General features: G+C 72.7%; 57 protein-coding genes (1 of these 57 only partly in view). 37 read left to right on the top strand and 20 right to left on the bottom strand.

Annotated elements, in window-relative coordinates; translation table 11 throughout:
• The 7 genes from ABTZ54_RS29565 to ABTZ54_RS29535 all read left to right on the top strand — a co-directional run.
• Positions 1–218, top strand: partial view of an ABC transporter ATP-binding protein gene (locus ABTZ54_RS29565; protein WP_351668914.1) — the final stretch only. 868 nt of this gene lie to the left of the window's left edge; only the last 218 of its 1,086 coding nucleotides appear in the window; its start codon lies off the left edge, out of view; its stop codon occupies positions 216–218.
• Positions 219–392: 174 nt separating this feature from the next.
• Complete coding sequence (locus ABTZ54_RS29560; RefSeq protein WP_351668912.1) at positions 393–2,018, top strand: peptide ABC transporter substrate-binding protein; 1,626 nt, start codon at positions 393–395, stop codon at positions 2,016–2,018.
• 87 nt (positions 2,019–2,105) lie between these two features.
• Positions 2,106–3,029 carry an ABC transporter permease gene (locus tag ABTZ54_RS29555; RefSeq protein ID WP_351668910.1) on the top strand — a complete coding sequence of 308 codons (924 nt, stop codon included), beginning with the start codon at positions 2,106–2,108 and terminating at the stop codon, positions 3,027–3,029.
• Entirely contained in the window at positions 3,022–4,029 is a 1,008-nt protein-coding gene (locus ABTZ54_RS29550) for an ABC transporter permease (protein ID WP_351668908.1), read from the top strand. The genes ABTZ54_RS29555 and ABTZ54_RS29550 overlap by 8 nt, the downstream gene beginning before the upstream one ends.
• A gap of 6 nt (positions 4,030–4,035) precedes the next feature.
• Complete coding sequence (locus ABTZ54_RS29545; protein WP_351668907.1) at positions 4,036–5,019, top strand: ABC transporter ATP-binding protein; 984 nt, start codon at positions 4,036–4,038, stop codon at positions 5,017–5,019.
• Complete coding sequence (locus ABTZ54_RS29540) at positions 5,012–6,100, top strand: ABC transporter ATP-binding protein (RefSeq protein ID WP_351668905.1); 1,089 nt, start codon at positions 5,012–5,014, stop codon at positions 6,098–6,100. Before ABTZ54_RS29545 ends, ABTZ54_RS29540 begins: the two co-directional genes overlap by 8 nt.
• A 201-nt stretch (positions 6,101–6,301) precedes the next feature.
• Positions 6,302–7,234, top strand: a complete 933-nt coding sequence (locus ABTZ54_RS29535) for a hypothetical protein (protein WP_351668903.1) — start codon at positions 6,302–6,304, stop codon at positions 7,232–7,234.
• Here ABTZ54_RS29535 and ABTZ54_RS29530 read toward each other — a convergent pair whose 3' ends face one another.
• Complete coding sequence (locus ABTZ54_RS29530) at positions 7,235–9,382, bottom strand: S9 family peptidase (RefSeq protein ID WP_351668901.1); 2,148 nt, start codon at positions 9,380–9,382, stop codon at positions 7,235–7,237.
• Positions 9,383–9,538: 156 nt separating this feature from the next.
• On the opposite strand from ABTZ54_RS29530, the gene ABTZ54_RS29525 reads away from it, so the two are divergent.
• The 4 genes from ABTZ54_RS29525 to ABTZ54_RS29510 all read left to right on the top strand — a co-directional run bounded on the left by ABTZ54_RS29525 (position 9,539) and on the right by ABTZ54_RS29510 (position 13,329).
• Entirely contained in the window at positions 9,539–9,733 is a 195-nt protein-coding gene (locus ABTZ54_RS29525; protein WP_046911704.1) for a hypothetical protein, read from the top strand.
• A 41-nt stretch (positions 9,734–9,774) separates the two neighbouring features.
• Entirely contained in the window at positions 9,775–10,665 is an 891-nt protein-coding gene (gene mshB / locus ABTZ54_RS29520; RefSeq protein WP_351668899.1) for an N-acetyl-1-D-myo-inositol-2-amino-2-deoxy-alpha-D-glucopyranoside deacetylase, read from the top strand.
• Entirely contained in the window at positions 10,662–11,006 is a 345-nt protein-coding gene (locus ABTZ54_RS29515; protein WP_351668897.1) for a DUF6113 family protein, read from the top strand. Before mshB ends, ABTZ54_RS29515 begins: the two co-directional genes overlap by 4 nt.
• 208 nt (positions 11,007–11,214) lie before the next feature.
• Positions 11,215–13,329: a peptidoglycan binding domain-containing protein gene (locus tag ABTZ54_RS29510; RefSeq protein ID WP_502997336.1), complete on the top strand. Its 2,115-nt coding sequence runs from the start codon at positions 11,215–11,217 to the stop codon at positions 13,327–13,329.
• 71 nt (positions 13,330–13,400) lie between these two features.
• On the opposite strand, the gene ABTZ54_RS29505 is transcribed toward ABTZ54_RS29510, so the two are convergent.
• On the bottom strand, positions 13,401–14,219 hold the full coding sequence (locus tag ABTZ54_RS29505; protein ID WP_351668893.1) for a transglutaminase family protein: 819 nt from the start codon (positions 14,217–14,219) through the stop codon (positions 13,401–13,403).
• A complete protein-coding gene (locus tag ABTZ54_RS29500; protein WP_351668891.1) occupies positions 14,216–15,217 on the bottom strand; it encodes a GNAT family N-acetyltransferase in 1,002 nt (333 codons plus the stop codon). The genes ABTZ54_RS29505 and ABTZ54_RS29500 overlap by 4 nt, the downstream gene beginning before the upstream one ends.
• 112 nt (positions 15,218–15,329) lie before the next feature.
• Here ABTZ54_RS29500 and fdxA point away from each other — a divergent pair, with 112 nt between their 5' ends.
• Together fdxA and ABTZ54_RS29490 are read left to right on the top strand one after the other, a co-directional pair.
• Positions 15,330–15,650: a ferredoxin gene (gene fdxA, locus ABTZ54_RS29495; RefSeq protein ID WP_351668889.1), complete on the top strand. Its 321-nt coding sequence runs from the start codon at positions 15,330–15,332 to the stop codon at positions 15,648–15,650.
• Positions 15,651–15,732: 82 nt separating this feature from the next.
• Positions 15,733–16,827: a bifunctional succinyldiaminopimelate transaminase/glutamate-prephenate aminotransferase gene (locus tag ABTZ54_RS29490; protein WP_351668887.1), complete on the top strand. Its 1,095-nt coding sequence runs from the start codon at positions 15,733–15,735 to the stop codon at positions 16,825–16,827.
• Between the two features lie 66 nt (positions 16,828–16,893).
• On the opposite strand, the gene ABTZ54_RS29485 is transcribed toward ABTZ54_RS29490, so the two are convergent.
• The gene (locus ABTZ54_RS29485; protein WP_351668885.1) at positions 16,894–17,364 is read right to left on the bottom strand and encodes an ATP-binding protein; all 471 of its coding nucleotides are present in this window, start codon (positions 17,362–17,364) and stop codon (positions 16,894–16,896) included.
• 350 nt (positions 17,365–17,714) lie between these two features.
• Positions 17,715–18,677 carry a VldE C-terminal domain-containing protein gene (locus ABTZ54_RS29480; RefSeq protein ID WP_502997335.1) on the bottom strand — a complete coding sequence of 321 codons (963 nt, stop codon included), beginning with the start codon at positions 18,675–18,677 and terminating at the stop codon, positions 17,715–17,717.
• Between the two features lie 29 nt (positions 18,678–18,706).
• Between ABTZ54_RS29480 and dapE the strand changes: the two genes are divergently transcribed.
• The gene (gene dapE, locus ABTZ54_RS29475; RefSeq protein ID WP_351668881.1) at positions 18,707–19,801 is read left to right on the top strand and encodes a succinyl-diaminopimelate desuccinylase; all 1,095 of its coding nucleotides are present in this window, start codon (positions 18,707–18,709) and stop codon (positions 19,799–19,801) included.
• A gap of 84 nt (positions 19,802–19,885) precedes the next feature.
• Positions 19,886–20,635, top strand: coding sequence for an LOG family protein (locus ABTZ54_RS29470; RefSeq protein WP_351668879.1), 750 nt, complete (start codon positions 19,886–19,888; stop codon positions 20,633–20,635).
• Positions 20,636–20,720: 85 nt separating this feature from the next.
• Here the strand turns inward: ABTZ54_RS29470 and folP are convergent, their stop codons facing one another.
• Positions 20,721–21,581 carry a dihydropteroate synthase gene (gene folP / locus ABTZ54_RS29465; RefSeq protein ID WP_351668877.1) on the bottom strand — a complete coding sequence of 287 codons (861 nt, stop codon included), beginning with the start codon at positions 21,579–21,581 and terminating at the stop codon, positions 20,721–20,723.
• Positions 21,582–21,695: 114 nt separating this feature from the next.
• Here folP and ABTZ54_RS29460 point away from each other — a divergent pair, with 114 nt between their 5' ends.
• Entirely contained in the window at positions 21,696–22,040 is a 345-nt protein-coding gene (locus ABTZ54_RS29460; protein WP_351668875.1) for a DivIVA domain-containing protein, read from the top strand.
• Positions 22,037–22,627 (top strand): DNA-3-methyladenine glycosylase I, encoded by a 591-nt coding sequence (locus tag ABTZ54_RS29455; protein ID WP_351668873.1) that lies wholly within the window; start codon positions 22,037–22,039, stop codon positions 22,625–22,627. The genes ABTZ54_RS29460 and ABTZ54_RS29455 overlap by 4 nt, the downstream gene beginning before the upstream one ends.
• Positions 22,628–22,649: 22 nt before the next feature.
• Here the strand turns inward: ABTZ54_RS29455 and chcB are convergent, their stop codons facing one another.
• Positions 22,650–23,453 (bottom strand): 2-cyclohexenylcarbonyl CoA isomerase, encoded by an 804-nt coding sequence (gene chcB, locus ABTZ54_RS29450; protein ID WP_351668872.1) that lies wholly within the window; start codon positions 23,451–23,453, stop codon positions 22,650–22,652.
• Between the two features lie 281 nt (positions 23,454–23,734).
• Between chcB and ABTZ54_RS29445 the strand changes: the two genes are divergently transcribed.
• Positions 23,735–23,902, top strand: coding sequence for a DUF3117 domain-containing protein (locus tag ABTZ54_RS29445; RefSeq protein WP_205628308.1), 168 nt, complete (start codon positions 23,735–23,737; stop codon positions 23,900–23,902).
• A 94-nt stretch (positions 23,903–23,996) separates the two neighbouring features.
• On the opposite strand, the gene ABTZ54_RS29440 is transcribed toward ABTZ54_RS29445, so the two are convergent.
• Complete coding sequence (locus tag ABTZ54_RS29440; protein ID WP_351669032.1) at positions 23,997–24,677, bottom strand: O-methyltransferase; 681 nt, start codon at positions 24,675–24,677, stop codon at positions 23,997–23,999.
• A 142-nt stretch (positions 24,678–24,819) separates the two neighbouring features.
• Here ABTZ54_RS29440 and sigE point away from each other — a divergent pair, with 142 nt between their 5' ends.
• From sigE to ABTZ54_RS29415, 5 genes are all read left to right on the top strand, one after another.
• The gene (sigE, locus tag ABTZ54_RS29435; RefSeq protein WP_351668871.1) at positions 24,820–25,578 is read left to right on the top strand and encodes an RNA polymerase sigma factor SigE; all 759 of its coding nucleotides are present in this window, start codon (positions 24,820–24,822) and stop codon (positions 25,576–25,578) included.
• On the top strand, positions 25,575–26,291 hold the full coding sequence (locus ABTZ54_RS29430; RefSeq protein ID WP_351668870.1) for an anti-sigma factor family protein: 717 nt from the start codon (positions 25,575–25,577) through the stop codon (positions 26,289–26,291). The genes sigE and ABTZ54_RS29430 overlap by 4 nt, the downstream gene beginning before the upstream one ends.
• An 82-nt stretch (positions 26,292–26,373) precedes the next feature.
• Positions 26,374–28,206 (top strand): S1C family serine protease, encoded by a 1,833-nt coding sequence (locus tag ABTZ54_RS29425; protein ID WP_351668868.1) that lies wholly within the window; start codon positions 26,374–26,376, stop codon positions 28,204–28,206.
• 91 nt (positions 28,207–28,297) lie between these two features.
• Positions 28,298–28,750, top strand: coding sequence for a sec-independent translocase (locus ABTZ54_RS29420; RefSeq protein WP_351668866.1), 453 nt, complete (start codon positions 28,298–28,300; stop codon positions 28,748–28,750).
• Between the two features lie 74 nt (positions 28,751–28,824).
• Complete coding sequence (locus tag ABTZ54_RS29415; RefSeq protein ID WP_351668864.1) at positions 28,825–29,427, top strand: hypothetical protein; 603 nt, start codon at positions 28,825–28,827, stop codon at positions 29,425–29,427.
• Positions 29,428–29,494: 67 nt separating this feature from the next.
• Here the strand turns inward: ABTZ54_RS29415 and ABTZ54_RS29410 are convergent, their stop codons facing one another.
• From ABTZ54_RS29410 to ABTZ54_RS29400, 3 genes are read right to left on the bottom strand one after another with little or no spacing between them, the layout of a single operon-like run.
• Positions 29,495–30,628, bottom strand: a complete 1,134-nt coding sequence (locus ABTZ54_RS29410; protein ID WP_351668863.1) for an Mrp/NBP35 family ATP-binding protein — start codon at positions 30,626–30,628, stop codon at positions 29,495–29,497.
• Between the two features lie 44 nt (positions 30,629–30,672).
• Positions 30,673–31,263 carry a DUF1003 domain-containing protein gene (locus tag ABTZ54_RS29405; RefSeq protein ID WP_351668861.1) on the bottom strand — a complete coding sequence of 197 codons (591 nt, stop codon included), beginning with the start codon at positions 31,261–31,263 and terminating at the stop codon, positions 30,673–30,675.
• Positions 31,256–32,536 (bottom strand): magnesium transporter MgtE N-terminal domain-containing protein, encoded by a 1,281-nt coding sequence (locus tag ABTZ54_RS29400; RefSeq protein WP_351668859.1) that lies wholly within the window; start codon positions 32,534–32,536, stop codon positions 31,256–31,258. Before ABTZ54_RS29400 ends, ABTZ54_RS29405 begins: the two co-directional genes overlap by 8 nt.
• Positions 32,537–32,748: 212 nt before the next feature.
• Between ABTZ54_RS29400 and ABTZ54_RS29395 the strand changes: the two genes are divergently transcribed.
• Positions 32,749–33,507 (top strand): hypothetical protein, encoded by a 759-nt coding sequence (locus ABTZ54_RS29395; RefSeq protein WP_351668858.1) that lies wholly within the window; start codon positions 32,749–32,751, stop codon positions 33,505–33,507.
• A gap of 3 nt (positions 33,508–33,510) precedes the next feature.
• Here ABTZ54_RS29395 and ABTZ54_RS29390 read toward each other — a convergent pair whose 3' ends face one another.
• Both ABTZ54_RS29390 and ABTZ54_RS29385 read right to left on the bottom strand, forming a co-directional pair.
• Positions 33,511–34,023 (bottom strand): hypothetical protein, encoded by a 513-nt coding sequence (locus ABTZ54_RS29390; protein WP_351668856.1) that lies wholly within the window; start codon positions 34,021–34,023, stop codon positions 33,511–33,513.
• A 45-nt stretch (positions 34,024–34,068) separates the two neighbouring features.
• Complete coding sequence (locus ABTZ54_RS29385; RefSeq protein ID WP_351668854.1) at positions 34,069–35,202, bottom strand: magnesium and cobalt transport protein CorA; 1,134 nt, start codon at positions 35,200–35,202, stop codon at positions 34,069–34,071.
• A 415-nt stretch (positions 35,203–35,617) separates the two neighbouring features.
• Between ABTZ54_RS29385 and ABTZ54_RS29380 the strand changes: the two genes are divergently transcribed.
• The 4 genes from ABTZ54_RS29380 (at position 35,618) to ABTZ54_RS29365 (ending at position 38,950) form a co-directional block, all read left to right on the top strand.
• A complete protein-coding gene (locus tag ABTZ54_RS29380; protein ID WP_351668852.1) occupies positions 35,618–36,208 on the top strand; it encodes a suppressor of fused domain protein in 591 nt (196 codons plus the stop codon).
• Positions 36,209–36,365: 157 nt separating this feature from the next.
• Complete coding sequence (locus ABTZ54_RS29375) at positions 36,366–37,004, top strand: DUF6758 family protein (protein WP_351668850.1); 639 nt, start codon at positions 36,366–36,368, stop codon at positions 37,002–37,004.
• 125 nt (positions 37,005–37,129) lie between these two features.
• Entirely contained in the window at positions 37,130–37,990 is an 861-nt protein-coding gene (locus ABTZ54_RS29370; protein WP_351668848.1) for a PHP domain-containing protein, read from the top strand.
• Between the two features lie 354 nt (positions 37,991–38,344).
• Complete coding sequence (locus ABTZ54_RS29365; RefSeq protein ID WP_351668846.1) at positions 38,345–38,950, top strand: MarC family protein; 606 nt, start codon at positions 38,345–38,347, stop codon at positions 38,948–38,950.
• A gap of 79 nt (positions 38,951–39,029) precedes the next feature.
• Here ABTZ54_RS29365 and ABTZ54_RS29360 read toward each other — a convergent pair whose 3' ends face one another.
• The gene (locus ABTZ54_RS29360; protein ID WP_086823662.1) at positions 39,030–39,182 is read right to left on the bottom strand and encodes a DUF8834 family protein; all 153 of its coding nucleotides are present in this window, start codon (positions 39,180–39,182) and stop codon (positions 39,030–39,032) included.
• 108 nt (positions 39,183–39,290) lie between these two features.
• On the opposite strand from ABTZ54_RS29360, the gene ABTZ54_RS29355 reads away from it, so the two are divergent.
• Positions 39,291–40,217: an NYN domain-containing protein gene (locus ABTZ54_RS29355; protein WP_351668844.1), complete on the top strand. Its 927-nt coding sequence runs from the start codon at positions 39,291–39,293 to the stop codon at positions 40,215–40,217.
• Here the strand turns inward: ABTZ54_RS29355 and ABTZ54_RS29350 are convergent.
• Entirely contained in the window at positions 40,135–41,079 is a 945-nt protein-coding gene (locus tag ABTZ54_RS29350; RefSeq protein WP_351668842.1) for an alpha/beta fold hydrolase, read from the bottom strand. The genes ABTZ54_RS29355 and ABTZ54_RS29350 overlap by 83 nt on opposite strands.
• Before the next feature lie 79 nt (positions 41,080–41,158).
• The gene (locus ABTZ54_RS29345; protein ID WP_351668840.1) at positions 41,159–43,957 is read right to left on the bottom strand and encodes a DEAD/DEAH box helicase; all 2,799 of its coding nucleotides are present in this window, start codon (positions 43,955–43,957) and stop codon (positions 41,159–41,161) included.
• Positions 43,958–44,438: 481 nt separating this feature from the next.
• Between ABTZ54_RS29345 and ABTZ54_RS29340 the strand changes: the two genes are divergently transcribed.
• Complete coding sequence (locus tag ABTZ54_RS29340; protein WP_351668838.1) at positions 44,439–45,170, top strand: ferritin-like fold-containing protein; 732 nt, start codon at positions 44,439–44,441, stop codon at positions 45,168–45,170.
• Between the two features lie 42 nt (positions 45,171–45,212).
• On the opposite strand, the gene ABTZ54_RS29335 is transcribed toward ABTZ54_RS29340, so the two are convergent.
• The 4 genes from ABTZ54_RS29335 to ABTZ54_RS29320 all read right to left on the bottom strand — a co-directional run bounded on the left by ABTZ54_RS29335 (position 45,213) and on the right by ABTZ54_RS29320 (position 47,080).
• On the bottom strand, positions 45,213–45,485 hold the full coding sequence (locus ABTZ54_RS29335; protein ID WP_351668836.1) for a hypothetical protein: 273 nt from the start codon (positions 45,483–45,485) through the stop codon (positions 45,213–45,215).
• 156 nt (positions 45,486–45,641) lie between these two features.
• Positions 45,642–45,869: a DUF3107 domain-containing protein gene (locus ABTZ54_RS29330; protein WP_351668834.1), complete on the bottom strand. Its 228-nt coding sequence runs from the start codon at positions 45,867–45,869 to the stop codon at positions 45,642–45,644.
• A 124-nt stretch (positions 45,870–45,993) separates the two neighbouring features.
• Positions 45,994–46,653, bottom strand: a complete 660-nt coding sequence (locus ABTZ54_RS29325) for a TetR/AcrR family transcriptional regulator (RefSeq protein ID WP_351668832.1) — start codon at positions 46,651–46,653, stop codon at positions 45,994–45,996.
• A gap of 211 nt (positions 46,654–46,864) precedes the next feature.
• The gene (locus tag ABTZ54_RS29320; RefSeq protein WP_351668830.1) at positions 46,865–47,080 is read right to left on the bottom strand and encodes an Rv3202a family protein; all 216 of its coding nucleotides are present in this window, start codon (positions 47,078–47,080) and stop codon (positions 46,865–46,867) included.
• A 157-nt stretch (positions 47,081–47,237) separates the two neighbouring features.
• Between ABTZ54_RS29320 and ABTZ54_RS29315 the strand changes: the two genes are divergently transcribed.
• The 7 genes from ABTZ54_RS29315 (at position 47,238) to ABTZ54_RS29285 (ending at position 55,429) form a co-directional block, all read left to right on the top strand.
• Positions 47,238–48,221 (top strand): alpha/beta fold hydrolase, encoded by a 984-nt coding sequence (locus tag ABTZ54_RS29315; RefSeq protein ID WP_351668828.1) that lies wholly within the window; start codon positions 47,238–47,240, stop codon positions 48,219–48,221.
• Positions 48,222–48,229: 8 nt separating this feature from the next.
• Complete coding sequence (locus tag ABTZ54_RS29310; protein ID WP_351668826.1) at positions 48,230–49,615, top strand: DUF3152 domain-containing protein; 1,386 nt, start codon at positions 48,230–48,232, stop codon at positions 49,613–49,615.
• Positions 49,616–49,725: 110 nt separating this feature from the next.
• The gene (locus ABTZ54_RS29305; RefSeq protein ID WP_351668824.1) at positions 49,726–49,821 is read left to right on the top strand and encodes an Ms4533A family Cys-rich leader peptide; all 96 of its coding nucleotides are present in this window, start codon (positions 49,726–49,728) and stop codon (positions 49,819–49,821) included.
• Between the two features lie 202 nt (positions 49,822–50,023).
• On the top strand, positions 50,024–51,751 hold the full coding sequence (locus tag ABTZ54_RS29300) for an ABC transporter substrate-binding protein (RefSeq protein WP_351668822.1): 1,728 nt from the start codon (positions 50,024–50,026) through the stop codon (positions 51,749–51,751).
• A 23-nt stretch (positions 51,752–51,774) separates the two neighbouring features.
• The gene (locus ABTZ54_RS29295) at positions 51,775–52,755 is read left to right on the top strand and encodes an ABC transporter permease (RefSeq protein WP_502997337.1); all 981 of its coding nucleotides are present in this window, start codon (positions 51,775–51,777) and stop codon (positions 52,753–52,755) included.
• Positions 52,752–53,741, top strand: a complete 990-nt coding sequence (locus ABTZ54_RS29290) for an ABC transporter permease (protein ID WP_351668820.1) — start codon at positions 52,752–52,754, stop codon at positions 53,739–53,741. The genes ABTZ54_RS29295 and ABTZ54_RS29290 overlap by 4 nt, the downstream gene beginning before the upstream one ends.
• On the top strand, positions 53,738–55,429 hold the full coding sequence (locus ABTZ54_RS29285; RefSeq protein ID WP_351668818.1) for an ABC transporter ATP-binding protein: 1,692 nt from the start codon (positions 53,738–53,740) through the stop codon (positions 55,427–55,429). Before ABTZ54_RS29290 ends, ABTZ54_RS29285 begins: the two co-directional genes overlap by 4 nt.
• The last annotated feature ends 146 nt before the right edge of the window (positions 55,430–55,575 follow it).

Genomic DNA, 55,575 nt, shown 5'->3' with positions numbered 1-55,575 from the left:
CGCACCGCGAGCGGATCATCCTCACCGGTGACGTGCCCTCGCCGGCCAACCCGCCGTCGGGCTGCCGCTTCCGCACCCGTTGCTGGAAGGCGCAGGAGAAGTGCAGCACCGAGATGCCGCTGCTCGCGGTTCCGGAGCGCTTCCGCGGCCAGGACACCCCGGCCGCGCACGAGTCCGCGTGCCACTTCGCCGAGGAGAAGACGGTCCTCTCCGTCTGACCCGCCGAGGCCCCAGGCCCCCGTCACCCGCAAGGGTGCCGGGGGCCTTCGCGTTGCCCGCGTCCGGCGTGTCGTCCGGGTGGCCGTTCATCCGGACGCCGTAAAAGTGCACTCCCGTCAAAATCGGGTGATATTGGGGCCTAAGTCAGACTGAGGACATTCGGGAGGCACTCCATGCGCGGAGCCACGCACGCCAAGTGGGCCGCTCTGGCCACCGCCGTCGCCCTCGCGGCGACCGCCTGCGGCGGGGGCGGCGACAGCGGCGGCGGAGGCGCCGGCGGCACCGTGAGCTCGTCCTGGGGCGACCCGCAGAACCCACTGGAGCCGGCGAACACCAACGAGGTGCAGGGCGGCAAGGTCCTCTCCATGATCTTCCGGGGTCTCAAGCAGTACGACCCGAAGACCGGCGCGGCCAACAACATGCTGGCCGACAAGATCGAGACCAGCGACTCGGTCAACTTCACCATCACGCTCAAGGACGGCTGGACCTTCTCCAACGGCGAGAAGGTCACCGCGAAGTCCTTCGTCGACGCCTGGAACTACGGCGCCCATCTGAAGAACAACCAGAAGAACGCGTACTTCTTCGGCTACATCGAGGGCTACAGCCAGGTCCACCCGGACAAGGGCGAGCCGACCGCCGCGACCATGTCCGGCCTCAAGGTCGTCAACGACACGACCTTCACCGTCAAGCTGTCGCAGAAGTTCTCGACCTTCCCCGACACCCTCGGCTACGCGGCCTTCGCCCCGCTGCCCCAGGCCTTCTACGACGACCACGCCGGCTGGCTCTCCAAGCCGATCGGCAACGGCCCGTACACCGTGGACTCCTACGCCAAGGGCTCCCAGATGGTGCTCAAGAAGTGGGACTCGTACCCCGGCACCGACAAGGCCCAGAACGGCGGCATCACGCTCAAGGTCTACACCGACAACAACACGGCCTACACCGACCTGACGGCCGGCAACCTCGACCTCGTCGACGACATTCCGGCCTCGCAGCTGAAGAACGTCGGCACCGACCTCGGCGGCCGGTACATCAACACCCCCGCCGGCATCATCCAGACGCTCGCCTTCCCCTTCTACGACCCGGCCTGGAACAAGCCGGGCCAGGAGAAGCTGCGCACCGGCCTGTCCATGGCGATCGACCGCAAGCAGATCACCGAGACGATCTTCCAGAAGACCCGTACGCCGGCCCAGGACTGGACCTCGCCGGTGCTCGGCGCCGAGGGCGGCTTCAAGGACATCTGCGGCACGGCCTGCGTGTACAACCCGACCGAGGCGAAGAAGCTGGTCACCGAGGGCGGCGGCATCCCCGGCGGCACCATGAAGATCTCGTACAACGCCGACACCGGCTCCCACAAGGAGTGGGTGGACGCCGTCTGCAACTCCATCAACCGCGCCCTCGGCAACAACAAGGCCTGCGTCGGCAACCCGATCGGCACCTTCGCCGACTACCGCAACCAGGTCACCCAGTCGAAGATGCAGGGCCCCTTCCGGGCCGGCTGGCAGATGGACTACCCGCTGATCCAGAACTTCCTCCAGCCGCTGTACTACACCGGCGCCTCCTCCAACGACGGCAAGTACACCAACCCCCAGTTCGACAAGCTGGTCGACCAGGCCAACGCCGAGACCGACCGCTCCAAGGCCGTCGGGCTCTTCCAGCAGGCCGAGACCGTCCTGAAGAACGACATGGGCGCCATCCCGCTCTGGTACCAGAACGGCAGCGCCGGCTACTCGGACCGGGTCGAGAACGTGATGCTCAACCCGTTCAGCGTCCCGGTCTACGACCAGATCAAGGTCAAGTGACGTCGTAGCAGGTCGGCGGCGTACGGCCCGGCCCGCGGAACTCCGCGCCGGGCCGTACGCCTTCCTCCCCCCACTCTGGAGGTTTCCGTGGGTCGTTACGTGATCCGCCGGCTGCTGCAGATGATCCCGGTCTTCTTCGGCGCCACGCTGTTGATCTTCCTGATGGTGAACGTGATGGGCGACCCCATCGCCGGACTCTGCGGCGACCGGGCCTGCGACCCGGCCACCGCCGCGCAGCTCAAGAAGGAGTTCGGCCTCGACAAGCCGGTCTGGCAGCAGTACCTGATCTACATGGGCAACGTCTTCACCGGCGACTTCGGCACCGCCTTCAACGGACAGCCCGTCACCGAGCTGATGGCCAGCGCCTTCCCAGTCACCATCCGGCTCACCATCGTCGCGATCTTCTTCGAGATCGTCATCGGCATCAGCCTGGGCGTCCTCACGGGCCTCAAGCGCGGCCGCCCCATCGACACCACGGTCCTGCTGCTGACCCTGGTCGTCCTCTCGGTTCCGACCTTCGTCACCGGTCTGCTGGTCCAGCTGCTGCTCGGCGTGAAGTGGGGCTGGATCAAACCGGCCGTGTCGCCCGAGGCGCCGTTCAACGAGCTGATCGTCCCCGGTCTGGTCCTCGCCTCCGTCTCGCTCGCGTACGTCACCCGGCTCACCCGGACCTCGATCGCCGAGAACAAGCGCGCCGACTACGTCCGCACCGCCGTCGCCAAGGGCCTCCCGCGCCGCCGGGTCATCACCCGTCACCTGCTGCGCAACAGCCTCATCCCCGTGGTGACCTTCATCGGCGCCGACATCGGCGCGCTGATGGGCGGCGCCATCGTCACCGAACGGATCTTCAACATCCACGGCGTCGGCTACCAGCTCTACCAGGGCATCGTCCGCCAGAACACCCAGACCGTCGTCGGCTTCGTGACCGTCCTCGTCCTGGTGTTCCTCCTGGCCAACCTGCTGGTCGACCTCCTGTACGCCGTCCTTGACCCGAGGATTCGCTATGCCTGAGCCGCTTGAACCGTTTGAGCCGCTTGAGTCCTACGGCAGCGAGGGGCGGGCCATCGCCTCCACCGGCGCCGGGGGAGCCGCCGATCTCGCCACGGCCGAGGCCGAGACCCTGGAGAAGCCCCTGGGCGGTCCGGAGGGCGGCGGCCCCGACAAGAAGCCGCGCTCTCTGTGGTCCGACGCCTGGCACGACCTGCGCCGCAACCCGGTCTTCATCGTCTCCGGGCTGATCATTCTCTTCCTGGTGATCATCTCCATCTGGCCCTCGCTGATCGCCTCCGGGGACCCCCTCGACTGCGACCTCTCCAAGGCCCAGCAGGGCTCCCAGCCCGGCCACCCCTTCGGCTTCAACGGGCAGGGCTGCGATGTCTACACCCGGACCGTCTACGGCGCCCGCACCTCGGTCACCGTCGGCGTGCTCGCCACCCTCGGCGTGGCGATCCTCGGCAGCGTCCTCGGCGGACTCGCCGGCTTCTTCGGCGGCGCCTGGGACGGCGTGCTCTCCCGCATCACCGACGTCTTCTTCGCCATCCCCGTCGTCCTCGGCGGCCTGGTGCTGCTGTCCGTCGTGACCAGCGCGACCGTCTGGCCCGTCATCGGCTTCATGGTGCTGCTGGGCTGGCCACAGCTCTCCCGGATCGCCCGCGGCTCCGTCATCACCGCCAAACAGAACGACTACGTCCAGGCCGCCCGCGCCCTCGGCGCCTCCAACTCCCGGATGATGCTGCGCCACATCCTGCCCAACGCCATCGCCCCCGTGATCGTCGTCGCGACCATCGCGCTCGGCACGTACATCGCCCTGGAGGCGACCCTGTCGTACCTCGGCGTCGGACTGAAGCCGCCGACGGTGTCCTGGGGCATCGACATCTCCTCGGCCTCGCAGTACATCCGCAACGCCCCGCACATGCTGCTCTGGCCGGCCGGCGCGCTCGCCGTCACGGTGCTCGCCTTCATCATGCTCGGCGACGCGGTGCGCGACGCCCTCGACCCCAAGCTGAGGTAGGGGACCATGCTGCTCGAAGTGCGCGACCTGCACGTGGAGTTCCACACCCGGGACGGTGTGGCCAAGGCGGTCAACGGCGTCAACTACTCGGTGGACGCGGGGGAGACGCTCGCCGTGCTCGGCGAGTCCGGCTCCGGCAAGTCCGTCACCGCCCAGGCGGTCATGGGCATCCTCGACGCGCCCCCCGGGAAGATCGCCGGCGGCGAGATCCTCTTCCAGGGCAAGGACCTGCTCAAGCTGAAGGAGGAGGAGCGCCGGAAGATCCGTGGCGCCAAGATGGCGATGGTCTTCCAGGACGCGCTCTCCTCGCTCAACCCGGTGGTCAGCGTGGGCGAGCAGCTGGGCGAGATGTTCCAGGTGCACCGAGGGATGTCGAAGAAGGACTCCCGCGCCAAGGCGGTCGAGCTGATGGACCGGGTCCGCATCCCCGCCGCCAAGGAACGGGTGGGGCAGTACCCGCACCAGTTCTCCGGCGGCATGCGGCAGCGCATCATGATCGCGATGGCGCTCGCCCTCGAACCCGAGCTGATCATCGCCGACGAGCCGACCACCGCCCTCGACGTCACCGTCCAGGCCCAGGTCATGGACCTGCTCGCCGAGCTCCAGCGCGAGCTCAACATGGGGCTCATCCTCATCACCCACGACCTCGGCGTGGTCGCCGACGTCGCCGACAAGATCGCCGTCATGTACGCGGGACGGATCGTCGAACAGGCCCCGGTCCACGAGATCTACAAGCGCCCCGCCCACCCGTACACGCGCGGTCTGCTCGACTCCATCCCGCGCCTGGACCAGAAGGGCCAGGAGCTCTACGCGATCAAGGGCCTGCCGCCCAACCTGCTCGCCATCCCCTCCGGCTGCGCCTTCAACCCGCGCTGCCCGCTCGCCCAGGACGTGTGCCGCACGGACGTGCCGCCGTTGTACGACGTCACCGAATCGCCCGTACCGCGCTCCAGCGCCTGCCACTTCTGGAAGGAGTGCCTCCATGGCTGAGGCGATTCTCCAGGTCCGCGACCTGGTCAAGCACTATCCGCTGACCCAGGGCATCCTCTTCAAGAAACAGGTCGGCGCGGTCAAGGCGGTGGACGGCGTCGACTTCGACCTCGCCGCGGGCGAAACCCTCGGCATCGTCGGCGAGTCCGGCTGCGGCAAGTCGACCGTGGCGAAGATGCTGGTCAACCTGGAGCGGCCGACCGCGGGCTCCATCTCGTACAAGGGCGAGGACATCACCACCATGTCCCCGCGCGCCCTCAAGGCCGTGCGCCGCAACATCCAGATGGTGTTCCAGGACCCGTACACCTCGCTCAACCCGCGCATGACGGTCGGCGACATCATCGGCGAGCCGTACGAGATCCACCCGGAGGTCGCGCCCAAGGGCGACCGGCGCCGCAAGGTGCAGGACCTGCTGGACGTCGTCGGCCTCAACCCGGAGTACATCAACCGCTATCCGCACCAGTTCTCCGGCGGCCAGCGCCAGCGCATCGGCATCGCCCGAGGCCTCGCCCTCCAGCCCGAGATCATCGTGGCCGACGAGCCGGTCTCGGCCCTCGACGTCTCCGTCCAGGCGCAGGTGGTCAACCTCCTGGAACGGCTCCAGAACGAGTTCAGCCTGTCGTACGTCTTCATCGCGCACGACCTGTCGATCGTGCGGCACATCTCCGACCGGGTCGGCGTGATGTACCTGGGCCGGATCGTGGAGATCGGCTCCGACGCGCAGATCTACGACCACCCCACCCACCCGTACACCCAGGCGCTGCTCTCGGCGGTGCCGGTGCCCGACCCCGACGCGCGCGAGCACCGCGAGCGGATCATCCTCGCCGGCGACGTGCCCTCCCCGGCCAACGTCCCCTCCGGCTGCCGCTTCCGCACCCGCTGCTGGAAGGCGCAGGAGCGCTGCACCCTGGAGGTCCCGCTGCTCGCCGTCCCGGCCGTCTTCCGGCTGACCGACACCCCCGCCAAGCACGACTCGGCCTGCCACTTCGCGGAGGAGAAGCAGGTGGTGCCGCCGGAGAACGGCAACGGGAAAGGCAACGGGAAAGGCACGGCCGCCCCCGACACTCCTCCCGAGGCTTAACCTCCGGGCAACGTCGCCGAATCGGATCCGATATACGGACGCGGGACGCTCCACAACGTACGGCCGTGCGGGTGCCGTTGGACCGGCCGGGGCGCGCCATGTCGCTCCGGCCGGTCGCTCCGCGCCCCGACTTGACGCACCATCCCTCCGCATCTGCGGAACCGCTTGTTTCAGCCGATGGCGACCGTGAGTATCGGCCCCGTGACTGTGACACGAACGGCACGTCTCACCGGCGCCGCGCTGTGCGCCGCGCTCGCCCTCGTCATCGTCGTCTGGCTGCTGAGCGACCTGGCAGCCTTCAGGGCGCCCGCCGAACTCCTCTGGTACTGGGCGGGGGACCGCGCCTTCCTGCTCCGGCACAGGGCCGCCACCTCACTGGTCGACCCCGTGCTGCTCGTCGCCTACGTGGCCACCGCGTACGCCGCCCTGCGCTCCCCGCTGGCCGGGCCCGCGCTCGCCGTCACCGGGCTCACCACCCTCGCGCTGCGGCTGCCCGGCCTGTGGGCCGCCGGCATCGACGCCCTGGTCACCACCCTGCTCACGCTCGCCCTCGCCGCCGGACTCGTCGTCACCGCCGCTGCGGGCCGCCACGACGACCACGAGGGGGAGCCCGGCGGCCCGGCCCGCCCGCGCACCGGCCCCGCCGTCGCCGCCGGGGTGCTCTGCGCGCTCGCCGCACTCGTCTGGGCGGCCTGGGAGGCGCACTGGGCGAGCGCGCTGCCGGTCGAGTTCACCGTCGACCGGTTCACCGGCGGGCGCTCCCTGCTGCTGCCCACGCTGGCCGTCCCGCCCGGCTGGCTGGACGTCGTGCTGACCCTGCTGCTGCTCACCGCCGCCGTCAGCGCCTTCACCCGGGCCCGGCACGCCCGCCCGGCCGGACTGCTCGCCGGGCTGCTGCTCGCCGGCTGGGGGACGGGGGGCGTGGCCACCGCGCTGCGCGCCGACTGGTTCGCCGGTCTCCTCCAGCAGGAGACCGACACCCTGCTCTCCGTCCTCACCTCCGTCTTCGCCGTGCTCGCCGGGACCGCCGTCATGGTGCTGCTCGCGCGGCCGGGGGAGCGCCGCCGCCTCCCGTACCGGCCCGTCGCCGCCCTGCCCCCGGCCCCGCCCGCGCAGCCGCCGCCCGGCTGGTGATCAGGCCAGGCCCAGCGACCGCCTGAGGAAGTCCACCTGGAGCAGCAGCAGGTTCTCCGCCACCTGCTCCTGCGGCGTCATGTGCGTGACGCCCGACAGCGGCAGCACCTCGTGCGGGCGTCCCGCCGCGAGGAGCGCCGAGGAGAGCCGCAGGGTGTGCGCCGCCACCACGTTGTCGTCGGCGAGCCCGTGGACGATCATCATCGGCCGGGCCGGCTCCGCCGCGTGGACCAGACCCTCGTCCGTGACCAGCGAGTTCGCCGCGTAGACGGCCGGCTCCTGGTCCGGGTGGCCCAGATAGCGCTCGGTGTAGTGGGTGTCGTACAGCCGCCAGTCGGTGACCGGGGCGCCCACCACGGCCGCGTGGAAGACGTCCGGCCGGCGCAGCGCCGCCAGGGCGGCCAGATACCCGCCGTACGACCAGCCGCGGATCGCCACCCGCCCGAGGTCGAGCGGGAAGCGGCCGGCCAGCCCGTGCAGCGCCTCGATCTGGTCGTCGAGGGTGGCGACGAAGTCCCCGGCGACCGACTTCTCCCAGCCGGGGGAGCGGCCCGGCATCCCGCGCCCGTCGGCGACGATCACCGCGAAGCCCTGCTCGGCGAACCACCGGGACGTCAGATACGGGTTGTGCGCGGCGACCACCCGCTGCCCGTGCGGCCCCCCGTACGGGTCCAGGAGCACCGGCAGCGGCCCGTCGCCCTCCGACCACCCGGAGGGCAGCAGCACGGCGCACGGGATCCGGCGCGCCCCCGCCTGGACGAGCCGCGCCCCGGCGGCCAGCGGAGGGGTCTGCGCGTACGAGGTCACCTGGGCGACCGGCGCCCCGTCCCGCAGCACCCGCGCCACGCTCCCCGGAACGTCCGGCCGCGCCGAGGAGAGCACCGTCACCGCACCGGAACGCACCGCTCCGTGCACCCCGGCGCCCTCCGAGACCCGCACCACGCCCCCGGGACCCACCCGGTAGACGTGGATCTCACCGATCTCAGGGTCCCCGGAGGCCTCTGCGGCCTCACCGGCGGACGCCGAGATCAAGACATCTTCGGCGCCCACGTCCAGCACCGCCCGCACATGCAGATCCGCGCCCGTCAGCGTCCGCTCCCCGACCACGAGCGCCCGGACACCGCCCTCGTCGGCGATCCGCACCAGCCGCCCGTCGGAGGTCCTGGCCGGGACCCCCGTGAACAGCTCCAGCCACGCCGGGTCCTCGTCCACATGCGCCACCCGGGTCGCCCCCGACGCCGGGTCGACCTCCAGGAACGCCTGCGTGCGCTGGTCCCTGGCCTGCACGAGCAGCAGCGGCGCCCCCTCGCCCGACCAGTGCACCCGGGCCAGGTACGGGTACGCCGCCCGGTCCCACACCACCTCGGTGCGGGCCCCTTCGAGGTCCACCACGAAGAGCCCGACCTCCGCGTTGGGCGTGCCCGCCGCCGGGTAGGCCACCGCGTGCGGCGCCCGCTCCGGGTGCGCCGGATCGGCGATCCACCAGCGCCGCACCGGCCGTTCGTCCACCCGCGCCACGAGCAGCCGGTCCGAGGACGGCGCCCACCAGAAGCCCCGGCTGCGGCCCATCTCCTCCGAGGCCGCGAACTCCGCCAGACCGTACGTGACGCCCTCCGCCTCCGGCTCGGCGAGCGCCCGGTCCCCGGCGGTGCCCTCGGGGGCCTCGGTGCCCGTCACCCGCAGCGCCCCGCCCGCCGCGTACGCGACGTACCGCCCGTCCGGCGAGGGCCGCGGGTCGACCACCGGTCCGGGAACCGGCAGTTCGCGTGCCGTGCCCGCCCGCAGCTCCGCCGTGAACAGGCGCCCGGACAGGGCGAACGCCGCCAACTCCACCGCCCCGTCCACGGCGTAGCCCACGATCCCGCCCGAGCCCTCCCGGCTCCGCTCCCGGCGCGCCCGCTCCTCCGCGGACAACTCCTCCTCGGCGCCCGCGAGCAGCGCCCGAGGGTCGGCCGCCAGGCGCTCGGAGCCGTCCGACGGGTCCAGCACCCACAGCGCGTGGGAGCGGTCCGTCCCCGAGGCGGACCGGACGAACACCACCCGCTCGCCGTCCGGCGACACACTGAACGCGCGCGGCGCGCCGAGCGTGAACCGCTGCGTCCGCGCGTACCGACGGGGGAACGACAGGGAGTCTCGTGACGAAGTCATGTGACCGAAACTAGCGTCCGTGCGCCCCCTCATGCTCCTGTACACCGATCGATGCGATGGCACGGATAGTTATGATCCGTAGCGCTAGGTGGGTATGCATCTCCTGGCACATGCCAACTGAAGGTCCGACCTGAAGAAGTATGGAGGTGAACCGCCGTGGCACTCTCGATTTCGGTGGTTGTGCTGCTGGCGATCGTCGTCTTCCTGCTCATCCGGAAATCCGGTCTCAAGGCCGGACACGCGGCGATCTGCGCGCTCCTCGGGTTCTACCTCGCGAGCTCGTCCATCGCCCCGTCCATCAGCACCCTCACCACCAACGTGGCGAGCATGATCGGCGGACTGAAGTTCTGACCTGCCGCTCCGCCGGTGGTCCCGCCTCGTAGGGTGGGGCCATGACGGTTCTCCCTGCCCGTCGTCTGCTCCTGGTGCATGCCCACCCGGACGACGAGTCGATCAACAACGGCGCCACCATGGCCAGGTACGCGGCCGAGGGCGCCCAGGTCACCCTCGTGACCTGCACCCTGGGCGAGGAGGGCGAGGTCATCCCGCCCGAGCTCGCCCATCTGGCACCCGACCGGGAGGACCGGCTCGGCGAGCGCCGGGTCGCCGAGCTCGACGCCGCCATGAAGGAGCTCGGCGTCCCCGACCACCGCTTCCTCGGCGGCCCCGGGCGCTTCCGCGACTCCGGAATGATGGGCGCCGAGCAGAACAGGCGCCCGAACGCCTTCTGGAACACGGACGTCGACACCGCCGCGCCGTACCTCGTCGAGGTGATCCGCGAGATCCGGCCGCAGGTCCTGGTCACCTACGACCCCGACGGCGGCTACGGCCACCCCGACCACATCCAGGCCCATCGGGTCGCCACCCGCGCCGCCGAACTGGCCGCCGACCCCGCCTACCGGCCCGAGCTCGGCCCCGCCCACGAGATCGCCAAGATCTACTGGAACCGGCTGCCGCGCCCGGTCGTCGAGGCCGGCTTCGAGCGGCTGCGCGCCGAGGGCTCGGTCTTCCCCGCCGACGCGGAGATCGGCGACCTGCCCGGCGTCGTCGACGAGGCCCGGATCACCGCCGAGATCGACGGCGGCAGCGCCCACGCGGCCCGCAAGACCGCCGCCATGCGCGCCCACCTCACCCAGATCGCCGTCGACGGCCCCTTCTTCGCCCTCTCCAACAACCTGGGCCAGCCGATCTTCACGACCGAGTACTACGAGCTGGTCCACGGCACGTCCGGCGCGCCCACGGGCGAACGCGAGACCGATCTGTTCGCCGGAGTCGCCTCGTGAAGGGGCGTTACGTCTGGTACGCGGCGCTCGTGATCCTCGGCGCCCTCGTCGGCACGGCCGGCTCCCTGGTCCAAGCCGCCTGGTTCCCGGCCGGATTGCTGCTGTCCCTGCTGGCCTCCGCCGCCGTGTTCTACGGCGGCCGGATCGCCACCGGCACCCAGCTGGGCGTCGCGGCCTCCGGCGGCGGCTGGCTGATCGCCATCGTGGTGCTCAGCTTCGGACGCCCCGAGGGCGACGGCCTGTTCGGCGGCGGACTCGGGGAGATGGTCTTCCTGCTCGGCGGCATGGCCGTCGCTGTGATGTGCGCCACGATGGGCCGACTCTCCCGACCGGCCCCGTGAACAGGCCCACTTGACCCGTCCGTGCCACGACGACCTGGCCGGACATCCTCCGGTCCGGCCTGACTTCGGCCGGATTGGCCATGGCCGATCCACGCCGGGTCGGGTACGGAGCGGCGGCGGCCAGTATGGTGGTGCGCGCCGTCGACCGCCCCGATTCACCACGAGCGCAAGCAAGAGCGGGCGGCGGAGCCAACCGGGAGATCCTGCTTTGAGTCGTGAAACTGGTCGAGAGACTGACAGTTCGTCCTCCGGCGCCCAGGCGCGCGGTGGGGCCGCGTACCCCTCGGGCACCCCTCCGTACGGGCTCCGCCCGGGCCAGGAGGCGATGGAGGAGGCCCCCGCCGCCTCCGCACCGCCGGAGGAGCCCAAGACCGAGACCACGCTGACGACCCGTATCCGGATCAACATCCCGGGTTCGCGTCCGATCCCGCCCGTGGTCGTCCGCAAGACGGTCGCCGAGGGCGACGTCCAGGCCCAGGCCCAGGCGCCGGCCCAGGCACCGGCCCGGACGCCGGCCGCCCAGGCCCCGGCCCGGGCCGCCGAGCCCGAGGCGCCGCGCCCCGAGCCGGTGCCCGAGCCCGAGCCGGTCGCCCCGGCCGAGCCGCCGCGCGCCGAGGAGAAGCCCACCAGCGACTGGTTCGCCCCGCGCAAGCCGGCCGCCGCCCCCGCCCCGAAGGCCGTCGCCCCGGCGCCCGCGCCCGGCCCGGTCGCGGCCCCGGCGCCCACGCCGGCCGCCGCCGCGCCCGGCTTCGCCGGCGGCTCCGCGTCGGACGGCGTCCCGTCGGCCGCGAGCACCACCCAGAGCATGCCGATCGTCACACCGCTGACGGGCGGCCCCGGGCACACCCCCGCGGGCGGCACGCCGGTCTTCGACCCCGGCGCCGGACACACTCCCGCGGGCGGCACGCCGGTCTTCGACCCCGGCGCCGGGAACCCGCTCTACGACAGCGGCCCGGGCCACACACCGGCCGCCGGCACGCCCGTCGTCACCCCGCCCGCCGGACCGACCACCGGACCGGTCACCGGCGGCAGCCCGGTCGTCGGCCCCGGCCACCCGAGGGGCGGCGCCGCCGCGTCCGGGATGCCGGGCATGACGGACGCGCTCCGGATGTCGGACGACACCGCGATCCTGACGCCGCAGAGCATCGCGGCGCACGAGGGCGCGCACGTCTCGGGCGCCACGCTCACCAGCGGCATCCCGGTCGTCCCGCCGACCACGGCCCCCGGACCCGACCTGAGCCCGCGCGCCCCCGGGCGGCAGGACGCGGCCTTCGACGGCGGCTACGACGCCTACGACGGGCCCGACGCCCAGGACGAGCCCGCGCCCGCCCCGGCCCCCGCCCCGGCCCGCAAGCCCGCCCCGGCGCCCGCCAAGAAGGGCCGCTCCAAGCTGGTCCTCGTCGGCGCCGGCGTGTTCGGCCTCGCGGGTGTCGCGTACTGCGCCGGACTGCTCCTGAACCACTCCGACGTCCCCAAGGGCACCACCGTGCTCGGCGTGGACATCGGCGGCGGCACCAAGGAGGAGGCGGTCGCCACGCTGGAGACGGCCCTGGGCAAGCGCGCCCACGCCCCGCTCAAGCTGGACATCGGCGGCACGAAGACCGAGCTGGCCCCCGACAAGGCGGGCCTCGCCCTGGACGCGCAGGAGACCGTGCGCGCCGCCGCCGGCAGCGACTACAACCCGGTGTCGGTCATCGGCTCGCTCTTCGGCGGCGAGCGGGTCGCCCAGCCGGTCTTCCCGGTCGACGAGGAGAAGCTGGGCGTCGCCCTCACCGACCTGGCCGGCAGCTCCGGCTCGGCCACCGAGGGCACGATCGTCTTCGCCCCCGGCAAGGTCACCGCGGTCGAGGGCAAGCCGGGCAAGGGCCTGGACGTCCAGCGCTCGATGATCGCCGTCCGGGACGCCTACCGCGCCCAGGTCGAGACGGGCACCGCGAAGTCCGTGACGCTCCCGGTCGTCACCCGGCAGCCCACCATCAGCAAGGCCGAGCTCGACCGGGCGATGAAGGAGTTCGCCGAGCCCGCGATGTCCGGCCTGATCAGGATCAAGGCGGGCGGGAAGAAGATCGACTTCGGTCCGGCCCGTTCGCTGCCGAAGATCCTCTCCATGCGGGCCGTCGACGGGAAGCTGGTCGAGGTCTACAACAAGGAAGCGATCACCGAGCTCCTCGACGGCGTCTTCGACGGCATCATGGTCACCAAGGGCGACGGCACCAAGCACCAGGTGTCCGCCGACGACGTGGCCTTCGTGATGGGCGACGCCCTGCGCGGCAAGGGCCTGGCCGAGCGCACCAAGACGATCGACCTCAGCGGCGAGGGCTGATCCCGGCGGGATACGAAGAAGCGGCCGGTACGGGGGCGGTGGCCCGCCACTCGCCCCGTACCGCCCGGGCCTCAGTTGAGCAGCGCCCGGGCCGCCTTCGCCCGCTGCCGGATCGTCTCGGCGGCGCTCGGCTCCACCGCGTCCATGATCGTCGCGTACGCCTCCATCTCCACCGCGCCGGTGAGGAAGTCGCCGCGCTGGACGAGCAGCTCCGCGCGCTCGTAGCGCAGCCGGGCCGGGTGGGAGGGCAGCATCAGGGAGAGGTCGACCGCCCACAGCGCGACGTCCGAGCGCTCGGGGCGGGCGCCGGCCCAGGCCCGGATGTTGTTCAGGACCCGCAGCACGATCGCGGTCGGCGCGGAGGGGCGCAGCATCGACGGGTCGAGCGCCTCGCCGGTGGCGCCCGCGACGAGGAGTTCGGCGTCGGCGCCGGTCATGGCCCGGCCGCCGGCGAACGGGTCGGCCAGATGCAGGTCGTCCGGGTCGCCGAAGCCGACGACGAAGTGGCCGGGCAGACCGAGGCCGTAGACGTGCGCCCCGGCCCGCCGCGCGACCTCCATCCACACCACCGACAGCAGGATCGGAAGCCCGCGCCGCCGCCGCAGCACCTCGTGCAGCAGCGAGGACTCGAGCCGCTGGTAGTCCGCGGGAACGCCCTGGAAGCCCGCACGGCGGCCGAGCAGATCGGATAGCGCCGCTACCCACGCGTCGGCGCCGCGCGTCCCGTACGGCACGAGCCCGGCGAGCCGGTCCAGTTCGATCTCCGCCAGGTCCAGGTCCGCCTGGGTCACCGAGGGGTCGGCCACCGCGCCGACCAGCAGACAGAGGCGGGCGAGGTCGGGCTGCTCCGCCCTGGCCTCCTCCGCGAACTCCCGCCGCCAGTCGGTCATGCGCCCGTCCATCGGTAGTGGTGGTAGTGGTGATGGACCGCGAAGCCCATCCCCTCGTACAGCGCCCGGGCGCCGTCGTTCTCCGCCTCGACCTGGAGCCAGGCGGCCGACGCGCCCTCGTCGAGCGCCCGGCGGGCGAGCGCCGTCATGACGGACGTGGCCAGGCCGCGGCGCCGCTGGGCGGGGTCGACCTCGACCGCCATGAAACCGGCCCAGCGCCCGTCCACCACACAGCGCCCGATCGCCGCCGGTATGTCTCCCGTGCCCGGAACGGAGGCGAACCACACACTCGGGCCGCCGCCGAGCACCGTCAGGACCTGCGGGCCGGGCTCGCCGAAGCGCTGGTAGCGGCGCAGCCAGTCCTCGTCGAAGGCGCGGTCGAGGCGGACCCGGGTCACGTCGGCGTCGAGGTCGCCGATCGGGGCGAGGGCCGCGATCCGCACCTCGGCGGAGACCTCCCGCCGCCACTCCCGCCGCTCGAGCTCGGCGCAGAGCAGCTCCTGGGTGCCCTCGCCGCCCGTGGCCGTCTGTACATAGGGGGGCAGGTCCCGGGCCGCGTACCACTCCCGTACGCGGTCGAGGGCGGCGTCCAGGGGCAGCCCGGGGTCGCCCAGCGGCAGCGCCGAGTTGGCCCGCCGGGTGAAGCCTCCGGCGGCCCGCAGCGTCCACTCGCCGAGCGGCTCGCTCTCCACCGGCTGCCAGGCGCGGGCGGTGGCGCGGGCGAGCTCCGGGAAGGTCGCGGCGGGGCCCCGGCGGCGGGCCGGGGCGGCGGGGACGGTCTTGCCCGCGACGAGGGCGGATTCCGCGATCCGGACGGTCTCACCGGTCCTTCGTGTGATCAGCAGCACACCGTCTTCCCACGATGTGAGAACGCCGACCGCGTCCGTGAACCTCTCACCCGGCGCACCCGAGTCCGTCACGCACCGAACAGAGACGCGTTTTCCCACGTCAGAGGCGGTAATTCGGACTTCGAGACGTCCTCCACCGGCGAATTCCACAGCTTCTTAGCCCCTCCTGTTCGGATCGCCCCCGAGAACGGAGATACTAGGGGCGGGCATCGACGACGCCGCGCTCCCGCGCAGACCAGCCCTATCGAGGAGGAACGACAGCGTGACCTACGTCATCGCGCAGCCTTGTGTCGACGTGAAGGACAAGGCGTGCATCGAGGAGTGCCCCGTCGACTGCATCTACGAGGGCCAGCGGTCCTTGTACATCCACCCGGACGAATGCGTCGACTGTGGGGCCTGTGAGCCGGTCTGCCCGGTCGAGGCGATCTTCTACGAGGACGACACTCCGGAGGAGTGGAAGGAGTACTACAAGGCGAACGTCGAGTTCTTCGACGAGCTCGGTTCGCCCGGTGGTGCCTCCAAGCTGGGCCTGATCGAGCGTGACCACGCCTTCATCGCCGCCCTGCCGCCGCAGAACGGCTGATCATCCGCCCTCGGTCCCGTACGGCATCGTCCGCTGTACGGGACCGACGCGTTTGCGTACCAACGAGGAAGTGAGCCAACCCGTGAGCGCAGTCTCTTCGCGCCTGCCCGTCTTCCCCTGGGACAAGCTGGAGCCGTACAAGAAGACGGCGACGGCCCACCCGGACGGGATCGTGGACCTCTCCGTGGGCACTCCGGTCGACCCGGTGCCCGCGCTGATCCAGGACGCCCTGGTCGCGGCGGCGGACTCGCCGGGCTATCCCACGGTGTGGGGTACGAAGGAGCTGCGGGACGCGCTCACCGGCTGGTGCGAGCGGCGCCTGGGCGCCACCGGCTTCGGCCACGAGAACGTGCTGCCGGTGGTCGGCTCCAAGGAGCTGGTGGCCTGGCTGCCGACCCAGCTCGGCCTCGGCGCCGGCGACAGGGTCGCCTACCCGCGGCTCGCCTACCCGACGTACGAGGTGGGCGCCCGGCTGTGCGGCGCGGAGCCCGTCGTCTACGACGACCCCACCGAGCTCGACCCGGCCGGCCTCAAGCTGCTGTGGCTCAACTCCCCGTCCAACCCGACCGGCAAGGTGCTCGGCAAGGACGAGCTGACCCGGATCGTGGCCTGGGCGCGCGAGCACGGCGTCCTGGTCTTCTCCGACGAGTGCTACCTGGAGCTCGGCTGGGAGGCCGATCCGGTCTCGGTGCTGCACCCGGACGTCTGCGGCGGATCGTACGAGGGCATCGTCGCCGTCCACTCGCTGTCGAAGCGCTCCAACCTGGCCGGCTACCGGGCCGCGTTCATCGCGGGCGACGCGGCCGTCCTGGGCGAGCTGCTGCTGATCCGCAAGCACGGCGGCATGATGACCGCCGCCCCGGTCCAGGCGGCCACGGTCGCCGCGCTCGGCGACGACGCGCACGTGGCCGAGCAGCGCGAGCGGTACGCGGCCCGGCGGGCGGCCCTGCGGGCGGCCCTGGAGGCGCACGGCTTCCGGATCGAGCACAGCGAGGCCAGCCTCTACCTGTGGGCGACCCGCGACGAGCCCTGCTGGGACACGGTGGCCTACCTGGCAGAGAAGGGCGTCCTGGTGGCGCCCGGCGACTTCTACGGCGAGGCGGGCGAGCGCTTCGTGCGGGTCGCGTTCACGGCGACCGACGAGCGGGTCGAGGCCGCGGTCAAGCGGCTGGGCTGACGGACGGATACGGGTGAGGGCCCGGGGAGCGATCTCCCCGGGCCCTCTCGCGTGTGCGGCGGAGCATCAGCCGCCGAGCAGGCCACCGCCCAGCGGGAGGGTCGGGGCCGGCACGCCCTGGGTGGGCAGGCCGCCCAGGGTGCCGCCGGTGGGGGCGTCGGCGCCCTCGGCGGCGGCGCCCGCCGTCTGGCCGACGACCTCGCCCGCGTTGCCGGCGGCCTCGCCCGCGATCTCCTGGGCGGCCGGGGTGGCGGTCTTGCCCGCCGTGCCCAGGGTCTTGCCGGCCGCCGGGACGGCCGTGCCGACGGCCTGGCTGCCGGTCTCGCCGACGACGCCGGTCGCGGTCTGCGAGGCGGTGTCGAGGGTGGAGCCGGTGGCGGCGCCGTCGAGCTGGGTCAGACCCGTCAGGGCGCCGGTCGGGGCGAGGGACTGGTCCACGGCGCTCGCGGAGCCGGCCGCACCGACCACCACCGGGGCTGCTCCGGCCGCGACGAGCAGGGCGGCGCGGGCGATCCGACGGGTCAGGGGGAGGGACATGGTGCTCCTTCAGCGGAGGGGACGTTTGCGGTTGGACGCAGTGACAACCGGCCGTGGGGCGGGGGAGGTTGCGGAGGCCGAAGGTAAAGAATGGGCAATGCGTCGTATTGTCGGGTGGGGAGGAAAGCGGACGAACGCGTCAATGCGCCGTCGGCTGCCGAACCGTCACTTCCCTTGTGCCGCAAGGGGATTGCGGTGACATGACACGCGATGGGAAAGCTGCCCGGAGAGCTCTGCGGCGCGCGCGCCGGAAGACACGTCCGGGGGACAGCCCGTACGACTGCCCGTGCGGTCTTCTGTGTCTTCTGAGGTCTTCCGCGGTCTTTCCGTGCCCCTTACAGAGAGCGGCGCTATCTGGCGGTGAGCCTGAGGCGGACCCAGGAGCCGTCGGTGCCGCCGCCCGTGCGCTTGGCGGGCACCCACTCGCCCGACGAGTCGTCCGCCCGCCAGACCCGGTCCCCGTACGCCACCTCGGCGACGCGCAGCTCGTCCGCCCGCGCCACCGCCCACTGCGCCAGCTCCCAGCCGCGCTGCTCCCGCGTCCCCGTGGCCGCCTTCACCGGTACGGACAGCTCCAGGGCCGCCGCGCCCGAGGCGCCCGCCTCCGCGCCCGCCGTCGGTGTGCTCCCGGCGCCCTGGGGCGCCGGCCGCGGCTTCGCCCGCTCGCCGAAGGCCCGCACCACCTCGTCCCGCACCCGCGCGGGATCGCCCGGCCGGCCCTCCGCCACGTCCGCCGTGCACGACAGCGCGGCCGGCGCCCGGCCGGTCAGCGCCGCCGACAGGAGCGCCGCGTCCGGCTCGTGTTTGGCGTACGCCTGCGGGAAACCGCTGCGCTGCACCTTCTGCGCCGCCACCGTCAGGGGCAGCCGCGAATACCCCGGGACCTTCTCCAGGCCCTCGTAGAACTTCCCCGAGGAGTAGACGGGGTCGAGGATCTGCGCGGGCGTCCCCCAGCCCATGGAGGGCCGCTGCTGGAACAGGCCGAGCGAGTCCCGGTCGCCGTGCTCGATGTTGTAGAGCGCCGACTCCTGGAGCGCCGTCGCCAGCGCGATCGTCACCGCCCGCTCCGGCATCCCCCGGGTGGTGCCCACGGCGGCGATCGTCGCCGCGTTGGACGCCTGCTCCGGAGTGAACTCGTACCGGTTCGCCCCGCTTCCGATGCTGCACCGCGGCGCGCCCTTGCTCCCCGTGACGTAGTGCACGGCCACATAGGCGACCAGGCCGAGGAGCACGGCGAACGCGGCCGTGAACCGGGCGAGACGCCCGCGACGGGCGGGGCTGGGGGGACGGGTGGGCTCGGACACGCGCCCCACCGTACTGGAGGCCGCGTTAGGGTCGGCACATGGCTGACACCGCTCCTGGAGAGACCCCGCTGGACCTCACGCTCGACGGCGCCGCGCTGACCGCCGCCCTGGTCGACTTCCCGTCCGTCAGCGGCACCGAGAAGCCGCTCGCCGACGCGATCGAGCAGGCCCTGCGCGGGCTGCCGCACCTCACCGTCGACCGGTACGGCAACAACGTCGTCGCCCGCACCACCCTCGGCCACGACGAGCGGGTCGTCCTCGCCGGACACATCGACACCGTCCCCATCGCCGACAACGTGCCCTCCCGGCTCGACGAGGACGGCATCCTGTGGGGCTGCGGCACCTCCGACATGAAGTCGGGCGTCGCCGTCCAGCTGCGGATCGCGGCCACCGTCCCCGCGCCCAACCGCGACCTCACCTTCGTCTTCTACGACAACGAGGAGGTCGCCGCGCACCTCAACGGGCTCGGCAAGATCGCCGAGGCGCACCCGGAGTGGCTCGCGGGCGACTTCGCCGTCCTCCTGGAGCCCTCCTACGGCGAGGTCGAGGGCGGCTGCCAGGGCACCCTGCGGGTCAAGCTGCACACCACGGGCGAGCGGGCCCACTCCGCGCGCTCCTGGATGGGCTCCAACGCCATCCACGCCGCCGCCCCCATCCTCGCCCGCCTCGCCGCCTACGAGCCGCGCAAGCCGGTCATCGACGGCCTGGAGTTCCACGAGGGCCTCAACGCCGTCGGCATCGAGGGCGGCGTCGCCACCAACGTCATCCCCGACGCCTGCGTGGTCACCGTCAACTACCGCTATGCCCCCGACCTCTCCCCGGAGCAGGCCGTGGCCCACGTCCGCGAGGTCTTCGCGGACTGCGGCGTCGCCGAGTTCGAGATCGACGACGAGAGCGGCGGCGCCCTGCCCGGCCTCTCGCACCCCGCAGCCGCCGCCTTCATGAAGGCGGTCGGCGGCAGCGCCCGCCCCAAGTTCGGCTGGACCGACGTCGCCCGCTTCAGCGCCCTGGGCGTCCCCGCCGTCAACTACGGCCCCGGCGACCCCATCTACGCGCACAAGCGCGACGAGCACGTGCACGTCGAGCGGATCCACCACTGCGAGGCAAGGCTCCGCGACTGGCTGACCGACTGATTCCCGGAATTTCGCTTTTCGTCACCTCCATGGACCTACCCTGACCGGACCGGAAGATCAGTGGAACGGTGAAAGGAGCAGGCCATGGGCGTACCCGAGGAGCCGAAGAAGCCGGAGGAGCAGCGGGTGGGACCGGTGCTCAGGCGCCGTGACCAGGTCCAGCCCGGCACCACGGACCAGCGCCTGCTCGACACCGAGGGCGACTCGGAGTGGGTGCACACCGACCCCTGGCGGGTCATGCGCATCCAGTCCGAGTTCGTGGAGGGCTTCGGCGCCCTGGCCGAACTGCCGAGCGCGATCAGCGTCTTCGGCTCGGCCCGCACCAAGCCCGACTCGCCCGAGTACGAGGCCGGCGTACGGATCGGCCACGCCCTCGTCGAGGCGGGCTTCGCGGTCATCACGGGCGGCGGCCCCGGCGCCATGGAGGCGGCCAACAAGGGCGCCCGGGAGGCCAAGGGCATCTCCGTGGGCCTCGGCATCGAGCTCCCCTTCGAGCAGGGCCTCAACCAGCACGTCGACATCGGCGTGAACTTCCGCTACTTCTTCGTCCGCAAGACGATGTTCGTGAAGTACGCGCAGGGCTTCGTCGTCCTGCCCGGCGGCCTCGGCACCCTCGACGAGCTCTTCGAGGCCCTGACCCTGGTCCAGACCCGCAAGGTCACCCGCTTCCCGATCGTCCTCTTCGGCACGGAGTACTGGAAGGGCCTCGTCGACTGGCTCCGCGACTCGGTCGTGGCCGGCGGCAAGGCCTCGGAACACGACCTCCTCCTCTTCCACCTCACGGACGACGTGGACGAGGCGGTCGCGCTGGTGACGAAGGAGACGGGCCGGTAGCCACCGCCGGCCGGGGTTGTGGGCATGCGTTCCGCCGGGGCGGAACGGGTGGGCACAACCCCCCCGCCGGCCCGCACCCGCCCGACTACGCCAACCCGCGCCGGGCGACCGCCGGGGGCCGATGCCCCGCGATGGACGCCACCATGTCCAGCACCTGCCGCGTCTCGGCCACCTCGTGCACCCGGTACACCTGCGCCCCGAGCCACGCGGAAACCGCCGTCGTCGCCAGAGTCCCGAGCACCCGCTCCTTGACCGGCCGGTCCAACGTCTCGCCCACGAAGTCCTTGTTGGACAACGACACCAGCACCGGCCACCCCGTGGCCGCCATCTCCCCGAGCCGCCGCGTCGCCTCCAGACTGTGCCGGGTGTTCTTCCCGAAGTCATGACCCGGGTCGATCATGATCCCGTCCCGCCGCACCCCCAGCGCGACCGCCCGCTCGGCGAGCCCGACCGTCACCCGCAGGATGTCGGCCATCACGTCCTCGTACTCCGTACGGTGCGGCCGGGTCCGCGGCTCCACCCCGCCCGCGTGGGTGCACACGAGCCCCGCGCCGTACGTCGCGGCGACCTCCGCGAGCCGCGGGTCGAAGCCGCCCCACGCGTCGTTCAGGACGTCCGCGCCCGCCTCGCACACCGCCGCGCCGACATCCGCGCGCCAGGTGTCCACGCTGATCACCACGGACGGGTGGCGCCGCCGCACCTCGGCCACGAAGCCGACCGTGCGCCGCGCCTCCTCCTCGGCGGTGACCTCCTCGCCGGGGCCCGCCTTCACCCCGCCGATGTCGATGATCGCGGCGCCCTCGGCCACGGCCTGCTCGACCCGGGCGAGGGCGGGTTCGTCCCGGAAGGTCGCCCCCTGGTCGTAGAAGGAGTCCGGCGTCCGGTTCACGATCGCCATGATCACCGGCTCGTGCGGCCCGAATTCCCGGGGTCCCAAGCGCAGCATCCCTTATGTCCTCCCTTGCGACCCGTCGCCGCATCGTCTGCGACCCTAACTGTCGGTGCCGCATGGCACGATCGGCACCGGACGTTTTCCACGGACGGGGAGAGGCGCGCGCTGGTGTTCTGGTTTCTGCTGATCACGATGGTCGTGGTCGTCGCGGCGGTCACCCTGGCGGTGGTCGGCGGCGGCGACAGCGAGGTGCTGCCCGAGTCGGCGCCCGAGCGGCTGATCGACCCGCTGCCCGCGACCCGCCCGGTCGGCCGGGCCGACGTCGAGGCGCTGCGCCTGCCCGTCGCCGTCCGGGGCTACCGGATGGCGGACGTGGACGACGTCCTCGGTCGGCTCGGCGCCGAGCTCGCCGAGCGCGACGCCCGGATCGCCGATCTGGAGACCGCCCTGGCGGCCGCCGCTCCCCGGGACGAGGCCGAAGCCGCTCCCCGGGACGAGGAGGAGGGCGCGTGAGCGAGGGCCGGGCCGTCGCGGGGCCCGACGGACTGCTGCGCTGCCCGTGGGGCCTGTCGACCGAGGACTACGTGGCGTACCACGACGAGGAGTGGGGCCGCCCGGTCCACGGCGACGACGCCCTGTTCGAGCGCCTGTGCCTGGAGGCCTTCCAGTCCGGGCTCTCGTGGATCACGATCCTGCGCCGCCGTGAGGGCTTCCGTACGGCCTTCTCCGGCTTCCGGATCGCCGACGTGGCCAGGTTCACCGACGCCGACCGGGAGCGGCTCCTGGGCGACGAGGGGATCATCCGCAACCGCGCCAAGATCGACGCCACGATCGCCAACGCCAAGGTCCTGACGACCTGGGCCCCCGGCGAGCTGGACGAGCTGATCTGGTCGTACGCGCCGGACCCGGCGGCCCGCCCGGTCCCGGCGGGCACGGGCGAGGTGCCGGCCGTGACGGACGAGTCGACCGCCCTGTCCAAGGCGCTGAAGAAGCGCGGACTGCGCTTCATCGGCCCGACCACGGCGTACGCGCTGATGCAGGCCTGCGGTCTGGTCGACGACCACGTCGCCGGCTGCGTGGCACGCGGCGCCGGCCGCTGAGCCGGCGCCGTCAGGGCCTGCCTCAGCGGCCCAGGTACGCCGGCTTCTCCTTGGCGATGAAGGCCCGCACGGCGATCGTGTGGTCCTCGGACGCGCCCGCCTTCGACTGGAGCTCGTCCTCCTTCTCCAGCGCCTCGGCGAGCGAGTGGTCCGCCCCGTACGCGAGGGACTCCTTCAGCGCCGCGTAGGCGACGGTCGGGCCCTCGGCCAGCGCGCGGGCCACCTTCGCGGCCTCCTCGGCGAGCGAGGCGGCCGGGACGAGCCGGTTCACGATGCCCAGCTCGTACGCCTCCTGGGCGCCGATCGAGCGCGGGAAGAGCAGCAGGTCGGCCGCGCGGCTGTGGCCGATCAGCCGGGGGAGCGTCCAGGACATGCCCGAGTCGGCGGTGAGGGCGACCCCGGCGAAGGAGGTGTTGAAGGCGGCCGTCTCCGCCACCACCCGGTAGTCCGCCGCCAGCGCGAAGCCGAAACCGGCTCCGGCCGCGACCCCGTTCACCGCCGCGACCACCGGCTTCGCCATGCCGGTGAGCGCCCGCACGATCGGGTTGTAGTGGTCGCGGACGGTGTTCATCGTGTCCCGCGTGCCGGACTCCTGGTCCTGGAGCAGCAGCCCGACGTGCTCCTTCAGGTCCTGGCCCACACAGAACGCGCGGTCGCCGGCGGCGGTCAGCAGCACCGCGCGGACGGCCGGGTCGGCGGCGGCGGTCTCCACGGCCTCGCGCAGGGCGACCTTCGCGGCCACGTTCATCGCGTTCATGGCCTCGGGGCGGTTGATCGTGATGGTGGCGAGCCCGTCGCTCACCTCGTACAGCACCGTGTCGGCCATCGCGGGGTTCCCTTCGCCTCATTGCGTCGATTGACCTGCCCAGCATGGCGGAGATCACCGGCCCGCAGCATGTGACCTGCGTCAAAGAATCGGCACCCGGAGATGGAGCGGCGGCGGCGAAGTATCGCAGGTGGTTCGGCGAAATATGCGGTTTTGTGAAAGCGCGTTGCGGAAGCGATGCCACCTGATGTTGGTCATCGGGTGCTGTGATGCGGGATAATGACCGGGAAGCAATCGTGTTCGATGCTGACGATGAGCTGGTTTCAGGAAGGGGAACGAGCATGGCGGCCATGAAGCCGCGGACGGGTGACGGCCCGCTCGAGGTGACAAAGGAGGGGCGGGGCATCGTCATGCGCGTTCCGCTCGAAGGCGGCGGCCGGCTCGTCGTCGAGCTGACCCCGGACGAGGCGAAGGCGCTCGGTGACGCACTGAAGGACGTCGTCGGCTGACGCGCCCCTGCCAAGAATGTCCACCTCTGCCCCGGCACGGTACCCACCGCGCCGGGGCAGAGGTGTATCCGGCCGGGCAGGGCCCTGAAGGGCGCTAGAAGCCCCTGCGGACCGCGCACAGCAGTCCGTCGCCGACCGGCAGCAGGGTCGGCAGCAGCGCCGGGCTCTCCCGCACCGTGCGCAGCAGCTCACGTATCCGCAGCACCTCGGCCGGCTGGGCCGCCGAGTCCACCGTGCGGCCGTCCGCGAAGACGCCCTCGAAGCAGACCAGACCGCCCGGGCGCAGCAGGCGCAACGATTCAGCGAGGTAGTCCAGGGACTCCGTGCGGTCGCCGTCGCAGAAGACGAGGTCGTAGCCGCCGTCCGCGAGCCGGGGGAGCACGTCCAGCGCGCGGCCGGGGATGAACCGCGCCCGGTTGCCCGCGAAGCCCGCCGCGCGGAACGCCGCCTTCGCGTGCGCCTGCCGCTCCGGCTCCATGTCCACGGTGGTCAGCACCCCGTCCGGGCGCATCCCGAGCAGCAGATAGATCCCCGACACGCCCGTGCCCGTGCCGATCTCCGCCACCGCCTTGGCGTCCGCCGTGGCGGCCAGCAGCCGCAGGGCGGCGCCCGTGCCCGGCGACACCGAGGGCAGCCCTGCCTCCCGGGCCCGGTCACGGGCCCAGCGCAGCGCTTCGTCCTCGGCGACAAAGGCGTCGGCGAACGCCCAGCTCGTCTGCCGGTTGGCGGTAATGGCCCTCTCCTGTCCCCGTGCCTGTCCCCGTAGTTGACGCAGGCGTCGACTGTATCCGCTGCGCGCGGGAACCCGCAGATGGGACCGCGCGTTCCTACAGACAGGAAGCGAGACGGGACGGCGGTACGAGCCGGGCCCAAATTCGCGTAAAGATTCTTATCCGGAGCTAACGGGCGAGGTGGCTATGGTAGGGGCTCCACTGGACACCACCAGAGCCGACAGGGGAGGTGCGGCTGCGCCTGTGGATCGGAGAGGGAGGCTTCGGCGCCTTCTCGGATCGGCGGGTGAGCCGAAATCCGTGACCGACACCGCTGACCGTTCCCGCACCGCCGACTCCGCACCCATCACCGCGACCTTCGCATCGGAAGCGGAATCGCAGGCGTGGACTCCGCCCAGCTGGGAGGAGATCGTCAGCACGCACAGCGGCCGGGTCTACCGACTCGCGTACCGGCTGACGGGCAACCAGCACGACGCCGAGGACCTGACCCAGGAGGTCTTCGTCCGGGTCTTCCGCTCGCTGTCGTCCTACACGCCCGGCACCTTCGAGGGCTGGCTGCACCGCATCACGACCAACCTGTTCCTGGACATGGTCCGCCGCAAGCAGCGCATCCGCTTCGACGCGCTCGCCGACGACGCCGCCGAGCGGCTGCCCAGCCGTGAGCCGTCCCCGCAGCAGGCCTTCAACGACACCCACTTCGACGCCGACGTGCAGCAGGCGCTGGACACCCTCGCGCCCGAGTTCCGTGCCGCGGTCGTCCTCTGCGACATCGAGGGCCTCTCCTACGAGGAGATCGCCGCGACCCTCGGCGTGAAGCTGGGCACCGTCCGCAGCCGCATCCACCGCGGCCGCTCCCACCTGCGCAAGGCGCTCAAGCACCGCTCGCCCGAGGCGCGCGCGGAGCGGGCGCTCGCCGCAGTCGGCTGGGAGGGCGGATCGGCGTGAGCGGCACCCGTCCGTCAGCGACCCCGGCGGAGCGGCGCCTCGCCGGGCAGAATCTCGCGGATCAGCACCTCGGAGACCGGCTCGCCGCGCTCGTCGACGGCGAGCTCGGCCATGACGCGCGCGAGCGGGTCCTCGCCCATCTCGCCACCTGCCCCAAGTGCAAGGCCGAGGCGGACGCCCAGCGCAGCCTGAAGAGCGTCTTCGCCGCCAGTGCGCCCCCTCCGCCCTCGGAGGGGCTGTTGGCGCGCCTCCAGGGGCTGCCGGGGGGACCGGATGACCAGGGGGGGGCTTTCGACGACCTCCTGCGGGGCGGCGGGCTGCGGTCCGACGGCTTCGCCACGGCCGCGCCGGTCACCCCGCACTCCGGCTTCCGGATCCACGAGGTCGGCGACCGCTCCCCGGGGCGGGGCCGCCGGTTCGCCTTCGCGGCGGCCAGCGCGGTGTCCTTCGCCGCCATCGCGCTGGGCGGCACGCTGCCGCTCGACGCGGCGCGCGGCCAGGGCACCGGAAGCAACGTGACCCCGCTGCGGGCTCCGGCGACCTTCGCCTCGGGCTCCCGCCGCGAGCAGCCGCAGGAGGCGGCGCCCACGGTGCTGCCGGCCCGCCTGGAACTGTCCCCGTTCATACGCCCGGCGGCTCCCGCGCTCCGCCTCTCCTACGCGCCCGGAACCGCCCCGACCGCCACCCCCGCCCCCAGCCCCTCCCACCGCTGACCGGCGACCTGGTTGAATCCAGGGGCAGGGGCGCGCCCGACGAACCGGTGGGCGCGGACAGGTCATCTGTTGCGGGGAGAGCATGAAGAACGGGAAGCCGACCTGGTGGAGCCGTCCGACGACCACACCCGTCCCGCCACCTGACCAGCCCCCGGCCCCGTCCCAGGACGCGACCGGGGCGAGGGACGCGGACGCGGACACGGACTTCACGCTGGCGGCACCGGTGCCGGTCCAGACCGAGCCCGGGGCGCCGGAGGCCGCCCACCCCGAGGCGGCGGGTGCCCCCGAGGCGCCCGCGCCCTTGGAGTTCGTGAAGCCGGAGACCGCGGTGTTGGCGGACGCGACCACGGCGGACGTGGTCCCTGCGGACGCGACCCCGGCGGACGTGCTCCCGACGCACGCGACCCCTGCCGACTCGACCCCGCAGGCCGCCGCGCCCGGGCCCGGCGCGCCCGCGCCCGCCCCCGAGTCCGCCGACCCACGGCAGGCCGAGACCGCCAGGCCCGAGCCCGGCCCGGCCGCACAGCCCGCGCCGGAGGCGCCCGCCGCACCGGCCGCTCCCGTAGCGCCCGGCGCGCCCGCACCCGCCGTGGACCACTTCCCCGCCCCCACCCCCGTACCGCCACAGACGCCCCTGCACGCCCCCGACCCCTACCGCACGCCGCCCTACGGCGAGCCGGGGCCGTGGGCGCCCGCGCCGCCCGTGCAGCGGCCCATGGTCGTGGCGCCGGCGTACGACCCCTGGGCGGCCGGTGCGCCGCTCGCCGCGGGGCCGGTCGTTCCGCAGGTCGTGGTGAAGGCGAAGAAGTCGCGGCGCGGGCTCGCGCTCGTCGGGGCGCTGGCCTTCGCGCTGGTCACCGGGGTCGTCGGCGGCGGCATCGGCGCGTACATCGAGCGCAATGGCGGGCTCACCACCGTCGAACTGCCCCAGGCGGGGCCCGAGGACGCGGGCCGCGCGCCGGACAGCGTCGCCGGGATCGCCGCCGGGGCCCTGCCCGGCGTCGTCACCATCCACGTCAGCGGCAGCGGTTCCTCCGGCACCGGCACCGGTTTCGTGCTCGACACGCGCGGCAACATCCTCACCAACAACCACGTCGTGGACGCGGCGGCCTCCTCCGGCGAGATCTCCGTCACCTTCAGCAACGGCGAGTCCGCCCACGCCAAGCTGATCGGCCGCGACACCGGCTACGACCTCGCCGTGATCCGGGTCTCCGGCGTCTCGGGCCTCAAGCCGCTGCCGCTGGGCAACTCCGACGCCGTCCGCGTCGGCGACCCGGTCGTCGCGATCGGCGCCCCCTTCGACCTGTCCAACACGGTCACCTCCGGCATCATCAGCGCCAAGGAGCGCCCGATCACCGCGGGCGGCGAGAAGGGCGACGGCACCGACATCAGCTACGTCGACGCCCTCCAGACCGACGCCCCGATCAACCCCGGCAACTCCGGCGGCCCGCTGCTCGACTCCAAGGGCCGGGTCATCGGTATCAACAGCGCCATCCGCGCCGCGAGCGGCGGTTCCGGCGAGAGCGGCGGCCAGGCCGGCTCCATCGGCCTCGGCTTCGCCATCCCGGTCAACCAGGGCAAGCGCGTCGCCGAGGAGCTCATCAACACCGGCAAGGCCACCCACCCGGTCATCGGCGTGAGCCTCGACATGCAGTACACCGGCGACGGCGCCCGCGTCGGCGCGAAGGGCAAGGACGGCACCTCGTCCGTCACCCCCGACGGCCCCGCCGCCCGCGCCGGGATCAGGCCGGGCGACGTCATCACCAAGGTCGACGGGCAGCGCGTGCACAGCGGCGAGGAGCTGATAGTGAAGATCCGCGCGCACCGTCCCGGCGACCGGCTGAAGCTCACCCTGACCCGCGACGGCAAAGAGCAGACAAAGACGTTGACGCTCGGTTCCTCGACGGGCGCCTAGACGCCATGTGGAGGCCACCACGAGGTACCCGCCAGGCAGTTTCGGCGGGTACCGTGGACCGGGCTTGGGACCGGCATGAAGGAGCTACAGGGTGTTCAGCGACATAGGCGCACTCGAGCTGGTGACGCTCGTGGTGCTCGCCGTGCTCATCTTCGGCCCCGAGAAGCTGCCGAAGATGATCCAGGACGTCTCCCGCTTCATCCGCAAGATCCGGGAGTTCTCGGACAGCGCCAAGGCGGACATCCGCAGCGAGCTCGGCCCCGAGTTCAAGGACTTCGAGTTCGAGGACCTCAACCCGAAGAACTTCATCCGCAAGCAGCTCGCGGAGAACGAGGACTTCAAGGAGCTCAACGAGCTCCGCTCCAGCTTCGACCTGAAGAAGGAGATGAACGAGGTCGCCGACGCCGTCCACGGCCGGGAGACGGCCCCCGCCGTGCCCGCCGCGCCCACGGCGGTCAACGGCTCCGCCCAGCCCGACCTCCTCAAGAAGCAGGACAAGCCGGACGCCGGCGAGCGCCCGCCGTACGACTCCGACGCCACCTGACGACGGCCTGTCACCGACCCGTCGCGGCGCGGTGGCTATCCTCCCTCTGTTGACACGTTGAGGAGGCGGCCGAGATGAAGACGACGAGTCGGGTGGCAGGCGAGGGCTTCCTCCGCGCACCCTTCGCCTGGTACGGGCTCGACGAGGCGTTCACCGGACCGCGGCGGCTGATGCAGATCGGCACGGCCGCGGACGGCACCGTCCAGTACGGCTCGATGGGCCATGGTGACGAGCCGTCGATAAAGGTCGAGGCCGCCGGCGGCGAGAAGGAGCGCTTCGCCGTCGTCGTGACCGTCGCCGCGAACCCCGTACGCCGCACCGGCGACGGCACGGGCGTCCTGGAGGCCACCACGGTCTCCTCCGCGGCCTGGCTGGCCGGCTCGGGCCTGCTCGCCCACACCTGGCCCGCCAACCTCGACCACACCCGGCGGGACAACTGGCTGGACCAGCAGACGGAGACGGCCTTCGAGCTGGCCGACGACCTGGAGGGCCCGGCCTGGTCGACGCTCTCGCTGCCCGTGGACGGGGTCCCGGTGCCGTTCCACTACCGCGAGTCCGAGTTCGGCTGGGTGCTGGCCGGTTCGGCGACCGGGGTGCACATCGGGGCGTACGGGCGGGGGATGAGCGCGTACGGTCTTGGCTTCGCCGCGGTGAAGGACCTGGGTCTTTACGCCTGACGGCACGATGGAGGGCGCCCCCCCGGGGTACGCGAAAGGGCGCCCCGGAGGGCGCCCTTCCCACGTATCAGAACTTGTTGCGCGGCGTGATCCCCAAGCTCATGCCCGACAGGCCGCGCTGGCGGCCGCCCAGCTTGCCGGCGATGGCGCGCAGGGCCGCGCCGGCCGGGGAGTCCGGGTCGGACAGGACGACCGGACGGCCCTCGTCGCCGCCCTCGCGCAGCCGCACGTCGATCGGGATCGAGCCCAGGACGGGGACGGTCGCGCCGGTGGTCTGCGTCAGGCCGTCGGCGACCCGCTGGCCGCCGCCCGTGCCGAACACGTCGACCATTTCGTCGCAGTGCGGACACGGCAGGCCCGCCATGTTCTCGACGACGCCGACGATCTTCTGGTGGGTCTGCACGGCGATCGAACCGGCCCGCTCGGCGACCTCGGCCGCCGCCTGCTGCGGGGTGGTGACGACCAGGATCTCCGCGTTCGGCACCAGCTGGGCGACGGAGATCGCGATGTCGCCGGTGCCCGGCGGCAGGTCGAGCAGCAGGACGTCCAGGTCGCCCCAGTACACGTCGGCGAGGAACTGCTGGAGGGCGCGGTGGAGCATCGGGCCGCGCCACACGACCGGGGCGTTGCCCGGGGTGAACATGCCGATCGAGATGACCTTCACGCCGTTCGCCGACGGCGGCATGATCATGTTCTCGACCTGGGTCGGACGCCCGTCCGCGCCCAGCATGCGCGGCACGCTGTGCCCGTAGATGTCGGCGTCCACGACACCGACCTTCAGCCCGTCGGCCGCCATCGCCGCCGCCAGGTTGACCGTCACCGAGGACTTGCCGACGCCGCCCTTGCCGGAGGCCACCGCGTACACACGGGTCAGCGAGCCGGGCTTGGCGAACGGGACCTCGCGCTCGGCGGTGGTGCCGCGCAGCGCGGAGGCGAGCTCCTTGCGCTGCTCGTCGCTCATCACGTCCAGCGTGACGTCGACGCCCGTGACGCCCTCGACCCGGGCGACGGCGTCCGTCACGCGCTGGGTGATGGTGTCGCGCATCGGGCAGCCGGAGACCGTGAGATAGACCGTGACGGCGACCCTGCCGTCGGATCCGATCTCCACCGACTTCACCATGCCGAGCTCGGTGATCGGTTTGTTGATCTCGGGGTCGTTCACCGTCGCCAGTGCCTCAAGCACCGCGTCTTCCGTAGCCATAAGACAGATGGTACGGCGACGACCACCGGCCCATGAAAGCCCTGTCAACGGTCGGGTACGTCACTCCCGCGCGAGCCGTCCCCCGGGAATAGATCGCGGCGCTCCCCATTGCCGCGCGCGTTCCGGTCCTCCAGCTCCTTGAGCAGGTCCTGGAGCTCCGAGCGCATCCAGTCGCGGGTCGCCACCTCGCCCAGGCCCATCCGCAGCGCCGCGATCTCCCGGGTCAGGTACTCGGTGTCCGCGATCGAGCGCTCGTTCTGCTTGCGGTCCTGTTCGAGGTTGACCTTGTCCCGGTCGTCCTGCCTGTTCTGCGCGAGCAGGATCAGCGGGGCCGCGTACGAGGCCTGGAGCGACAGCATCAGGGTCAGGAAGATGAACGGGTACGTGTCGAAGCGCAGATGGTCCGGGACGGAGACGTTCCACACCACCCAGGCGATGATGATCACCGTCATCCAGACGATGAACCGCCCCGTCCCCAGGAACCGCGCGATCCGCTCCGAGAGGCGCCCGAAGGCCTCCGGGTCGTACTCGGGCAGGAACCGGGGCCGCCGCACGCGCGGCTGGTCGAGCCGGATCCGGGGCAGCTGCCGCTCCCGCTCGCGCTCGCGGTCCCGCTCCTGAGTGCGCTCAGCCACGGTGCATCCCCTCCTCGTGGAACTCCGTCTCCCGCCAGTCGTCCGGCAGCAGGTGGTCGAGCACGTCGTCGACGGTCACCGCCCCGAGCAGCGAACCGCTCTCGTCCACCACCGGCGCCGCGACCAGGTTGTACGCGGCGAAGTAGCTGGTGACGGCCGGCAGCGGGGTGTCCGGGCCGAGCGGCGGCAGATCGCTGTCGACGAGCGCGCTGACCAGTGTGAACGGCGGGTCCCGCAGCAGTCGCTGGAAGTGCACCGTGCCCAGGTACTTGCCCGTCGGCGTCTCGTCCGGCGGCCGGCACACGTACACCTGCGCGGCCAGCGCGGGGGACAGGTCCTGCTGGCGCACCCGGGCCAGCGCGTCGGCGACCGTGGCGTCCGGGCGCAGCACGATCGGCTCGGTGGTCATCAGACCGCCCGCGGTCCGCTCCTCGTACGCCATGAGCCGGCGCACGTCCGCCGCGTCGTCCGGCTGCATGAGCGTCAGCAGCCGCTCCTTGTCCTCCTCGGGCAGCTCGGAGAGCAGGTCGGCCGCGTCGTCCGGGTCCATCGCCTCCAGGACGTCGGCGGCCCGCTCCTCCTTCAGCTTGCCCAGGATCTCGACCTGGTCGTCCTCCGGCAGCTCCTCCAGGACGTCGGCGAGCCGGTCGTCGTCCAGGGCGGCGGCGACCTCCGCACGCCGCTTCGGGGTGAGGTGGTGCAGCACGTTGGCGAGGTCGGCGGGGCGCAGCTTCTCGAAGGTGGCCACCAGGTTCTCGGCGCCCTGGCCGTGCTCCTCCAGCGAGAAGCCGGTGACGGCGGACCACTCCACGGTCAGCGTCTCGCCCTTGCGGCGCAGCGCCCCGCCCTTGCCGCGCCGGACGAAGACCTTGTCGATCTCCCAGTCGCGGCGGGCCGGCAGCTGCTGGATGGCCACGTCGAGGACGGTGACCTCCTCGCCCTCCTCCCCCTGCGGCCCGACCAGCCGGACCCGCCGGTCGAGGAGCTCGCCGAGGACGAGCCGCTCGGTCGGGCGCTGCTCGAAGCGGCGCATGTTGACGACGCCGGTGGTGATGACCTGCCCGGACTCGACACCGGTGATACGCGTCATGGGCACGAACACCCGGCGCCGGGAGAGCACCTCGACCACCATGCCGAGCAGCCGCGGCGGGCGGCGGCCCACCCGCAGCATGGCCACCAGGTCGCTGACCCGGCCGACCTGGTCGCCCACGGGGTCGAAGACGGGGACCCCGGCGAGGTGCGAGACGAAGATCCGGGGGGCGCCTGCCGCCATGCCACGCGCCTCCTCGGTGCCGCACGATTCGGGTCATTTCCCGCTATGCCTGGTTCAGGCTAGCCCGTGCCGCCGCACGCCGCGCAGGCGGAGCGCCCGTCCGGCTGCTCACGGGAGCTTCACCCGGCCCGGGTACGCTGCGGTCTGCCGTCCCCACCGGCACCCGGCTCCCGCGGGCCCGTCCCCCCCCACCGACACGAGAGGCCGCCCTGGTGTCCGTTCTCCCTCCGTCCTCGCGCCTGCGCAGGGCCGCCCTGCCCCTGGCGCTCTGCGCCGGTCTCGCGGCCTCCCTGACCGGGTGCGGCACCGATCCGGACGAGGGGACCAACGGCGTCGGCAAGCTGTCCCCGACGGCCATCGAGCAGAAGGCGCAGTCGGCGGCGGACGGCGCGAAGGCGGTGCGCCTCGCGGGCACGCTGGTCAGCAAGGGCGGCACGTACAAGCTGAACATGCGGCTCAAGCAGGACGGCGCGAGCGGCTCCGTGACCACGAAGAACAGCACCTTCGAGCTGCTGCGGGTCGGCGACGCGCTCTACATGAAGGCCGACGCGGGCTTCTGGACGCACGACGACGCCTCCACCGAGGCGCCCTCGGACGCCGGTTCCGAGGCGGCCGACAAGCTGGACGACAAGTACGTGAAGGTGCCGCAGGACGACCCCGCGTACAAGCAGCTGCGCGGCTTCACCGACATGGGCCTGCTGCTCGACGGGCTCATCGGGCTGCACGGGGACGTCGTGAAGGGCGACCGCGACAGCATCGGCGGCATCCGCACGGTCAACGTCAAGGGCGGCGCGGACGCCGAGGGCGGCTCGCTCGACGTGTCCCTGGAGGGCACCCCGTTCCCGCTGCGCTTCGCGCGCGGCGGCGGCGCGGGCGTCGTGATGCTCTCCGACTGGGACAAGGACTTCCCGCTCGCCGCCCCCTCGAAGAGCGAGACCCTGGACTACGGCAAGCAGCTGCCGCGCACCTGACCGCTACGCGCGGCGGCGCTTCTTGAAGAGCAGCTTCGGCAGACCCGCCGGGACCGGCCGGCGGGTGAGCACCGGCGACGGCAGCGGTACGGCGGCCAGCGAGCCGTCCGGCAGGTCCGTGGTGGAGGAGCGGGGCTCCAGGCGCACCACCCGGCATTCGCGCGCCCAGCGCTCGGGCATCGCCTCGCCGTCGTGCGCGTTGAGCCGCTTGCCCTTCAGCTCGGCGACCGCCGTCTCCCAGGCCTCGCCGCGCGGGGCGAGCTCGCTCACCGAGGCGGTCCAGGCGACGATCCGGCCGCCCTTGTCCTTGCTGCGCACGGTGACCTCGGCGGTGCCGCCGTCCACCAGACCGGGCAGCGGCTGCTCGCCGGGTCCGTCGCCGACGACGAGCGCGGCGCCGTCCAGCCAGACGTGCCAGAGCGCACGGGCCGCCGGGGCCTCGCCCCGTACCCAGATGAGGCCGGACTTCTTGGTGGCCTCCTCGACGAGGGAGGACCCGAGCAGCGCGTCTGTCATGCCCCGCAGCCTATCGACCGGCGCGACCGGCGCGCGCCGGTCGCGCTACAGCCAGCCGTTGCGCTTGAGGGTGCGGTGGATGGTGAAACAGATAGCGGCGATACCCGCGAGCACCATCGGGTAGCCGTACTTCCACTCCAGCTCCGGCATGTACTCGAAGTTCATGCCGTACACGCCGCAGACCGCCGTCGGGACGGCGACGATCGCCGCCCATGAGGTGATCTTGCGCATGTCCTCGTTCTGCGCGACGGTCGCCTGCGCCAGGTTGGCCTGGAGGATCGAGTTCAGCAGCTCGTCGAAGCCGACGACCTGCTCCTGGACGCGGGCGAGGTGGTCGGCGACGTCCCGGAAGTACTTCTGGATGTCGGGGTCGACCAGCCGCATCGGCCGCTCGCTGAGCAGCTGCATCGGGCGCAGCAGCGGCGTGACGGCCCGCTTGAACTCCAGGACCTCACGCTTGAGCTGGTAGATCCGGCCGGTGTCGGTGCCGCGCGTGGAGCCCTTGGCGGGCGGCGAGAAGACGTCGATCTCGATCTGGTCGATGTCGAGCTCGACGGCGTCGGCGACCGCGATGTAGCCGTCGACGACATGGTCCGCGATGGCGTGCAGGACGGCCGAGGGGCCCTTGGCGAGCAGCTCGGGCTCGCCCTGGAGGCGGTGCCGGAGGTTGCGCAGCGAGCCCTGGCCGCCGTGCCGGACGGTGATGACGAAGTCGGGGCCGGTGAAGCACATGACCTCGCCGGTCTCGACGACCTCGCTGGTCGCGGTGAGCTCGGCGTGCTCGACGTAGTGGATCGTCTTGAAGACGGTGAAGAGGGTGTCGTCGTACCGCTCCAGCTTGGGTCGCTGGTGGGCGTGGACGGCGTCCTCGACGGCGAGCGGGTGCAGCCCGAACTCGGCGGCGATACCGGCGAATTCGGCCTCGGTCGGCTCGTGCAGCCCGATCCAGGCGAAGCCGCCGCCGTCCCGTACCTGGCGCATCGCGCCGCGCGGCGTGAGGCACTCGCGGTCGTCGACCCGGCGCCCGTCGCGGTAGACGGCGCAGTCGACGACGGCGGTGGCGGCCGAGGGGTCGCGGGTGGCGTCGTAATTGGCGTACGGGGAGGCGGTGTCGGTCTTGCGCAGGGGGTGCCGCAGGGAGGGGCGGACGGCGGCGCGGAGGTCACGGATCATCGACATGGGCATGCTCCTTCACGGAGAGGCCGTCGGCGAGCGTGGCGCAGCCCGGAATGGGGACGTGGTGCTACGTCGTCCACAAAGCGGGCGGCACCGAAGGATCGCGATGACGGCGTTCGCTACAGACAGGCAAAGAGAGACGTGCTCTTCCGTCGTGCGAGATGCCGGAGAGGAGGGGCCCGAACGGGGCCTACGTCACCGGAGGGAGGAACGCACCGGGCTGGGGTGCGGGGCGGAAGAGCGCTTGGTACTGCCCGATCGACTTCGATCCACCGCAGTCCCACCTCCTCCGGCCGGTCCCTCGTGAGGGATGACGTGTGACGAGCAGTCGGGAGTCCCGACCAGTGGCCAAGACTATCAGCCGACTGAGGGTCAATCCCTTACTTTGCCCGTTCCATACGCGCTTTATGCTCGCCGCATGGGAGAAATTCTTGCTCTGGTAGAGGCCCGGCTCCGCACGGCCTTCGGCGAGCCGGACGCGCGGGCCGCGGTGACCTTCCTCGGCACCGACCGCATCGAGGTCCTGCGCTTCGTCGACCCCGAGGCGGGCCTGGTGCGCTACGCGACCCTCGGCATGTCCGCCCAGCCGATGGCCGACCCGACGGCCACCCTCGCCGACCCGGTGAAGGGCCCGCGCGCCGAGCTGGTCCTCTCGGTACGCGGTGGCCTCGCCGACACCGACAAGGTGCTGCGCCCGCTCGCGGTGCTGGCCGCCACCCCTCAGGTCGAGGGCGTGATCGTGGCCCCCGGCGCCTCGCTCGACGTGGGCGAGCCGCTGTGGCCGGGCGCGCCGTTCGCCTCGGTGCTGGTCGCCGAGTCGGGCGGCCTCGTCGAGGACCTGGACCTCGACGCCCCGCTGGACCCGGTCCGCTTCCTGCCGCTGCTGCCGATGACCTCCAACGAGGCGGCGTGGAAGCGGGTGCACGGGGCCCAGGCCCTGGAGGAGCGCTGGCTCTCCCACGGCACGGACCTGCGCGACCCGCTGCGCAGGTCGGTGGCGCTGGACTGAGGCCGGTCCGCCCGGGGTGCGACGACGCCGGGCGCGCTGCCCGAAATCCGCGCGGGCGGTGTCCGGGTCCGACCGGGAGTGAACGTCTCCGGCCGGACGGGTGATCATCCGTGATCGTCCTTGACGCGGGGCCCGGGTGGTAGGACCGTTGAGCCCTATGAGGGGCGAACCCAGTTGCCCGAAGTGCGGTGGCCGGGTCAGGGCGCCCGGTCTCTTTGCCGACTCCTGGCAGTGCGACGTGCATGGCTCGGTGCACCCGCTGCAGCCCGTGATCCCGCCCAGCGTCGAGGCCCTCGGTGTCGTGGTGCACCGGGCCCACGTGCCGGTCTGGATGCCGTGGCCCCTGCCCGTCGGATGGCTCTTCACCGGGGTCGCGTACGCCGGTGACGACCGCAGCGGCGGACGCGCGACCGCCGTCGCCTGCTCCGGCCCCGGTCCGCTCGGCGGCATCGGGGAGCTGCTCCTCGTCGCCGAGGAGCTCGGCGTCGGACTCGGCGCCCGGTACGCGGGCATCGACGGACCCGACCCCGGACCCGGGATGGCGATCGACAAGCCGCCCCAGGTCAAGGTGCTCGCCGCCGGCCGCCCGACCCCGCTCTGGCACGTCACCGGCGCCCCGCAGGACCGCGCGGTCTTCGCGGGCGAGGCGCGCGGACTGTGGCTGTGGGCCATCGTGTGGCCCGAGCAGTCCGGACTGCTGATGTACGACGAGCTGGTCCTGACCGATCTGCGCGACGCCGGCTCGGAGGTCGAGCTCCTGCCCTGCGGGGCGCTGACCCCGAGGCTGCTCACCTGAGGGCTCACGCCGAGGCCGCTCACGTAAGGGGCGACGGCTTTTCCGGCTCCGTACGGAAGGGTGCGATTCGCCCGTTATCCTTGAGCGTTCTCTCCGTCCGCCCCGAGCCCCTGGAGTCACGCGTCGTGCGCATCGATCTGCACACCCACTCCACGGCTTCGGACGGTACGGACACCCCGGCCGAGCTGGTGCGCAACGCCGCCGCCGCGGGGCTCGACGTGGTCGCGCTGACCGATCACGACACCACGCGCGGATACGCCGAGGCCGTCGCGGCGCTGCCCGAGGGGCTGACGCTGGTGACCGGCGCCGAGCTGTCCTGCCGCCTCGACGGCGTGAGTCTGCACATGTTGGCCTACCTCTTCGACCCCGAGGAGCCCGCCCTCTCCGCCGAGCGCGAGCTGGTGCGCGACGACCGGGTGCCCCGCGCGCGGGCGATGGTCGGCAAGCTGCGCGAGCTCGGCGTCCCGGTCACCTGGGAGCAGGTCGCCCGGATCGCGGGTGACGGCTCCGTGGGCCGCCCGCACGTCGCGGAGGCGCTGGTCGAGCTCGGTGTCGTGCCGGACGTCTCCGGCGCCTTCACGCAGGAGTGGCTGGCCGACGGCGGCCGGGCGTACGTCGAGAAGCACGAGCTGGACCCGGTCGAGGCGATCCGCCTGGTCAAGGCGGCCGGCGGCGTCACCGTCTTCGCCCACCCGCTGGCCGTCAAGCGCGGCGAGTGCGTGCCCGAGTCCGCCATCGCGATGCTGGCCGAGGCCGGACTCGACGGCATCGAGGTCGACCACATGGACCACGACCTGCCCACCCGGGCGCGGCTGCGCGGTCTGGCGGGCGAGCTCGGCCTGCTGACCACCGGCTCCAGCGACTACCACGGCAGCCGCAAGACCTGCGGCCTCGGGGACTGTACGACGGACCCCGAGATCTACGGCGAGATCACCCGCCGCGCCACGGGCGCCTTCCCGGTCCCCGGCGCCGGCGGACCCGCCTAGCCTTCCCGGCCCGGACCGCTCCGGCCTGGATCTCCTGGCCAGGATCTCCCTGGCTCGGGTCGCTCCGGTCGGGACTCCCTGGCTCGGATCGCTCCGGTCCGGACTCCCCGGCCTGGATCGCTCCGGTCCGGACTCCCCGGCCCGGATGATCCCGGCCCGGATCCTCCCGGCCCCGGCCCACCCGCGGTCCCGGTCCTCCACGGCCCGGCCCGTCACGGCCCGGCGGCCCTCCCCGGGTCCGGCCTTCCTTCCCTCTTCGGGGCCCCGGCCCCCGTGGGGCATTCTCCTGCCCACTCTCCGGAACCGCCGGTTCCGGATGTTCTTGTACGCCCCTTTCCCGCAAGGCCCATCACCGTGTTCGACGTCGCCGTCTTCGGCTCGCTCTTCCTCACCCTCTTCGTGATCATGGATCCCCCCGGGATCACGCCGATCTTCCTCGCCCTGACCTCCGGCCGCGCCGCCAAGGTCCAGAAGCGCATGGCCTGGCAGGCCGTGGCCGTCGCCTTCGGTGTCATCACCGTCTTCGGCATCCTCGGCCAGCAGATCCTGGCCTATCTGCACGTCTCCGTCCCCGCGCTGATGATCGCGGGCGGTCTGCTCCTGCTGCTGATCGCGCTCGACCTGCTCACCGGCAAGACCGACGAGCCCAAGCAGACCAAGGACGTCAACGTCGCGCTCGTACCGCTGGGCATGCCGCTGCTCGCCGGGCCCGGCGCCATCGTGTCGGTCATCCTCGCCGTGCAGAACGCCGACAGCGTGTCCTCCCAGGTCGCCGTCTGGAGCGCCATCGCCGCCATGCACGTCGTGCTCTGGCTGGCCATGCGCTACTCGCTGCTGATCATCCGGGTCATCAAGGACGGCGGCGTGGTCCTGGTGACCCGGCTCGCCGGCATGATGCTCTCGGCCATCGCCGTGCAGCAGATCATCAACGGCGTCACCCAGGTCATCCAGGGCTCCTAGCGGCCCCCGGACGCCACTGCGCCCCCGTACGGATTCCGTTCTGCGGAGTCCATGCGGGGGCGCGGTGTGCTTCTACGGGTTACGAGGCCGAGGTCTCGGCCGGGCGGATCCAGATGCGCTGACCGATTGCGGCGGCCTGCTGCACGATCCGGTTGACGGAGGCGGCGTCCACGACGGTCCGGTCGACGGGCGTACCGTCGATGTCGTCGAGTCGCAGGATTTCGAAGCGCATGGGCTTCTCCCTTCGTCTGAGGTGTTCCTCCTGGAGGAGAACTGTCTTACGTACCTGTACAACGACGTGCATCCTGCAAACATTCCCTACGCTAAGGAAATTTTTCGGATGACTAACTACGTGCCGGTGGGGAAGGCCGGGACGGACCGGACGGACCTGCTCGAAGCCCGTCTGGAGCGCACCAACGAGCTCCTCCAGCGGATGCTCGCCGAGGTGGCGAAGACCCCCTCGACCCACGCCATCTTCGTCGACGCGGGTTACGTCTATGCTGCGGCCGGGTTGCTTGTCGCGGGCATCGAGGACCGGCGCTCCTTCGACCTGGACGCCGAGGGCCTCATCGACGCCTTCATCGACACCGCCCGCACGATCTTCGCGGACAGCAGGCTGCTGCGCGTCTACTGGTACGACGGCGCCCGGCGCCGCATCCACACCCCCGAGCAGCAGTCCATCGCGGAGCTCCCGGACGTCAAGGTCCGCCTCGGCAACCTCAACGCCAACAACCAGCAGAAGGGCGTCGACTCCCTCATCCGCTCCGACCTGGAGTCCCTCGCCCGGCACCGCGCCATCAGCGACGCCGCCCTCGTCGGCGGCGACGAGGACCTGGTCTCCGCCGTCGAGGCCGCCCAGGGCTACGGCGCCCGCGTCCACCTGTGGGGCATCGAGGCCGCCGAGGGCCGCAACCAGGCCGAGGCGCTGCTCTGGGAGGTCGACAGCCAGCGCACCTTCGACCTCGACTTCTGCCGCCCCTACGTCACCCGCAAGCCCGTCACCATGTACGAGAACGAGGGCGAGCCGCCGCCCTCGCGCGACGAGGTGCGCTTCATCGGCGCCCAGATCGCCGCCACCTGGCTCGCCGAACGGGGCCGTGACCAGCTCGCCGAACTCCTCCCCGGGCGCCCCTACCTGCCGGGCCACGTCGACCAGGAGCTCCTGGTCGAGGCGGAACGGTTGCTCAGCCGTTCCCTGCGCGGCCACGCCGCACTGCGCCGGGCGCTGCGCGACGGCTTCTGGCAGCACCTCCAGACGCAGTACTGACCTGGGCCGCCAGGTCCCAGAACGCGGTCAGCCGGTCGGCGAGCTCGCGCGGGTGCGACACATTGGGGGAGTGGCCCGCGCCCGCCACCACCGTGTGGTGCGCGCCCGTGCGGGCCGCCGCCGCGGCCAGCTCCGGCACCGGCCAGACCGTCTCCTCGTCGCCGTACGCGAGGTGCAGCGGCAACGGCAGCGCCGCCAGCGCCGCCGTACCGTCCGGGTCACCGAGCAGCAGCCGGCCCGCGCCCGCCAGCTGGGCGATCCGGGTGCGCATCCAGCGCCGGCGCAGGAAGCCCACGATCTCCGGCGGATCGGAGGCGCCCGGCTCCTCGCCCCGGCTGTCCAGCCACCTCGTCGCCCGCCACACCCGCTCCTTCGACAGCAGCGCGAGCGCCGTGCGCAGCGCCCGGACCCGCACCCGCTGCGAGCGCGCGACCCGGCCGGGACCCGAGGACAGCAGGGTCAGCGAGCGGAACGCGTCCGGCGCGAGCCCGGCGGCCGCGCGGGCCACCAGACCGCCGAACGAGTGGCCGAGCAGATGCACCGGACCGTCGCCGAGCGCCGCCGCCTGCGCCACGGCGTCGAGCGCCAGCGCCCTGCGCCGGTACGCGGCCCGGCCGCGCGGCCCCGGGGTCTCGTGCTGACCGCGCCCGTCGACGGCCACCGCGCGGTAACCGGCCTCGCTCAGCGGGCCGAGCAGGGCGAGGAAGTCCTCCTTGCTGCCCGTGTAGCCGGGCAGCAGCAGCGCCGTACCGCGCGGCGCACCCTCGGGGACCGTGTCGAGGACGGCGAAGGAGCCGCGCGCGGTCGTGAGCCGGTAGGCACGGGTGCGGGGCGGCAGCGCCAGGGACCGGGGCTTGCTCATACAGGGACTGTAACCGTCCGCGAACGCGCCGCGGCCCGGCCCCTCGGTGAGGGACCGGGCCGCGGCGACCGCTGGGTGCCTACGCCTCGGGCTCGGCGGCGACGGCCTTCTTGGCGGCCCGCTTGCGCGGCGCCTTCGGGGCCTCGACGGTCTCGGCGGGCGCCTCGGCCGCCTTCTTCGTCGTACGCCGACGGGCGGGCGCCTTGGGCTCCGAGGCGTCCGGCGCCTCGGCGGCGACGGCCTTCTTGGCCACGCGCTTGCGCGGGGCCTTCGGGGCCTCGGCGGCCGGTGCTTCGGCGGCGGGCTCGGCCACGACGGCCTTCTTGGCGGCCCGCTTGCGCGGCGCCTTCGGGGCCTCGGCCTCCGCGACCGGAGCTTCGGCCACGGGCTCGGCGACGGCCTTCTTGACGGTCCGCTTGCGCGGGGTCTTCGGGGCCTCGGCCTCGGCGGGCTCGGCAGCCACGACGGCCTTCTTGGCGGCCCGCTTGCGCGGGGCCTTCGGCGCCACGACGGCCTCGGCGGCCGGGGTCTCGACGACGGGCGCCTCGACGACCGGGGCCTTGGGGGCCTCGATCACCACGACGGCCTCGGCCGCCGGGGTGGTCGTGACCGGGCTGGACGCCTTACGGGTCGCCCGACGGCGCGGCCGGGGAGCGGCGGGCTCCTCGACGACGGGCGCCGCGGGGGTCTCCGGGGCCGCGGGGGCCTCGGCGGTCACCGTGGGCGCGCTGCTGGTGGCCGGACGGGTCGCACGGCGCCGGGCCCGGGGGGCCGGGGACGTCTGCGCCGGCACGGCGGCCTCCGCCACAGGGGCGGCGACCGGCTCGGCCTGGGCCGCGGGAGCGGCGACGACGGGCTCGGCGGCCTGGGCCGGGACCGAGGTCTCCGCCGAGGCGGTGGCCTTGCGGGTCACCCGGCGCCGGGGCGCCTTGGGCTCCTCGGCGGCGACCGGGGCCTTGGGCTCCTCGGCCGTCTGGGCCGGGACCGAGGCCGTACGGCGGTCGGCGGCGAGCGCGGCGGCGGCCGTCTCGACCGTCTGGAAGGTCACCGTGTCCTCGGCCGGACGCCGGACCCGACGCCGGCGCGGCGCGGTGGCCGGAGCCTCGGCGGCCGGAGCGGCGGCCACCGGAGCGGCACCCTCCGCACGCCCGCCACGACCCCGGCGGCGACGCGGACGCGCCTCGGCGGGAGCCTCGGCGGCGGCCGGGGCGGCCACCGGAGCGGCGGCCGGAGCCTCGGTCGGCGCGGCGGCGGCGCGGAACTCCGCGGCCGGGGCCTCGGCGCGACGCCCACGGGTGGCGCTCTTCGGGGCGGTGGTCCGCTCCTCGGGGGCACGGAAGCCGCCGGCCGGAGCGGCCGCGGCCGGAGCCACGGCGGCGGGAGCCTCGACCGGCTCGGCCTTCGGCGCGGCGGCCGGGGCCTCGGTCACCGGCGCGGCACCGGCGACGGGCACGCCCGTCGAGCCCGGGGCACGGGTACGGCGACGGCGGCGCGGGGTGCGCGGGCCGGTGGCCTCGGCGGGGACGTCGGCGGACTCGACCGGCGCGGCGGCCGGCATCTCGACGGCGGCACCGGCCTCGGAACCACCACGGGTGCGGCGGCGCTGGCGCGGCGTCCGGGTGCGCTCGGGGCGCTCCTCGGTCTTCTCCTGTCGGTCCTGGCGCGGGCCGCGGGCCCGACGGCCGCCCGGCTCGCCCAGGTCCTCAAGCTCCTCGGCGCCCAGACCCGCGCGGGTCCGCTCGGCGCGCGGCAGGATGCCCTTGGTGCCCTCGGGGATGTCCAGCTCGGCGTAGAGGTGCGGGGAGCTGGAGTAGGTCTCGACCGGGTCGTTGAAGTCCAGCTCAAGCGCCTTGTTGATCAGCTGCCAGCGCGGGATGTCGTCCCAGTCGACCAGCGTGATCGCGGTGCCGCTCGCGCCCGCGCGGCCGGTGCGGCCGATGCGGTGGAGGTAGGTCTTCTCGTCCTCGGGGGACTGGTAGTTGATGACGTGCGTGACGCCCTCGACGTCGATGCCGCGCGCGGCCACGTCGGTGGCGACGAGCACGTCGACCTTGCCGTTGCGGAAGGCGCGCAGCGCCTGCTCGCGGGCGCCCTGGCCGAGGTCGCCGTGGACCGCGCCGGAGGCGAAGCCGCGGCGCTCCAGCTGCTCGGCGATGTCGGCCGCCGTGCGCTTGGTGCGGCAGAAGATCATCGCGAGTCCGCGGCCACGGGCCTGCAGGATGCGGGAGACCATCTCCGGCTTGTCCATGTTGTGCGCGCGGTAGACGCGCTGCGTGATGTTCTTGTGGGTCGCGCCCTGGTCGTCCGGCTCGGTGGCGCGGATGTGCGTGGGCTTCGCCATGTAGCGACGGGCCAGACCGATGACGGCGCCCGGCATGGTCGCCGAGAACAGCATGGTCTGACGCTTCGCCGGAAGCATGTTGATGATCTTCTCGACGTCGGGCAGGAAGCCCAGGTCGAGCATCTCGTCGGCCTCGTCCAGGACCAGGACCCGGACGTGGGAGAGGTCCAGCTTGCGCTGGCCGGCCAGGTCGAGCAGGCGGCCCGGGGTGCCGACGATCACGTCGACGCCCTTCTTGAGCGCCTCGACCTGCGGCTCGTACGCGCGGCCGCCGTAGATGGCGAGGACGCGCACATTGCGCACCTTGCCGGCGGTCAGCAGGTCGTTGGTGACCTGCTGGCAGAGCTCACGGGTGGGGACGACGACGAGCGCCTGCGGGGCGTCGGTCAGCTGCTCGGGCGTGGCCCGGCCTGCCTCGACGTCCGCGGGGACCGTCACGCGCTCCAGGATGGGCAGGCCGAAACCGAGGGTCTTGCCCGTGCCGGTCTTGGCCTGGCCGATGACGTCGGTGCCCGAGAGGGCGACCGGAAGGGTCATCTCCTGGATCGGAAAGGGGGAAACGATGCCGACGGCTTCCAGGGCCTCGGCCGTCTCGGGAAGAATCCCGAGGTCTCGGAACGTAGTCAGGGAACTGCCTCTTCTGTGAGACGCGGCGCGAGGCGAACGCTGGGGGTCGTACCGTGCCGGATCACTTCCGGTCGGGCCGTGAGGGCCTTGACCGGGTGGCGCGGGACCACTGCCGTCGCTCGAGCGTCGTGCCGCTGAGGGACCCCTCGGCGGGTGCGCCGGAAGGGCTGTCGGGCCGGAGCCGATCGGGCCACCGACCGGGCATCCTCATTCATGAGTCGGCCCACCGGGTACGTCCGAACGTGCGAAAGCATGTCCGCATACTCAGCAGGCGCATTACCACTGTACCCCGGAATCGCGCATGTGTGTCGGGAGAATTTCCGCCGAGGCCACGGTCACAGTGACCGGTCGACGCTCTGGCGGGGCATGGGAGCGGGCTATTGTGCGCTTCATGGAGACGCCTGACAACGCCACACCCACCGGTATCGCCGCCCAGGACTGGGCCACGGCCTCCGCCGTACCGCAGTACCGCGCCGCCGTGATCGACCTGCTCGGCGCGCTGGCCTACGGCGAGCTGGCCGCGTTCGAGCGGCTCGCCGAGGACGCCAAGCTGGCGCCGACCCTCGCGGACAAGGCGGAGCTGGCGAAGATGGCCTCCGCCGAGTTCCACCACTTCGAGCGGCTGCGCGACCGGCTCGCCGCCGTGGACGCCGAGCCGACCGACGCGATGGAGCCGTTCGCCAAGGCGCTGGACGACTTCCACCACCTGACCGCTCCGTCGGACTGGCTGGAGGGCCTGGTCAAGGCCTACGTGGGCGACTCCATCGCCAGCGACTTCTACCGCGAGGTCGCCGCCCGGCTCGACTCCGACACCCGCGGCCTGGTGCTGTCGGTGCTCGACGACACCGGCCACGGCAACTTCGCCGTGGAGAAGGTCCGCGCCGCGATCGACGCAGACCCGCGCGTCGGCGGCCGGCTCGCGCTGTGGGCCCGCCGGCTGATGGGCGAGGCGCTCTCGCAGGCCCAGCGCGTGGTCGCCGAGCGCGACGCGCTGTCGACGATGCTGGTCGGCGGCGTGGACGGGATGGCGGCGGGCTTCGACCTGGCCGAGGTCGGCCGGATGTTCTCCCGTATCACCGAGGCGCACACCAAGCGGATGGCCGCACTGGGCCTGGCCGCCTAGACGGCGAAAGCCCCGAGGCCCCTGTAGGCCCCGAAGACCCGGTCAGCCCGCCGCGGCTGATCGGCGCAGGCGTCGTGAGGCAGGCCGGACGAGCAGCGAGAGCAGCACCGCCGCCACCGCGACCGCGCCGGTCAGGGTGGCGAGGAAGTGGCCGGGGCCCAGGGCCCCGTGGGTCACCAGGGCGCCGAAGACCGCGCCGAGCGAGCCCGTGAGGAGGACTGCGGCGCGGGCGGGGAGGCGGTCGGGCAGCCGGTGCACGGCGGCCCAGGCCAGGGCGAAGCCGAGCAGGGCGGAACCGAGAGCTTCCAGGAACACGGCGAATCACCTCGCGTGCGGTGCGGGGCGGGCAGTTCGGTCACACCCGTCCTACCCGGCGAGCGCCGAACACAATCCTCCCCATACGCCCTGACGTGGGCATACGGAAGGCCCGGTGGACCAGGTCCACCGGGCCTTCCGGTCGTTCACCACCGCTCAGAGCGTGCCGAAGCCCACCCGGCGGACCTCGGGCTCACCGAGCTCGACGTACGCGATCTTGTCGGCCGGCACGAGGACCTTGCGGCCCTTCTCGTCCGTCAGGCTGAGCAGCTGCGCCTTGCCGGCCAGCGCGTCGGCCACCGCGCGCTCGACCTCCTCGGCGGACTGCCCGCTCTCCAGAACGATCTCCCGGGGTGCGTACTGCACGCCGATCTTGACCTCCACGGCTATGTCCCTCCGAACGGTCAGGCTGTGCGCGGGATACCGCGCCGTACGCTGCACACATTAGCCCGGTGAGGCGACGCGCACGGCGCAGCCGCCGCACGCCAGGAGCGAACAGCCGACCGGGTCAGTGGCCCTCGGCGGTCAGCAGTCCGTCCACCGGGTGCAGCGGGAAGCCCGCGATGCCGCGCCAGGCGAGCGAGGTCAGCAGCGCCACCGCCTTGTCGCGGGGGACCGGGGACTCGCTGGAGAGCCAGTAGCGGGCGACGACCTGGGAGACGCCGCCGAGGCCGACGGCCAGCAGCATCGCCTCGTCCTTGGCAAGACCGGTGTCCTCGGCGATGACCTCGCAGATCGCCTCGGCGCACTGCATGCTGACCCGGTCGACGCGCTCGCGGACGGCCGGCTCGTTGGTGAGGTCCGACTCGAAGACCAGGCGGAAGGCGCCGCCCTCGTCCTCCACGTACGCGAAGTAGGCGTCCATGGTCGCGGCCACCCGGAGCTTGTTGTCCGAGGTGGACGCCAGCGCCGTGCGGACCGACACGAGCAGCGCCTCGCAGTGCTGGTCGAGCAGGGCGAGGTAGAGCTCCAGCTTGCCCGGGAAGTGCTGGTAAAGGACCGGCTTGCTGACCCCGGCCCGCTCGGCGATGTCGTCCATGGCGGCCGAGTGGTACCCCTGGGCGACGAACACCTCCTGGGCCGCGCCGAGCAGCTGGTTGCGTCGGGCACGGCGCGGCAGGCGCGTGCCCCGAGGGCGTGCTGCCTCTGTCTGCTCGATGGCGCTCACGCCGCCTCCAAATATCGATCCATGCGCGCATTGGCGTCGCGCCGCCATCGTACTTTTGGGTAACCCGGCTGTGCGCGGTGCGAACGCAGAATTTCACGGACCGGACGCCCAGGGCGAGAGCGGAATCACTGTCGAAGGGGAATCAAGAGGTGAAGGAAGGGTCCGGGCACGCCTTTCCGGGCGGCGTACGGAGCCCCCGCCGTCGCCGTCGTCAGCGGTAGTCGTCCTCGTCCAGGGCGACCACACGGGTCTGTTCCACGGCGTCCGCGTCGTTCGCCGACTCGTGCGCGAGGTGGACGAGCGGTTCGTCCTCGCGCTGCTGAAGCTCGGCGTGCTGTTCGGCCGCGTCGGCCTCCGGGATCTCCTCGTCGAGCACGACGTCCTCTTTCTCGGCGAATGTGTCCGGCTCGGTCGGGTCGGCAGTCATGCGGTTCCTTCCGGCACGAGCGGGGTCCGCGGGTCCTGACGGGCCCTGCCTGATGACCCTCACCTTTCGAGCGTAGGAGCTCCCCAGGCCCACCGCACCCGATCCTGTGACGCCACGCACACGCGCCCGGGCGTGATCGTCTCGTAATATCGCTGCCATGTCCTCGACCGAGCTGCCGGAAACCCGGACCGCCGCATCGCCCGCGACCCGGTCGCGCGCCGTGCGGGTCGCCGACGGCGAGGAGCTGCGCTCCGTCGCGCTGCCCGGACTCACGCTGACCGTGCGCGCGCGGCCCGGCACGACGGCCGGCCTCGCGCCCGCGCTGTACGTGCATGGCCTCGGCGGCTCCTCGCAGAACTGGTCGGCCCTGATGCCGCTGGTCTCCGACCTCGTCGACGGCGAGGCGCTCGACCTGCCCGGCTTCGGCGACTCGCCGCCGCCGGACGACGCCGACTACTCCGTGACGGGGCACGCCAGGGCCGTCATCCGGTACCTGGACGCGGCGGGCCGCGGGCCCGTGCACCTCGTCGGCAACTCGCTGGGCGGCGCGGTCTCCACCCGGGTCGCGGCGGTCCGGCCCGACCTGGTCCGCACCCTGACGCTGATCTCCCCGGCGCTGCCCGAGCTGCGCGCCCAGAAGTCCGCGTGGCCGACCGCGCTGCTCGCGGTGCCGGGCGTCGCCGGTCTCTTCGCGCGCCTCACCCGGGAGTGGACGGCCGAGCAGCGGGTCCGCGGGGTCCTTTCGCTCTGTTACGGGGACCCCCGCCAGGTCACCGACGAGGGCTTCCGGCACGCCGTCGAGGAGATGGAGCGGCGGCTGGAGCTGCCCTACTTCTGGGACGCGATGGCCCGTTCCTCGCGCGGCATCGTCGACGCCTACACCCTGGGCGGCCAGCACGGTCTGTGGCGGCAGGCGGAGCGGGTGCTCGCGCCGACGCTGCTCGTGTACGGCGGGCGCGACCAGCTCGTGTCGTACCGCATGGCGCACCGGGCCGCCGCCACGTTCCGCGGCTCACGGCTCCTCACGCTCCCGGAGGCCGGGCACGTGGCGATGATGGAGTATCCGGAGCAGGTCGCCGCCGCGCTGCGGGAGCTGATCACCGATGCGGCCGACGTGACGTCGGCCGAGGGCGGGAGCTGAAGCGCACCGTGGGACGACATAGTCGCAAGGGCCCCGACGCGCCGGCGGCCGACACCGGGCAGTGGGATGCCGTGGCGCCGGGGACGGTGCCGGGGCCGGGGACGCCGGCAGGGCCGGGCGTGACGCCGGGGCCGGGGATGACGCCGGGCACGGGACGCCGCAGGCGGGGCGCGGGGCAGCAGCCCCAGCAGACCCCCGGCGCGTACGACACGCCGGTGCACGGCACCCCTCGCCACCAGGGCCCGGCCGACACTTCGCCGCACGGCAGCCCTCGCCGCCAGGGCCCGGTCGGCACCCCGATGCCCGGCAGCCCCCGCCACCGGGGCCCCGCCGACACGCCGACGCACGGCACCCCCTTCTTCCAGGGTCCGTACGACACCGCCGCCGACCCCTTCGTACGCGGTGGGCACCCGGTCCACGACGAGCGGGGCGCGTCGCCCGCCCGCTACCCCTACCCGCCCGCCGCGCCCGCGGCCCCGTTCATCCCCGCGCCGCGCCGCGAGGCGCCCCCGGCGGCGGAGCCGTCCGTGTCGGACGGGCCCGCCCCGCGGGTGCGTGGGCGGCAGGCGGTTCGGGCCGGGGGGCTCGGGCGTACCCTCACCGGTATCGCCGCGGCGGCTGTCACCACCGTGCTCGCCCTGGTCGTCGCCGGTCAGGTCGCCGAGCGCGAGAAGGACGGGACGCCCCAGTCCCGTTCGGCCGACGACTCCACGGACCGGGCCGGGGCGGCGAGCCAGGCGTCCCGCTCCGACGACCGGGACACGCCGGCGAAGCCGGTGCCGGCCGCGCCGCCCTCGTACGAGCAGCTGATGGCCCGGCAGTTCCCGATCGACCCGAAGCTGAAGGGCCCGGCGGAGTTCGAGGCCGTCCCCGGCTTCGACCGGGCGCCCGGCAAGGGCCGCAAGATCCGCTACCGGGTCGACGTCGAGAAGGGCCTCGGCCTGGACCCGGCGCTCTTCGCGCAGGCCGTGCAGAAGACCCTCAACGACCGGCGCAGCTGGGCCGGTGACGGCGAGATGACCTTCGAGCGGATCTCCAGCGGGGAGCCGCAGTTCGTGATCACCCTGGCCAGCCCGGGGACCACCGGCGAGTGGTGCCGGAAGTCCGGTCTGGACACCACCATCGACAACGTGTCCTGCGACTCCGCCTCCACCCAGCGCGTGATGATCAACGCGTTCCGCTGGGCGCAGGGCTCGGCGACCTTCGGACCCAAGGCGATGCACGCCTACCGCCAGATGCTCATCAATCACGAGGTCGGGCACCGGCTCGGGCACACCCATGTGAGCTGCCGCACGCCGGGCGCGCTCGCTCCCGTGATGCAGCAGCAGACGAAGTCCCTGGACATCGACGACATCAAGTGCCGCCCCAACCCGTGGGTGCACCCCGGGAGTTGATGGCCTGGCGGGCCGGACGGCCAAGGGGCTGTCCGGTATGTGAGACAGGCGTCTCAGAAATGTGTATATGCGCGTTGACATCGTTCAGGCGTTCGTCCATATTTCTCGGCATGTCGCCCCGTCACGCCGCCTCCGATCGCGCCGCCCTTGAGCTGGCGCTCTTCGGCGTGACCGGACACGCGGTCGCCGACATCCTCTGTAGCTGACGCAGCCCGCGCGCTCGTCGGCCCTTCTGTAGTCGCCGTCCCCTTTCTCCGCCGCGCCCGGGCCGTCCCAGACCCCCGCAGGCGCGCGTTCCCCTCTCCCGAGTCTCCCGAGTGCTTCTCGGCGACGGCTGTGCCGTGCCTGCGGAAATCCCGTGCCGTTTCCGGCAGTTCGCCGCAGTTCACTCCGAGAGGTCTCCTTCCCATGCGTCAACCGTCCGTCATCTCGCGCCGCGCGGCAGCGGCCGCCGTCAGTCTCGTCCTGGCCTCGGGCGCCGTCGCCTGCGCCGGACCGCAGGACGCCAGTGGCAAGGGTGCCTCCGGCAAGGCCGAGGGCGGCCCGCGGAAGGGCGGCACCCTCACCGTCCTCAACGCCGAGGCCCAGGAGGACTTCGACCCCGCCCGCCTCTACACCTCCGGCGGCGGCAACGTCCCCTCCCTCGTCTTCCGTACGCTCACCACCCGCAACCGCGAGGCGGGCGCCGCCGGCACCCAGGTCGTCCCCGACCTCGCCACCGACACCGGCCGCCCCAACAAGGACGCCACCGAGTGGACGTACACCCTCAAGGACGGGCTGAAGTTCGAGGACGGCACGCCCATCACCAGCGCCGACATCAAGTACGGCATCGAGCGCTCCTTCGCGGCCGAGCTCTCCGGCGGCGCCCCCTACCTGCGTGACTGGCTGGTCGGCGGCGACACCTACCAGGGCCCCTACAAGGACAAGGGCGGCCTCGCGTCGATCGTCGTCCCCGACGCCAAGACCATCGTCTTCAAGCTGAAGAAGCCCGAGGGCGAGTTCCCCTTCGTCGCCACCCAGACCCAGTTCGCCCCCGTCCCCCAGGCCAAGGACACCGGCGCCAAGTACGAGGAGCACCCGGTCTCCTCGGGTCCGTACAAGGTCGTCAAGAACGAGAACGACGGTCAGCGGCTCGTCCTGGAGCGCAACCCGCACTGGGACCCCAAGACCGACGAGGAGCGCAAGGCCTACCCCGACACGATCGACGTCAAGTCGGGTCTGGACGAGGCCGTCGTCAACCAGCGGCTCTCCACCTCTGCGGGCGCCGACGCCGCCGCCGTCACCACCGACATCAACCTCGGCCCGGCCGAGCTCGCCCAGGTCGGCTCCGACAAGGCGCTCGCGGCCCGCGTCGGCACCGGCCACTTCGGCTACACCAACTACCTCGCCTTCAACCCGAAGGTGAAGCCCTTCGACAACCCGAAGGTGCGCCAGGCGATCTCCTACGCCATCAACCGCACCAGCGTCGTCAACGCGGCCGGCGGCTCCGCCCTCGCCGAGGCGGCCACCACCTTCCTGCCGAACCAGGCGTCCTTCGGCTACACGCCGTACGACCACTTCCCGGCCGGCAAGACCGGTGACCCGGCCAAGGCCAAGCAGGTCCTCAAGGAGGCCGGCTACCCGAACGGCCTGACCGTCACCCTGCTGCACTCCACCGCCCAGAACCGCGCCACCAGCCCCGAGGTCGCCACCGCGATCCAGGAGGCCCTCGCCAAGGCCGGCATCACCGTCAAGCTGGACGGCCAGGAGCCCAACTCCTTCAACGAGAAGCGCTGGAGCGTCAAGGACGCGCCCGGCTTCTTCCTCTCCCGCTGGGGCGCCGACTGGCCGGCCGGCGGCCCGTTCCTCGCGCCGATCTTCGACGGACGCCAGATCGTCACCAACGGCTCCAACTACAACCACGCGCAGCTGAACGACCCGGCGGTCAACGCGGAGATCGACGAGATCAACAAGCTGACCGACCTCAAGGCCGCCGCCGTCCGCTGGGGCGCCCTGGACAAGAAGATCGGCGAGCAGGCGCTCGACGTGCCGCTCTTCCACCCCGTCTACAAGCGGCTCGTCGGCAAGGACGTCAAGAACGTCGTCATCAGCGACTGGACCGGCGTCCTCGACATCTCGCAGGTCGCGGTCAAGTGACCTCGCTCCGCTCCTCGTCCGACGTGTCGGCGCCCGTGGCGGTCACCCCCGCCACGGGCGCCGCCCGGCAGGTGTGGCGGAGGCTGCGGACCCGGCCCTCCGCCCTCGCCGCCGCTTCCGTGCTCGCCCTGCTCGTCCTGCTCGCCGTCGCCGCCCCGCTGCTCGCGGCCCTCGCCGGCCAGGACCCGCACACGTACCACGACGACCTCGTGGACTCCGCCCGCGGCGGCGTCCCGTACGGCTCCTTCGGCGGGATCAGCGCCGACCACTGGCTCGGCGTCGAACCCGGCACCGGCCGCGACCTGTTCGTCCGGCTCCTCTACGGCGCCCGGATCTCGCTGCTCGTCGCCGTCGGCGCCACCGCCGTGCAGATCCTCATCGGCCTGCTCGTCGGCCTCGCCGCCGGTCTCGGCAGCCGCTGGGCCGACGCCGTCCTGAGCCGGATCACCGACGTCTTCGTCGCCCTGCCCTTCCTCGTGCTGGCCATCGCGCTCACCGCCGTCGTGCCCCGCGACTTCCCCCGCCCGCTGCTGCTGATCCTGGTCATCGGCCTGCTCGGCTGGGCCGGCACCTCCCGGATCGTGCGCGCCCAGACCCTCACCCTCAAGAGCCTGGACTTCGTCGCCGCCGCGCGGCTGGCCGGCTCGGGCCGGCGGCGGACCGCCCGGCGCGAGCTGATCCCCTCGCTGGCCGCGCCCGTCATCACCTACGCGGCGATCCTCGTCCCCACCAACATCGTCGTCGAGGCCTCGCTCTCCTTCCTCGGGGTGGGCGTCACCCCGCCCACCCCGTCCTGGGGGCAGATGCTGTCCACCGCGCAGACCTGGTTCCGCGCCGACCCGGCGTACGTCCTGCTGCCCGCCGGACTGCTCTTCACGACCGTGCTCGCCTTCACCGTGCTCGGCGACGCCGTCCGGACGGCCCTGGACCCGCGCGAGGCCGGCCGCCTCGGCGTGGGCACCGCCCGCGAGAAGAAGCGGGCCCGCAAGGAGAAGACCTCATGACCCGCTACCTCCTGAAGCGGCTCGCGGGCGCCGCGCTCGTGCTGCTCGTGCTGTCGGTCCTCGTCTACGGGCTGTTCTACCTGCTGCCCGGCGACCCCGCCCGGCTCGCCTGCGGCGAGCGCTGCAACCCGCAGCAGATCGCCCAGGTCCGCGAGCAGCTCGGCCTGAACGACGGCGTCCTCACCCAGTACCTGCACTTCCTCCAGGGCGTGTTCACCGGCCGCGACTACTCCGCCGGCACCTCGGTCACGCACTGCGACGCGCCCTGCCTCGGCCTGTCGTACCAGAACGACCAGCAGGTCACCGAGCTCCTCCTGGAGCGGCTGCCCGCCACCGCCTCGCTCGCGCTCGGCGCCATGGTCATCTGGCTCCTCGTCGGCGTCGGCACCGGAGTGCTCTCCGCGCTGCGCCGCGGCGGACTCACCGAGCGCACCCTGACCGTGCTCACCCTTGCCGGCACCGGCACGCCCGTCTTCATCCTGGGCCTGCTGATGCTGATGGTGGTCTGCGCCTACCTCCAGTGGCTGCCCTTCCCGACCTATGTGCCGCTCGGCGAGGACCCCGAGCAGTGGGCCTGGAACATGCTGCTTCCCTGGCTCACCCTCGGCTTCTTTGAATCCGCCAAGTACGCCCGGATGACCCGCAGTTCGACCCTGGAGACGCTCGCCGAGGACCACATCCGCACCTTCCGCGCGTACGGCGTGGGGGAGCGGGCCGTGGTCACCCGGCACGCCCTGCGCGGGGCCGTGCCGCCGGTGATCGCGCTCAGCGCGCTCGACCTCGGCTCGATGTTCGGCGGCGCCGTCCTCACCGAGTCGCTGTTCGGCATCCCCGGGCTCGGCAAGACCCTGATCGACTCCGTCCGGCACATCGACCTGCCGGTGGTCGTGGGTGTCGTCCTCCTCATGGGGCTCGCCGTCGTCGTCGCGAACGTCGTCGCCGACCTCCTCTACGCGCTCGCCGACCGAAGGGTGGTCCTGACATGAGCGTCCCCGCACCCGAACTCCCCGACGCCGGTGCCCCGCTGGTCGCCGTCGACGGCCTCACCGTCGAGTTCGAGGGCGGCGTACGGGCCGTGGACGAGCTGTCGTTCACCCTGGAGGCGGGCCGGGCGCTCGCCCTCGTCGGCGAGTCCGGCAGCGGCAAGTCCACCGTGGCCGGCGCCCTCCTCGGCCTGCACCACGGCACCGGCGCCCGGGTCGGCGGCCGGGTCACCGTCGGCGGCATCGACGTAGGCGCCGCCGGAGCGGCCGAACTGCGGCGGCTGCGCGGCGGAGTGGCCGCCATGGTCTTCCAGGACCCGCTCTCCGCGCTCGACCCGTACTACGCGATCGGCGACCAGATCGCCGAGGTGTACCGGATCCACCACCCCGGCTCCCGGAAGGCCGCCCGCGCCCGCGCGGTCGAGGTGCTCGACCGGGTCGGCATCCCCGACGCCGCCCGCCGGGCCCGCTCCCGCCCCCACGAGTTCAGCGGCGGCATGCGCCAGCGCGCCCTCATCGCGATGGCCCTCGCCTGCGCGCCCCGCCTCCTCGTCGCCGACGAGCCGACCACCGCCCTCGACGTCACCGTCCAGGCCCAGATCCTCGACCTGCTCCACGAGCTGCGCCGGGAGACCGGCACGGGCCTGCTGCTCGTCACCCACGACGTGGGCGTGGCCGCCGAGAGCGTGGACGAGGTCCTGGTGATGCGCGGTGGCCGCGAGGTCGAACGCGGGCCTGTGGCGCGGGTGTTGTCGGCGCCATCGGAGCCGTACACGCGTGAACTGCTCGCCGCCGTGCCCCGGTTGGACGGGCCGGTGCGGACCGTGCCCGCCTCGGCTGCCTTGTCGAAGGGCGAGCCGCTGCTCGAAGCCGTCGGTCTGCGGCGGGAGTTCGGGCGCGGCAAGGACCGGTTCACGGCCGTCGACGACGTGTCGCTGACCGTGCGCGCCGGGGAGACGCTCGGCGTCGTCGGCGAGTCCGGCAGCGGAAAGACCACCCTGGGCCGGATGCTGGTGCGGCTCCTCGACCCGACGTCCGGCGGGCTCCGTTACGGGGGCACGGAGATCGGCGGCCTGTCCGAGCGGGCCTTCCGGCCGCTGCGGCGCGAGCTCCAGATGGTGTTCCAGGACCCCGTCTCCTCGCTCAACCCGCGCCGCTCGGTGGGCGAGTCCATCGCCGACCCGCTGCGGGTGGCGGGCGAGCTGGACGACACCCGGATCCGGGCGCGGGTGCGCGAGCTCCTCGACCGGGTGGGGCTCGACCCCGACCGCTACGACGCCTACCCGCACGAGTTCAGCGGCGGCCAGCGGCAGCGCGTCGGCATCGCCCGCGCGCTCGCCGCCGAACCGCGCCTGATCGTCTGCGACGAGCCCGTCTCGGCCCTCGACGTCACCACCCAGGCCCAGGTCACGGCGTTGCTCGCGGACCTCCAGGCCGAACTGGGCCTGGCGCTCGTCTTCATCGCCCACGACCTGTCCGTGGTGCGCCAGGTCAGCGACCGGGTGGCCGTCATGCGCGGCGGGCGGATCGTCGAACAGGGCACCGTCGAGGAGGTGTACGGCGCGCCCCGGGACCCCTACACCCGGCGGCTCCTGGCGGCGGTCCCCTCGCTCGACCCGGTGCTCGCCGCGGACCGCCGGGAGCGGCGCCGGAGCCTTGAGACGAGCCGCGAGGAGCTGGCCGCAGCCTGACCGAGAGTGACCGCACCACCCCGTAGTGCCACGGAACGCCGTCGGGGTGGGAAAGAGCGCACCGGCCGCGCCGTGCTCCTAGGTGATCGTGGAGTGCGCGGGCCGACGAGTGGGTGGCCAGGAGCGGGCGGGTGGCCAGTTCGAGG

Origin of the sequence: Streptomyces sp. NPDC094032 (assembly GCF_040303965.1) — a bacterium.
In the GTDB taxonomy this organism is placed as follows: domain Bacteria; phylum Actinomycetota; class Actinomycetes; order Streptomycetales; family Streptomycetaceae; genus Streptomyces.
This window is presented reverse-complemented; position numbering and strand designations above follow the sequence as displayed.

What these genes read in the sequence shown, in the direction of transcription:
- ABTZ54_RS29560 (WP_351668912.1), top strand. Translation starts at nt 393, where the DNA reads ATGCGCGGAGCCACGCACGCCAAGTGGGCCGCTCTGGCCACCGCCGTC.
- ABTZ54_RS29550 (WP_351668908.1), top strand. Translation starts at nt 3,022, where the DNA reads ATGCCTGAGCCGCTTGAACCGTTTGAGCCGCTTGAGTCCTACGGCAGC.
- ABTZ54_RS29545 (WP_351668907.1), top strand. Translation starts at nt 4,036, where the DNA reads ATGCTGCTCGAAGTGCGCGACCTGCACGTGGAGTTCCACACCCGGGAC.
- ABTZ54_RS29540 (WP_351668905.1), top strand. Translation starts at nt 5,012, where the DNA reads ATGGCTGAGGCGATTCTCCAGGTCCGCGACCTGGTCAAGCACTATCCG.
- ABTZ54_RS29530 (WP_351668901.1), bottom strand. Translation starts at nt 9,382, where the DNA reads ATGACTTCGTCACGAGACTCCCTGTCGTTCCCCCGTCGGTACGCGCGG.
- mshB (WP_351668899.1), top strand. Translation starts at nt 9,775, where the DNA reads ATGACGGTTCTCCCTGCCCGTCGTCTGCTCCTGGTGCATGCCCACCCG.
- ABTZ54_RS29505 (WP_351668893.1), bottom strand. Translation starts at nt 14,219, where the DNA reads ATGACCGACTGGCGGCGGGAGTTCGCGGAGGAGGCCAGGGCGGAGCAG.
- ABTZ54_RS29485 (WP_351668885.1), bottom strand. Translation starts at nt 17,364, where the DNA reads ATGTCCCTCCCCCTGACCCGTCGGATCGCCCGCGCCGCCCTGCTCGTC.
- dapE (WP_351668881.1), top strand. Translation starts at nt 18,707, where the DNA reads ATGGCTGACACCGCTCCTGGAGAGACCCCGCTGGACCTCACGCTCGAC.
- ABTZ54_RS29470 (WP_351668879.1), top strand. Translation starts at nt 19,886, where the DNA reads ATGGGCGTACCCGAGGAGCCGAAGAAGCCGGAGGAGCAGCGGGTGGGA.
- folP (WP_351668877.1), bottom strand. Translation starts at nt 21,581, where the DNA reads ATGCTGCGCTTGGGACCCCGGGAATTCGGGCCGCACGAGCCGGTGATC.
- chcB (WP_351668872.1), bottom strand. Translation starts at nt 23,453, where the DNA reads ATGGCCGACACGGTGCTGTACGAGGTGAGCGACGGGCTCGCCACCATC.
- ABTZ54_RS29445 (WP_205628308.1), top strand. Translation starts at nt 23,735, where the DNA reads ATGGCGGCCATGAAGCCGCGGACGGGTGACGGCCCGCTCGAGGTGACA.
- sigE (WP_351668871.1), top strand. Translation starts at nt 24,820, where the DNA reads ATGGTAGGGGCTCCACTGGACACCACCAGAGCCGACAGGGGAGGTGCG.
- ABTZ54_RS29425 (WP_351668868.1), top strand. Translation starts at nt 26,374, where the DNA reads ATGAAGAACGGGAAGCCGACCTGGTGGAGCCGTCCGACGACCACACCC.
- ABTZ54_RS29415 (WP_351668864.1), top strand. Translation starts at nt 28,825, where the DNA reads ATGAAGACGACGAGTCGGGTGGCAGGCGAGGGCTTCCTCCGCGCACCC.
- ABTZ54_RS29410 (WP_351668863.1), bottom strand. Translation starts at nt 30,628, where the DNA reads ATGGCTACGGAAGACGCGGTGCTTGAGGCACTGGCGACGGTGAACGAC.
- ABTZ54_RS29400 (WP_351668859.1), bottom strand. Translation starts at nt 32,536, where the DNA reads ATGGCGGCAGGCGCCCCCCGGATCTTCGTCTCGCACCTCGCCGGGGTC.
- ABTZ54_RS29390 (WP_351668856.1), bottom strand. Translation starts at nt 34,023, where the DNA reads ATGACAGACGCGCTGCTCGGGTCCTCCCTCGTCGAGGAGGCCACCAAG.
- ABTZ54_RS29385 (WP_351668854.1), bottom strand. Translation starts at nt 35,202, where the DNA reads ATGTCGATGATCCGTGACCTCCGCGCCGCCGTCCGCCCCTCCCTGCGG.
- ABTZ54_RS29380 (WP_351668852.1), top strand. Translation starts at nt 35,618, where the DNA reads ATGGGAGAAATTCTTGCTCTGGTAGAGGCCCGGCTCCGCACGGCCTTC.
- ABTZ54_RS29375 (WP_351668850.1), top strand. Translation starts at nt 36,366, where the DNA reads ATGAGGGGCGAACCCAGTTGCCCGAAGTGCGGTGGCCGGGTCAGGGCG.
- ABTZ54_RS29360 (WP_086823662.1), bottom strand. Translation starts at nt 39,182, where the DNA reads ATGCGCTTCGAAATCCTGCGACTCGACGACATCGACGGTACGCCCGTC.
- ABTZ54_RS29355 (WP_351668844.1), top strand. Translation starts at nt 39,291, where the DNA reads ATGACTAACTACGTGCCGGTGGGGAAGGCCGGGACGGACCGGACGGAC.
- ABTZ54_RS29350 (WP_351668842.1), bottom strand. Translation starts at nt 41,079, where the DNA reads ATGAGCAAGCCCCGGTCCCTGGCGCTGCCGCCCCGCACCCGTGCCTAC.
- ABTZ54_RS29345 (WP_351668840.1), bottom strand. Translation starts at nt 43,957, where the DNA reads ATGACCCTTCCGGTCGCCCTCTCGGGCACCGACGTCATCGGCCAGGCC.
- ABTZ54_RS29340 (WP_351668838.1), top strand. Translation starts at nt 44,439, where the DNA reads ATGGAGACGCCTGACAACGCCACACCCACCGGTATCGCCGCCCAGGAC.
- ABTZ54_RS29320 (WP_351668830.1), bottom strand. Translation starts at nt 47,080, where the DNA reads ATGACTGCCGACCCGACCGAGCCGGACACATTCGCCGAGAAAGAGGAC.
- ABTZ54_RS29315 (WP_351668828.1), top strand. Translation starts at nt 47,238, where the DNA reads ATGTCCTCGACCGAGCTGCCGGAAACCCGGACCGCCGCATCGCCCGCG.
- ABTZ54_RS29305 (WP_351668824.1), top strand. Translation starts at nt 49,726, where the DNA reads ATGTCGCCCCGTCACGCCGCCTCCGATCGCGCCGCCCTTGAGCTGGCG.
- ABTZ54_RS29300 (WP_351668822.1), top strand. Translation starts at nt 50,024, where the DNA reads ATGCGTCAACCGTCCGTCATCTCGCGCCGCGCGGCAGCGGCCGCCGTC.
- ABTZ54_RS29290 (WP_351668820.1), top strand. Translation starts at nt 52,752, where the DNA reads ATGACCCGCTACCTCCTGAAGCGGCTCGCGGGCGCCGCGCTCGTGCTG.
- ABTZ54_RS29285 (WP_351668818.1), top strand. Translation starts at nt 53,738, where the DNA reads ATGAGCGTCCCCGCACCCGAACTCCCCGACGCCGGTGCCCCGCTGGTC.